Origin of the sequence: Streptomyces sp. NPDC017890 (assembly GCF_044328675.1) — a bacterium.
In the GTDB taxonomy this organism is placed as follows: domain Bacteria; phylum Actinomycetota; class Actinomycetes; order Streptomycetales; family Streptomycetaceae; genus Streptomyces.
The window spans coordinates 113,357-170,228 of the sequence record NZ_JBIRHU010000001.1 but is presented as its reverse complement, the minus strand read 5'-3'; the positions used below and the strand labels follow the sequence as shown (position 1 = coordinate 170,228).

The 56,872-nt window shown below is 72.6% G+C and carries 50 protein-coding genes and 1 pseudogene (2 of these 51 cut by a window edge); 30 read left to right on the top strand and 21 right to left on the bottom strand.

All coding sequences use genetic code 11. From position 1 onward, the window contains the following. On the top strand, nt 1-583 hold the final stretch of the coding sequence (gene leuA, locus ACH4F2_RS00760; protein ID WP_398130519.1) for a 2-isopropylmalate synthase. It extends 1,139 nt beyond the left edge of the window; only the last 583 of its 1,722 coding nucleotides appear in the window; the start codon falls outside the window, past its left edge; its stop codon occupies nt 581-583. A gap of 184 nt (nt 584-767) precedes the next feature. Next, nucleotides 768-1,463, top strand: a complete 696-nt coding sequence (locus ACH4F2_RS00755; protein WP_398130518.1) for a TerB family tellurite resistance protein — start codon at nt 768-770, stop codon at nt 1,461-1,463. 9 nt (nt 1,464-1,472) lie between these two features. Here ACH4F2_RS00755 and ACH4F2_RS00750 read toward each other — a convergent pair whose 3' ends face one another. Next, on the bottom strand, nt 1,473-2,021 hold the full coding sequence (locus ACH4F2_RS00750) for a GNAT family N-acetyltransferase (protein WP_398130517.1): 549 nt from the start codon (nt 2,019-2,021) through the stop codon (nt 1,473-1,475). A 255-nt stretch (nt 2,022-2,276) separates the two neighbouring features. Between ACH4F2_RS00750 and ACH4F2_RS00745 the strand changes: the two genes are divergently transcribed. From ACH4F2_RS00745 to ACH4F2_RS00700, 10 genes and pseudogenes are all read left to right on the top strand, one after another. Beyond that, nucleotides 2,277-3,050 carry an SCO2525 family SAM-dependent methyltransferase gene (locus ACH4F2_RS00745; protein WP_398130516.1) on the top strand — a complete coding sequence of 258 codons (774 nt, stop codon included), beginning with the start codon at nt 2,277-2,279 and terminating at the stop codon, nt 3,048-3,050. A gap of 54 nt (nt 3,051-3,104) precedes the next feature. Further along, nucleotides 3,105-4,949 carry an SCO2524 family protein gene (locus ACH4F2_RS00740; protein ID WP_398130515.1) on the top strand — a complete coding sequence of 615 codons (1,845 nt, stop codon included), beginning with the start codon at nt 3,105-3,107 and terminating at the stop codon, nt 4,947-4,949. Nucleotides 4,950-4,951: 2 nt separating this feature from the next. Continuing rightward, a complete protein-coding gene (locus ACH4F2_RS00735; RefSeq protein WP_398130884.1) occupies nt 4,952-5,869 on the top strand; it encodes an SCO2523 family variant P-loop protein in 918 nt (305 codons plus the stop codon). Then, a complete protein-coding gene (locus ACH4F2_RS00730) occupies nt 5,866-6,831 on the top strand; it encodes an SCO2522 family protein (RefSeq protein WP_398130514.1) in 966 nt (321 codons plus the stop codon). Before ACH4F2_RS00735 ends, ACH4F2_RS00730 begins: the two co-directional genes overlap by 4 nt. 1 nt (nt 6,832) lies before the next feature. After that, complete coding sequence (locus ACH4F2_RS00725; RefSeq protein WP_398130513.1) at nt 6,833-7,813, top strand: SCO2521 family protein; 981 nt, start codon at nt 6,833-6,835, stop codon at nt 7,811-7,813. Between the two features lie 73 nt (nt 7,814-7,886). Next, the gene (locus tag ACH4F2_RS00720) at nt 7,887-8,999 is read left to right on the top strand and encodes a hypothetical protein (protein WP_398130512.1); all 1,113 of its coding nucleotides are present in this window, start codon (nt 7,887-7,889) and stop codon (nt 8,997-8,999) included. 149 nt (nt 9,000-9,148) lie between these two features. After that, on the top strand, nt 9,149-11,239 hold the full coding sequence (locus tag ACH4F2_RS00715) for an MMPL family transporter (protein WP_398130511.1): 2,091 nt from the start codon (nt 9,149-9,151) through the stop codon (nt 11,237-11,239). A 67-nt stretch (nt 11,240-11,306) separates the two neighbouring features. Next, nucleotides 11,307-12,575, top strand: a complete 1,269-nt coding sequence (locus tag ACH4F2_RS00710) for a sensor histidine kinase (protein WP_398130510.1) — start codon at nt 11,307-11,309, stop codon at nt 12,573-12,575. Further along, nucleotides 12,572-13,288 (top strand): response regulator, encoded by a 717-nt coding sequence (locus ACH4F2_RS00705; protein ID WP_398130509.1) that lies wholly within the window; start codon nt 12,572-12,574, stop codon nt 13,286-13,288. The genes ACH4F2_RS00710 and ACH4F2_RS00705 overlap by 4 nt, the downstream gene beginning before the upstream one ends. A gap of 38 nt (nt 13,289-13,326) precedes the next feature. Further along, a pseudogene (locus tag ACH4F2_RS00700) lies at nt 13,327-13,716 on the top strand (VOC family protein); the annotation flags it as partial. Nucleotides 13,717-13,767: 51 nt separating this feature from the next. Here ACH4F2_RS00700 and ACH4F2_RS00695 read toward each other — a convergent pair. The 4 genes from ACH4F2_RS00695 to ACH4F2_RS00680 form a co-directional block, all read right to left on the bottom strand. Next, a complete protein-coding gene (locus ACH4F2_RS00695) occupies nt 13,768-15,267 on the bottom strand; it encodes an alpha/beta hydrolase (RefSeq protein ID WP_398130508.1) in 1,500 nt (499 codons plus the stop codon). 104 nt (nt 15,268-15,371) lie between these two features. After that, complete coding sequence (locus ACH4F2_RS00690) at nt 15,372-15,851, bottom strand: cupin domain-containing protein (protein WP_398130507.1); 480 nt, start codon at nt 15,849-15,851, stop codon at nt 15,372-15,374. 16 nt (nt 15,852-15,867) lie between these two features. Continuing rightward, on the bottom strand, nt 15,868-16,137 hold the full coding sequence (locus tag ACH4F2_RS00685; RefSeq protein WP_398130506.1) for a DUF397 domain-containing protein: 270 nt from the start codon (nt 16,135-16,137) through the stop codon (nt 15,868-15,870). Beyond that, the gene (locus ACH4F2_RS00680) at nt 16,119-16,952 is read right to left on the bottom strand and encodes a Scr1 family TA system antitoxin-like transcriptional regulator (protein WP_398130505.1); all 834 of its coding nucleotides are present in this window, start codon (nt 16,950-16,952) and stop codon (nt 16,119-16,121) included. The genes ACH4F2_RS00685 and ACH4F2_RS00680 overlap by 19 nt, the downstream gene beginning before the upstream one ends. A 321-nt stretch (nt 16,953-17,273) precedes the next feature. Between ACH4F2_RS00680 and ACH4F2_RS00675 the strand changes: the two genes are divergently transcribed. From ACH4F2_RS00675 to ACH4F2_RS00665, 3 genes are read left to right on the top strand one after another with little or no spacing between them, the layout of a single operon-like run. Next, entirely contained in the window at nt 17,274-17,489 is a 216-nt protein-coding gene (locus tag ACH4F2_RS00675; RefSeq protein ID WP_398130883.1) for a hypothetical protein, read from the top strand. 22 nt (nt 17,490-17,511) lie between these two features. After that, on the top strand, nt 17,512-18,261 hold the full coding sequence (gene recO / locus ACH4F2_RS00670) for a DNA repair protein RecO (RefSeq protein WP_398130504.1): 750 nt from the start codon (nt 17,512-17,514) through the stop codon (nt 18,259-18,261). A gap of 16 nt (nt 18,262-18,277) precedes the next feature. After that, complete coding sequence (locus tag ACH4F2_RS00665) at nt 18,278-19,126, top strand: isoprenyl transferase (protein WP_398130503.1); 849 nt, start codon at nt 18,278-18,280, stop codon at nt 19,124-19,126. 55 nt (nt 19,127-19,181) lie between these two features. Here the strand turns inward: ACH4F2_RS00665 and ACH4F2_RS00660 are convergent, their stop codons facing one another. The 4 genes from ACH4F2_RS00660 to ACH4F2_RS00645 form a co-directional block, all read right to left on the bottom strand. After that, on the bottom strand, nt 19,182-19,601 hold the full coding sequence (locus ACH4F2_RS00660; protein ID WP_055416814.1) for a Fur family transcriptional regulator: 420 nt from the start codon (nt 19,599-19,601) through the stop codon (nt 19,182-19,184). Between the two features lie 67 nt (nt 19,602-19,668). Further along, entirely contained in the window at nt 19,669-20,571 is a 903-nt protein-coding gene (locus ACH4F2_RS00655) for a metal ABC transporter permease (protein WP_398130502.1), read from the bottom strand. Nucleotides 20,572-20,581: 10 nt separating this feature from the next. Further along, nucleotides 20,582-21,373, bottom strand: coding sequence for a metal ABC transporter ATP-binding protein (locus ACH4F2_RS00650; protein WP_398130501.1), 792 nt, complete (start codon nt 21,371-21,373; stop codon nt 20,582-20,584). Beyond that, complete coding sequence (locus tag ACH4F2_RS00645) at nt 21,370-22,392, bottom strand: metal ABC transporter substrate-binding protein (protein ID WP_398130500.1); 1,023 nt, start codon at nt 22,390-22,392, stop codon at nt 21,370-21,372. Before ACH4F2_RS00645 ends, ACH4F2_RS00650 begins: the two co-directional genes overlap by 4 nt. A gap of 238 nt (nt 22,393-22,630) precedes the next feature. Here ACH4F2_RS00645 and ACH4F2_RS00640 point away from each other — a divergent pair, with 238 nt between their 5' ends. The 5 genes from ACH4F2_RS00640 (at nt 22,631) to dusB (ending at nt 31,392) form a co-directional block, all read left to right on the top strand. Next, nucleotides 22,631-24,013: a glycine--tRNA ligase gene (locus ACH4F2_RS00640; RefSeq protein WP_398130499.1), complete on the top strand. Its 1,383-nt coding sequence runs from the start codon at nt 22,631-22,633 to the stop codon at nt 24,011-24,013. Between the two features lie 171 nt (nt 24,014-24,184). Beyond that, nucleotides 24,185-24,799, top strand: a complete 615-nt coding sequence (locus ACH4F2_RS00635; protein WP_398130498.1) for a LysE family translocator — start codon at nt 24,185-24,187, stop codon at nt 24,797-24,799. 154 nt (nt 24,800-24,953) lie between these two features. Next, nucleotides 24,954-25,790 carry a hypothetical protein gene (locus ACH4F2_RS00630; RefSeq protein ID WP_398130497.1) on the top strand — a complete coding sequence of 279 codons (837 nt, stop codon included), beginning with the start codon at nt 24,954-24,956 and terminating at the stop codon, nt 25,788-25,790. 9 nt (nt 25,791-25,799) lie between these two features. After that, nucleotides 25,800-30,158, top strand: coding sequence for an HAD-IC family P-type ATPase (locus ACH4F2_RS00625; RefSeq protein WP_398130496.1), 4,359 nt, complete (start codon nt 25,800-25,802; stop codon nt 30,156-30,158). A gap of 67 nt (nt 30,159-30,225) precedes the next feature. Beyond that, the gene (gene dusB, locus ACH4F2_RS00620; RefSeq protein WP_398130495.1) at nt 30,226-31,392 is read left to right on the top strand and encodes a tRNA dihydrouridine synthase DusB; all 1,167 of its coding nucleotides are present in this window, start codon (nt 30,226-30,228) and stop codon (nt 31,390-31,392) included. Here the strand turns inward: dusB and ACH4F2_RS00615 are convergent, their stop codons facing one another. Beyond that, nucleotides 31,393-33,159 (bottom strand): CDP-alcohol phosphatidyltransferase, encoded by a 1,767-nt coding sequence (locus tag ACH4F2_RS00615; protein WP_398130494.1) that lies wholly within the window; start codon nt 33,157-33,159, stop codon nt 31,393-31,395. A gap of 481 nt (nt 33,160-33,640) precedes the next feature. Between ACH4F2_RS00615 and ppdK the strand changes: the two genes are divergently transcribed. Next, entirely contained in the window at nt 33,641-36,370 is a 2,730-nt protein-coding gene (gene ppdK / locus ACH4F2_RS00610; RefSeq protein WP_398130493.1) for a pyruvate, phosphate dikinase, read from the top strand. Nucleotides 36,371-36,636: 266 nt separating this feature from the next. Then, complete coding sequence (locus tag ACH4F2_RS00605; RefSeq protein ID WP_398130492.1) at nt 36,637-37,842, top strand: acyltransferase family protein; 1,206 nt, start codon at nt 36,637-36,639, stop codon at nt 37,840-37,842. Nucleotides 37,843-37,912: 70 nt separating this feature from the next. Here ACH4F2_RS00605 and ACH4F2_RS00600 read toward each other — a convergent pair whose 3' ends face one another. After that, nucleotides 37,913-38,368 carry an LAETG motif-containing sortase-dependent surface protein gene (locus ACH4F2_RS00600; protein WP_398130491.1) on the bottom strand — a complete coding sequence of 152 codons (456 nt, stop codon included), beginning with the start codon at nt 38,366-38,368 and terminating at the stop codon, nt 37,913-37,915. Nucleotides 38,369-38,550: 182 nt separating this feature from the next. Here ACH4F2_RS00600 and ACH4F2_RS00595 point away from each other — a divergent pair, with 182 nt between their 5' ends. Then, a complete protein-coding gene (locus ACH4F2_RS00595; RefSeq protein ID WP_398130490.1) occupies nt 38,551-39,483 on the top strand; it encodes an oxidoreductase in 933 nt (310 codons plus the stop codon). 34 nt (nt 39,484-39,517) lie between these two features. On the opposite strand, the gene ACH4F2_RS00590 is transcribed toward ACH4F2_RS00595, so the two are convergent. From ACH4F2_RS00590 to ACH4F2_RS00570, 5 genes are all read right to left on the bottom strand, one after another. Further along, complete coding sequence (locus ACH4F2_RS00590; protein ID WP_398130489.1) at nt 39,518-40,285, bottom strand: SDR family NAD(P)-dependent oxidoreductase; 768 nt, start codon at nt 40,283-40,285, stop codon at nt 39,518-39,520. Between the two features lie 80 nt (nt 40,286-40,365). Continuing rightward, nucleotides 40,366-40,950, bottom strand: a complete 585-nt coding sequence (locus ACH4F2_RS00585; RefSeq protein ID WP_398130488.1) for a TetR/AcrR family transcriptional regulator — start codon at nt 40,948-40,950, stop codon at nt 40,366-40,368. 48 nt (nt 40,951-40,998) lie between these two features. After that, nucleotides 40,999-41,364, bottom strand: coding sequence for a nitrite reductase small subunit NirD (nirD, locus tag ACH4F2_RS00580; RefSeq protein WP_398130487.1), 366 nt, complete (start codon nt 41,362-41,364; stop codon nt 40,999-41,001). Next, nucleotides 41,361-43,964: a nitrite reductase large subunit NirB gene (gene nirB / locus ACH4F2_RS00575; protein WP_398130486.1), complete on the bottom strand. Its 2,604-nt coding sequence runs from the start codon at nt 43,962-43,964 to the stop codon at nt 41,361-41,363. Before nirB ends, nirD begins: the two co-directional genes overlap by 4 nt. After that, complete coding sequence (locus ACH4F2_RS00570) at nt 43,964-45,184, bottom strand: NAD(P)/FAD-dependent oxidoreductase (protein WP_398130485.1); 1,221 nt, start codon at nt 45,182-45,184, stop codon at nt 43,964-43,966. The genes nirB and ACH4F2_RS00570 overlap by 1 nt, the downstream gene beginning before the upstream one ends. 179 nt (nt 45,185-45,363) lie before the next feature. Between ACH4F2_RS00570 and ACH4F2_RS00565 the strand changes: the two genes are divergently transcribed. Continuing rightward, nucleotides 45,364-46,146, top strand: a complete 783-nt coding sequence (locus ACH4F2_RS00565; protein ID WP_398130484.1) for a sulfite exporter TauE/SafE family protein — start codon at nt 45,364-45,366, stop codon at nt 46,144-46,146. Here the strand turns inward: ACH4F2_RS00565 and ACH4F2_RS00560 are convergent. Then, nucleotides 46,143-47,069, bottom strand: a complete 927-nt coding sequence (locus ACH4F2_RS00560) for an NAD(P)-dependent oxidoreductase (protein WP_398130483.1) — start codon at nt 47,067-47,069, stop codon at nt 46,143-46,145. The genes ACH4F2_RS00565 and ACH4F2_RS00560 overlap by 4 nt on opposite strands. A gap of 106 nt (nt 47,070-47,175) precedes the next feature. Here ACH4F2_RS00560 and ACH4F2_RS00555 point away from each other — a divergent pair, with 106 nt between their 5' ends. Beyond that, nucleotides 47,176-47,655, top strand: coding sequence for a winged helix-turn-helix transcriptional regulator (locus tag ACH4F2_RS00555; protein ID WP_398130482.1), 480 nt, complete (start codon nt 47,176-47,178; stop codon nt 47,653-47,655). Here the strand turns inward: ACH4F2_RS00555 and ACH4F2_RS00550 are convergent. After that, the gene (locus ACH4F2_RS00550; RefSeq protein WP_398130481.1) at nt 47,593-48,207 is read right to left on the bottom strand and encodes a class F sortase; all 615 of its coding nucleotides are present in this window, start codon (nt 48,205-48,207) and stop codon (nt 47,593-47,595) included. The two genes, ACH4F2_RS00555 and ACH4F2_RS00550, sit on opposite strands and share 63 nt — an antisense overlap. 139 nt (nt 48,208-48,346) lie before the next feature. Beyond that, a complete protein-coding gene (locus ACH4F2_RS00545; protein WP_398130480.1) occupies nt 48,347-48,880 on the bottom strand; it encodes a hypothetical protein in 534 nt (177 codons plus the stop codon). A gap of 290 nt (nt 48,881-49,170) precedes the next feature. On the opposite strand from ACH4F2_RS00545, the gene ACH4F2_RS00540 reads away from it, so the two are divergent. Beyond that, nucleotides 49,171-49,758 carry an NADPH-dependent FMN reductase gene (locus ACH4F2_RS00540; protein WP_398130479.1) on the top strand — a complete coding sequence of 196 codons (588 nt, stop codon included), beginning with the start codon at nt 49,171-49,173 and terminating at the stop codon, nt 49,756-49,758. A 172-nt stretch (nt 49,759-49,930) separates the two neighbouring features. Here the strand turns inward: ACH4F2_RS00540 and ACH4F2_RS00535 are convergent, their stop codons facing one another. Both ACH4F2_RS00535 and ACH4F2_RS00530 read right to left on the bottom strand, forming a co-directional pair. Continuing rightward, nucleotides 49,931-52,099 carry a molybdopterin oxidoreductase family protein gene (locus ACH4F2_RS00535; RefSeq protein WP_398130478.1) on the bottom strand — a complete coding sequence of 723 codons (2,169 nt, stop codon included), beginning with the start codon at nt 52,097-52,099 and terminating at the stop codon, nt 49,931-49,933. 253 nt (nt 52,100-52,352) lie between these two features. Continuing rightward, a complete protein-coding gene (locus ACH4F2_RS00530) occupies nt 52,353-53,057 on the bottom strand; it encodes a vancomycin high temperature exclusion protein (protein WP_398130477.1) in 705 nt (234 codons plus the stop codon). A gap of 172 nt (nt 53,058-53,229) precedes the next feature. Between ACH4F2_RS00530 and ACH4F2_RS00525 the strand changes: the two genes are divergently transcribed. The 4 genes from ACH4F2_RS00525 to dnaG all read left to right on the top strand — a co-directional run. Further along, complete coding sequence (locus tag ACH4F2_RS00525) at nt 53,230-54,060, top strand: sirohydrochlorin chelatase (protein ID WP_398130882.1); 831 nt, start codon at nt 53,230-53,232, stop codon at nt 54,058-54,060. Nucleotides 54,061-54,120: 60 nt separating this feature from the next. Next, entirely contained in the window at nt 54,121-55,395 is a 1,275-nt protein-coding gene (locus ACH4F2_RS00520) for a deoxyguanosinetriphosphate triphosphohydrolase (protein ID WP_398130476.1), read from the top strand. A 144-nt stretch (nt 55,396-55,539) separates the two neighbouring features. After that, entirely contained in the window at nt 55,540-56,805 is a 1,266-nt protein-coding gene (locus tag ACH4F2_RS00515; protein WP_398130475.1) for an NAD(P)/FAD-dependent oxidoreductase, read from the top strand. Nucleotides 56,806-56,834: 29 nt separating this feature from the next. Continuing rightward, nucleotides 56,835-56,872, top strand: the 5' end (the start) of a protein-coding gene (dnaG, locus tag ACH4F2_RS00510; protein WP_398130474.1) for a DNA primase. Its footprint extends 1,891 nt past the window's final position; only the first 38 of its 1,929 coding nucleotides appear in the window; its start codon is at nt 56,835-56,837; its stop codon lies beyond the right edge, outside the window.

Genomic DNA, 56,872 nt, shown 5'->3' with positions numbered 1-56,872 from the left:
GATCGACCCCAAGGACGTCGGCCGCTCCTACGAGGCCGTCATCCGCGTCAACTCGCAGTCCGGCAAGGGCGGCATCGCCTACGTCCTGAAGAACGACCACAAGCTGGACCTGCCGCGCCGGATGCAGATCGAGTTCTCCAAGCTGATCCAGGCCAAGACGGACGCCGAGGGCGGCGAGATCACGCCGACGGCCATCTGGGACGTCTTCCGGGACGAGTACCTGCCCAACCCGGCCAACCCCTGGGGCCGCATCCAGGTCGCCAACGGCCAGACCACGACCGACCGCGACGGCGTCGACACCCTCACCGTCGACGCCACGGTCGACGGCCGAGAGACCACCCTGGTCGGCACCGGCAACGGCCCGATCTCGGCGTTCTTCCACGCCCTGCAGGGCGTCGGCATCGACGTACGCCTGCTGGACTACCAGGAGCACACGATGAGCGAGGGCGCCTCCGCGCAGGCCGCCTCCTACATCGAGTGCGCGATCGGCGACAAGGTGCTGTGGGGCATCGGAATCGACGCGAACACCACGCGCGCCTCGCTGAAGGCGGTCGTCTCCGCCGTCAACCGGGCAACTCGCTGACCAGCCGAATTAGCGGTTCGAGGCCCCGCTCGCCGGAAAACGGCGGGCGGGGCCCCGTCGTATACCGGCCATCTCCACGTGCAGGTCACGGAAAGGTCTCGTCCTGGGTGCTGACTCCACGTCGATGGTGTGGCTAACATCACGCCAGCGCGACGATGCTGTCGCGCGGTTACGGAGGTGCGACGTGCTGCCTGGACGGGGACGGAACGGCCGAGCTGTGCGGCTGCCGCGCATGCTGGGCACGCGCACCGCGTGGACGCCCGTCGGCGACGGCGAGTTCTTCTGCCCCGGCTGCGGAGGCGACCGCAACTACCAGCGGCTCACCGGCCGCCGCCGCTTCACCCTGCTCGGCGTGCCCGTGCTGCCGCGCGGCGAGTCCGCGCCGACCGTCGAGTGCGCGGCCTGCCGCCGCCACTACGGCACCGACGTCCTCGACCACCCGACCACCACCCGCTTCTCCGCGATGCTCCGCGACGCCGTCCACACCGTCGCCCTCGCGGTCCTCACCGCGGGCGGCACCTGCTCCCGTACGTCGCTTCGGACGGCGGCCGTCGCGGTGCGCGCGGCCGGCTTCGAGGACTGCACCGAGGACCAGCTGAGCGCGCTCGTCGAAGCGCTGGAGGCGGACACCGGCCGGGTCCGCGGGGAGCCCTGCGTACCCGGCCTGGCCATAGAAGTGCACGAGGCCCTGGACCCGCTCGCCCCGCACCTCGCAACCGTCGGCCGCGAGTCCATCCTGCTCCAGGGCGCCCGTATCGCGCTCGCCGACGGCCCCTACACCCCCGCCGAACGCGACGCCCTGGCCACGGTCGGCGCGGCCCTCACCATCTGCTCCGACGACGTGACCCGCCTCCTGCAGGCGGCGGGCACGCCCTCCTAGCCCGCCCGCCTACCGGGGAACGTCCAGGCGCATGATCTGGCGGTGCATGCCCGGGCCGAAGTAGTCCGGGCGCAGACCGCCGTCGGGTTCCTCGGGGCGGAAGCCCAGGGAGCGGTAGAGCAGGATGGCGGCGAGGTTGGCGGGTTCCACGGTGAGGCGGACCACCCCTATGCCGTCCCGGCGCAGCCGCGACAGGACCTCCGTCATCAGCTCCCGGCCCAGCCCGTGCCGGCGCCGGTCCTGGGTGACGCACAGGCCGAGTATCCAGCTGTCCCCGCCGAGCGCCCTGGTGGCGGCGAGCACGTAGCCGCGCAGCCGGCCCGTGCCGTCGTCGAGGACCAGGAAGTGCTCCTCGTACATGTCGAAGAGCTGGCGCAGGAGGAAACCGGGATAGGCGACCTCCTGGAAGACCTCCTCGTCGAGCCGCCGCAGTTCGGGCAGGTCGGATTCCCGGGCCGTCCGCAGGACCAGCGGCAGGGTGTCCGGGTACGGGTACGGATCCGGCCCGGCGAGCTGCTCGTGGCGGTCCAAGGAGCGTTCCAGCGGTTCGGCGGTCATGCCACCCCCAGTCAGGACGTGCGGACGTCAACTCGACGACACCGGATCCCTTCACGAAGGAATGACGCTTCGTGTGGCGGCCGGTGGCTCCTTCTGGCTAGAGTGAGCTTCCAACTTCCCTCGTGCAAGGGCGAGTTCGGGTGTGCGACGGTGCGCCGGACGTGCGCCCGGCGGAAGAGGACTGGCGTGTTCCCGGCTGTCTCGACGTGTCCTGGTGGCTTATCGTGCACGACACTGGGGTTTGTCCGGAATCGAATGGAACGCGGCAGGGTGACTATGGATCGCAACGCCGACGCACCTTGGTCGAAGTTCGATCCAGAGGTGTACGTCGACAACAACTACCGGACGCCGCTCGAAGTCGATCTGCTGATCGTCCGGTTGATGCGTGACTACTTCGGCCGCTGCTTCGCCGAGGGCGTTCCGGAATCGGTGCGGGGCGTGGACGTCGGTGCCGGCGCGAATCTCTACCCCGCGCTCTCCATGCTGCCGTGGTGCGAGAAGGTGCTGCTGCTGGAATACGCGCACCCGAACGTCGAATACCTGGAGAAGCAGGTCTCCCCGGGCGGGTTCGACACCGCGTGGGACGCGTTCTGGCAGGTGCTGAGCGAATCGCCCGCCTACCGTGCCGTCGAACCGAGGAGCCTGCTCAGCGAGATCGTCCGGGTGGAGCGCGGCAACCTGTTCGACCTGGAGGAGGGACACCGGCGCTGGGACATCGGGACGATGTTCTTCGTCGCCGACTCGATGTCCGAGTGCCCCGAGGAGTTCCGCCGGGGCGTGCGGTGCTTCATGAACGCGCTCAGCGAGGGCGCGCCGTTCGCCGCCGCGTTCATGAAGGAGTCGGTCGGCTACCGTGTCGGCGAACACGACTACCCGGCCTACCGGGTGAACGAGGACCGGGTCAGGGAGAGCCTGGAACCGTTCACCGCTGAGCTGGAGATCCACGATCTGCACCACATGGTGCGGCCGGGACACGAGGGAATGCTTCTCGCCCTGGGTCGGCGCAATTCGGAGATTGCCACCCCGTAGGAACGGGGACCATGCTGAACACAGGGCAACAAGGTCTGTACGAGGGGTGCGGGGATGCAGATCAAGCCACGCCAGCACCTGCTGGACATCTGGCAGGCCATGGCACGTCATTCGTTCGACGACGGGAAACTCCTGTGGGGGGACAGCGACGGGCTGAGCAGCGTCGCGGACGCCGAACGCCTGCTCTGCCTCCTGTATCCGGCCACCGAGGTCCCCGCCTTCCGGCTGGACCAGCCGGACACCACCGAACGTGACGTGCTGCGCGCCCTCGACCGGGTGGGCAGCCGGCTGGAGATCCCGCCCAACCTGATCACCGCGCTGACCCAGTTCATGCGCACCCACACCGGGGCGGACGACAGCCCCACCTTCGCCGGCGGGCACTACTTCCGGCCCGGCGAGCCCGGCGGTGAGATCACGCACGAGCAGAGCCAGTTGGGCGTGGTCGACTCCTACTCCATGTCCGTCACGCTCTGCCTCGCCACCCTCGGCTTCCTCAAGGTCTACGAGGGCACCACGACCCGCCCCGAGGTGCGCAAGGCGATCACCGAGCTCAGAGAGGCCACGAACGCCCGGCTGACCGCCGCCATGATCAGCCTGCTGCGCTCCTTCACCGTCAACGTCTTCGACGCCGAGTCCGAACAGGGCAAGCGGCTCATCCAGGTCGTCGGGCAGGGCAGACAGTCCGACCGGGCCGTCCTCCAGCAGTTCTCCCGCAAGTTACGACCCCTGCGCGCCACCATCATCGAGAGCCTCACCCGCGGCATCGAGGTCGACGAGGGCATCCGCGACGAGAGCCAGCTCTTCGAGTGCGGCTGGGCCTGGGGCGTCGTACAGGACGCCCCGGAGATCTCCGACCTGAGCATCCCGGTCCCCGGCCAGCCCGCGGGCATAGCCGACCGGCTGCCCTACGTGTACTTCACCGTCGTCGCCCTCGACGGTATCCAGGACCTGTTCTCCGACCGCACCCTCACCCTCGGCCTGCTCGACGCCGACCAGCAGAAACTCGCCGAGGCACTGCGCCTGCGCTGGGAACTCAGCCAGCAGTACTGGTCCGCGATCGCCCGCTTCGGCGCCGAGCGCTGGCCCCTGGAGGACCTGCCCTGGCAGACCACCGGCCTGCAACTGGAGTCCGAGTACTTCTCCCTGACCGTCGCGGCCATCCTCGTCCACGACCTGGTCCGCCGGAAGGCGACCGACGACGACCTCACCCGCACCGTCGCCATCATGGAGCGCCTCGCCGACCGCGGCCGGGTCACCAGCCGGATGACCAGGCAGGACACCATCATCCGGCTGCACAATCCCGGCGTCACCATGCCGCTCGCCGGGTCCGAGCGCTCCGGTGGGGTCCTCCTGTGGCGGATGACCGACTTCTCGGCCCAGCTCCTCAAGCGGATCATCCAGCTCGCCGAACTCTCCCGGAACATCGGCGCCCAGGACCGGCTGCTGCGCCTCGCCGAGCAGTCCTTCGAGCACCTGTGGAACCGGCGGATCGACGACGAGGAGGGCGCCGGCCTCTGGGACAACGTCCGGGCCGTCTACCCCGAGGCGCACGACGTCGAGCTGCGGATGTCCTGGAGCATCACCGAGCGCGTCACCGAATGCCTCGTCGCCGCCCGCAACCTGTACGAGCAGCAGCCCATCCGCAGCCCCGAACTGGCCGAGCTGGCCCGCGAGCTGCTCAGCGAGGCCACCCACCTGTTCGGCAAGGAGCAACTGGAGGCCTCCGCCGCCGCCGACGGGAGCAGAGCCCGGGCCATGCGGAGCATCGAGAGCCGCCTCGACCACGCCCGCGGCCTGGTCGACGACCGGCCCGCCACCGCCTTCGCCCTGGCCCTGCCCGTACTCCAGGAACTCGACACCCTGGCCCAGGCCAGGGGCGCCGCCGCGCAGGAGGTGTGAGTGTGCTCGTCTTCGCCGCCTCCGACAAAGGAGGCACGGGGCGCTCGGTGACCAGTGCCAACCTGGCGTACCAGCGCGCCCTCACCGGTGACCACGTGGCCTACGTGGACTTCGACTTCGGGTCGCCCACCGCCGCCGCCGTCTTCGACGTACCCGGCGCGATGCGCGGCACCGAGGAACGCGGCCTGCACTCCTACCTGGACGGTGAGGTCGCCGAGCCGGTCAGGATCGACGTGTGGCGGCAGACCGAGCACCCGCTGCTGCGCGCCCGCCCGAACCAGTCCGGCCGCCTCGTCCTGTTCCCCGGCGACGCCGGCGGCGGCGAGTTCGCCATCGGCGAGGAGGCCCTTCAGCGGTGCATCGACCTGCTGCTGCGGCTCAACGGCGAGTTCGACGTCACCATGGTCGACCTCAGTGCCGGACGCAGCTACGCCGTCGACATGGTCCTCGCGGCCACCGCCCACCCCCGGATGCGCAACGTCCCCTTCCGCTGGCTCGTCTTCCACCGCTGGACCCGGCAGCACGTCATCGCCGCCTCCGGACTCGTCCACGCCGACCACGGCATCATCGGCGGCGGCGTCGAACGCGGGCACGACGAGGAGAGCCTGCGGGCCGCGATCCGCTTCGTGCGGGCCGCCGTACCCGACCCCGAGTCACCGCTGTGGGCCCAGGGCTCGCCCGCCCAGGCCGCCTGGATGCAGGCCTGCGACGAGGCGCTGCGCCGGCTCGCCGCCGAGCAGCGCATCGGCGACAGCGTCGTCCTCGGCGTCGTACCGCTGGAGCCCATACTCCAGTGGCGCGAGCAGCTCATCACCGAGGAGGACGTGCTCTCCACCCAGATCGCCAACAAGGAGACCCTGGAGGCGCTGGAAGAGATCGCGCGGCGCCTGACGGACGACTCGCACTGGGGGCGGCCATGACGGACGCGGTGTTCCGGGAGACCGCCGCCGAGCCACGCACCCAGTCGGTGCCGCTGGCCCACCTCTCCCTGGAGCTGGGCCACCTCTACATGGAGGACTTCGAGGCCGGTCCGGAACGCCTGCGCCGGCACTTCACCGAAGTGCGCCCCTGGGCGGACGCCGCGCGCGTCGCCGCGTCCGGCCGGGTCGGTGGCAGACGCGCCCGGATCAGCACCTGCTTCCTGATCGACGACTACTTCACCCGCTTCTCCACCCCCGCCGAGGTCGTCCCCATGATCCTCGCGGAGGCCGAGCGGGCCGGGCTGGCCATCGACTACCTGGCCCGCGAGTCCGGCTGCGCCACCGCCGGCAAGGTGCCCGTCGCCGAGGCGGTGGCCGGCCGCATCGTCGAGTCACCGCCGCCCGGCAGCTACGGGCTGCGTCCGCCCGCCGCGCAGACCGGCTGGCTGGCCAACGGCGAGCGCAGCCCCGTAGCCCGCGCCCCGCAGGCGATGAAGCGGGCCGTCGCCTGGCAGCCGCCCAAGGAGACCGCGGCCCGCCGCCACTCCGTCTTCCTCGACGTCGAACTGTGGAGCGACGACGCCGACGGGCACCGCACCTGGTCCTGTCCCTTCCTCGCCGCCGTATGGCAGCTCGCCCGCCTCGGACTGCTGCGCAACGAGGGCGAAGCCGTCCTCGTCCCCCAGCAGCACACCGCCGCCGCCTTCCCCGACGACTGGGACGAACTGCCTCCCCTCCTGCGGCTCAACGACCGCGCCGACCCCTTCGCCGCCTACCGGACCTGCTCGGTCCTGCCCACCCGGTTCCTCCCCGTGGAGCACGCCGTCCGGGTGATCCTCGACCAGATCGAGGTCGACCCGGGAGCGCTGGAGCAGGTCGCCGAACGCTCCGGGCGGGAGCGCACACCCGTCCCCGACTCGGTCGCCGACCGGATCTCCTACGTGTACTACTCGGGGCTCTGACATGGCGCCGCGGGAGAGCACACCGCGCGCCGTCCTCGCCTGCGGCGAGGTCCGCACCTGCCTGCTGCCCGCCCGGCAGGCCCTCGACATCCGGGCCGCCACCCAGCTCCTGGCCCTGCGCGCCGACGAGCGGGTCCTGACCTCCGAACGCCCGAGCCTCTACGCGCGTTCCCCCGACACCCTCACCGGCGTCGACTGCCCGCTGCCCAGCGCCAACGGCGCCCGCGTCCGCGCGGTCGGCACCGTCGCCGCCCGGGCCGCGCTCACCGAGGGGCGCGTCCTGCAGACCTCCGCCCACTTCCGTGTCCCCGCAACCGGCCCCGACCAGCGCCGCCCGTGGGGCGAGTACCTGGTACGCCCCGGGGTGGTCGAGCCGCTGGGGAAGCTGCCGCACGACGCGGTCGCGCGGGGTGTGCTCGACGGCGGACGGCACGGCGACCTCGACGCCGGGCTGATCGCCGACGGGCTGCTCACCCGGCTGCTGCGCCACCCCCTGCTCGACCAGTGCCCGCCCTTCCGGTCCCGCCCCACCCGGCTGCGCTGGGCCGCCCTGCCCGCGGACCCGGGCGACGGCCCGTCCATCGAGCGGTTCACCCTCGCCGAGGACGAACTGCGCACCGTCCGCCTCCGGGTGCCCGAGGGTACCGACGCCACCGGCCTGGCCGCGCTCTGCGAGGACCTCGCCCTGCACGACTGGCTGCTCACCACCGTGGTCCGCATGCTCGACGGCGTCCGCCTGGGCACCGGAGCCGCCCGGGACACCGGCGCCGTCGTCCGCACCCTGCGGCCGGCCGTCGACCACCTGCTGCACCTGTGGATGCCGCGGGCCCGGGTCGACCCGGAACTGGCCCCGCTGTGGGGCCCGCTGGAGGAGCGGCCCGGCTTCACCCGGCAGTGGCAGGCCCTGGTGCAGCGCATCCGGGACCAGCTCACCCTGCACGCCATTCCAGCACCCCACCGGGAGGTGGAACCGGTCCCCTGAGCGGGCGCCGGCGCCTCCCACGCACATCCCCGCACCCCGATCCGACGCGTATCCCAACGGGGGGAGAAGCGAGATGAGCACGGCACAGTCACCCCGACCCGACGACACGACCCACCCGCCCGGCCCGGCGGCCCTGAGGGGTGACTCCCCATGGGCGCGCATGCTGCTGATCGCCCTGGTCGTCGGCGCCCTCTTCTGGAGCGTCGCGGCCCTTCTGGGCCCCGACGACGGAACACCGCGCCAGTTCGCGGCCGCGGTGCTCTGCGCGGGCGCGGCGATGCTCGTCCAGTACGTCATCGGACTGGCCCCCCGCCCGGGTCACGCACCGCTGGACGAACACACCCGCCGGGTGGAGAGCGCCCTGGCCGAGAACACCGCCGCCGTACGGGAGGGCCTGAACCGGTACGACGACGAGCTGAAGAGCGGTCTGACCCGGCACACCGAGGACGTGAAACAGCTGGTCGAGACCCACGTCACCCAGGTCGACCACAGGGCCGCCGAGCCCCGCCACCTGGACCCGGTCCGCATCGACAGCGTGCCCGAGCTGGCGAAGAGCTTCGCCGACGTCCTGCTGCCGGAACCCTCGATCCTGCACACCTTCGTCCACCTGGAGATGGCGCGGGTCGTCGGCCACATGGCGGACCTCACCAACCTGACCACCGAGTGCCCGGGCGAGAACCACGACTGGATGCTCACCCTCACCCGCGCCGCCGAGCACTCCATCTGCGCCACCAGCACCTCCGTCGACCGGGAGTTCTGGAACAGCGAACCCGCCGGCCGCTACCTCGACGCCCAGCAGGCCGCGATCGACGAGCAGGGCGTGTCGGTGCGCCGGCTGTTCCTGCTGGAGAGCGCCCGCGAGCTCGACGACCGGCTGCTGCGGCTGTGCGAGGAACAGGAGCTGAGGCGGATCGACGTACGCGCGGCCGTCCTGCCCGAGCTGCCTCCGCACCTGCAGCGCGGCACCACCAACGACTTCATCCTCTACGACGAGGGGGTGTCCTTCGAGATCGAGCAGGACCTGCGCGACGTCAACGTCCGCACCCGGCTCACCGCGCGCCAGGAGTACGTGCGGGACCGGCTCAAACGCTTCCGGGAACTCTGGGACGCGGGCATGGGCCTGCGCGAGCTGGAGGTGCGCGTCGACGCCGAGGAGGACGGCAACTGGATGGTCGACCGTGCCTGACCGCACCCGTACTCCCCGGGGAGTAACGGCGTCCGCGCGTCACCCCGGGCAGTAACCGCCAACTCGCCCTCGGGCCCGACGTATCGGCACCCCGGCGACGGAATTCTGGAGACCGAACCAGACATCCGGACCGGAGGGAGGCCCGTCACATGGGGGCCGCAAAGACACGTGGGCGGACGGGCGGGGGACGACGGCGCGCCGTGCCCTGGCTGGTGCTCGGACTGTGGATCGCCGTACTGGCGATCGCCTCGCCGTTCGCGTCGAAACTGTCCGACGTGCAGCAGGACCGGGCCGTCGACTACCTGCCGGCGAGCGCCGACTCGACGCAGGTCGCGAAGATCCAGGACCGGCTGCCGGGCGGCGAGGCCACCGAGATGGTCGTCGTCTACCACCGCGACGCCGGACTGACCGCCGCCGACAAGGCCACCGCCGCCGACCAGATCGCCGAGATCGCGGGCGCGCACCGGCTGACCGACCGCCCGGTGGCCATCCCGTCCGAGGACGGCACCACGCTCATGTACCCGGTCGCCTCCACCGAGCCCGGCCAGGACGAGGAGGCCCGCGACGCCCTGGTCAACGCCGTACGGGACGTCGCCGAGGGCGGTGACGGGCTGAGCGTCGAGGTCGGCGGCGCGGGCGCGCTGGCCACCGACGCGAGCGAGGTCTACAACTCCCTCGACGGCCCGCTGCTCTACACCACGGCCGCCGTCGTCGCCCTCCTGCTGATCATCATCTACCGCAGCCCGTTCCTGTGGCTCGTCCCGCTCGCCGTCGCCGGGATCGCCGACTACCTCTCCATGGGTGTCGCCTACGGCCTCAACCAGGGCTTCGGCACCTCGGTCTCCGGCCAGAGCGCCGGCATCATGACGATCCTCGTCTTCGGTGTGGGCACCGACTACGCGCTGCTGCTCGTCTCCCGCTACCGCGAGGAACTGCGGCGCATCGAGCGCCCCTACGACGCCATGGCCGCCGCCCTGCGCGGCTGCGGCCCCGCCGTGCTCGCCTCCTCCGGGACCGTCGCCGCCGGACTGCTGTGCCTGCTCGCGGCCGACCTCAACTCCAGCCGGGGCATGGGCCCGCTCGGCACCGTCGGCGTGCTGTGCGCGCTGGCCGCGATGCTGTCCCTGCTGCCCGCGATCCTGGTCCTGCTCGGCCGCCGCGTCTTCTGGCCGCTCGTACCCCGCTACGGCAGCACGCCCAAGGCCCGCAGGTCGCTGTTCACCGCGATGGGCAGCTCCGCGGAACGCCGGCCCCGCGCCGTCCTCGCCGGCGGCGCCCTCCTGCTCGGCGCGCTGGCCCTCGGCTCGCTCAACCTGCCCGGCGACCTCAAACAGGAGGACACCTTCACCACCAAGCCCGAGGCGATCGCCGCCATGGAGACCCTCGCCGCCGCCTACCCGGAGCGCGGCACCCAGCCCATCACCGTCATCGCGCCCACCGACCGCGCCGACGCCGCGCTCGCCGAGGCCCGGGACACCCCCGGTGTCGAGAGCGCGGCGACCGGTCGCAGCGACGGAGGCTGGACCGAGCTGACGGTACTGGCCTCCGCCCCGCCCCAGTCGGCGGCCGAGACCGCCACCATCGACGCGCTGCGCGACAAGCTCGACGGCGCCTACGTCGGCGGCCCCAGCGCCCAGCAGATCGACCTGGAGGAGACCAGCGCCCGGGACACCGTCATCGTCGTCCCGATCGTGCTGCTGTCGGTCCTGCTGATCCTCGTGGTGCTGCTGCGCTCGCTGGTCGCACCGCTGATCCTGGTGGCCGCCGTCGTCGCCGTGTGGGGCGCGGCCCTCGGTATCGGCGGGCTCGTCTTCGGGCCCCTCTTCGGCTTCGAGGGCACCGACCCGGGCCTGGGCCTGCTGTCCTTCGTCTTCCTGGTCGCCCTCGGCGTCGACTACGGCATCTTCCTGATGCACCGCATGCGCGAGGAGTCCCTGCACGGCGCGGAACCCGCGCAGGCAGCGCTCACCGCGCTGCGCACCACGGGCGGTGTCATCGCCTCCGCCGGGCTCGTCCTCGCGGCCACCTTCGCGGTGCTCACCAACATGCCGATGGTGCAACTCGTCGAGCTGGGCTTCGTCATCGCGGTCGGTGTCCTCCTCGACACCTTCCTCGTCCGCACCTACCTCGTCACCAGCGCGAGCGTCGCCCTGCGGCGCCGGGTGTGGTGGCCGGGCCGGCTGTCCCGGGCGCCCGAGGAGCCGGTGCCGGCGGGGGAGCGGGAGCCCGTCGGTGTCTGAGCCGTCCACCGACCGGAGTGCGCCCCTCCTCTCCCGGAGGGGCGCGTCCGTCGCGGAGGATGGGCGCGTGCAGGCAACCACTCCGGAGTCGTCCTGGCCCTCCCGCCTCGGTGAGCGGATCATGGCCGCGATCAACCGCGACCCGCTCACCGCCCCGCACCGGGACCGCAACGACGCCGTGCTCGCCGTGGTCCTCCTCGCCGGCGCGGTCTGCCTGGCGTCGTTCACCGGCGAGGGCAGCCGTCCGGATGCCGTGGGCTGGACGCTGCTGGTCGCCCTGCACGTCCCGATCGTGTGGCGGCGACGCCACCCGCTGCTGGTGCTCGCGGCGGTGGTGGCCCTCGTCGGGCCGTACCACGCCATGGACCACAACCACACCGCGCCCGGCCCCGCCTCCTACGTCGCCCTCTACACGCTGGCCGTCACCGGCCGGCCCCTGCGCACGATCCTGACCGGCACCGCGGTGCTCACGGTGTCCGTCAGCATCATGCTCACCGTCAACACCCATCAGGCCGTCGAGCTGATCCGCATCTCCGGCTGGGTGGTCGCCATCCTCTTCGCCGGTGTCGACGTCCGCTACTACCGCCAGTACGTCGCCGCCATCGTCGAGCGCGCCGAGCGCGCCGAACGCACCCGCGAGGAGGAGGCACGGCGGCGCGTCGCCGAGGAGCGCCTGCGTGTCGCCCGGGACCTGCACGACCTGCTGGCGCACAGCATCACCCTCATCGGCGTGCAGACGTCGGTCGCCGCCCACGTCCTGACCGCCGACCCCGACCGGCTGGACCGGGCCGCCGTCGCCAAGGCCCTCGACGACATCGCCGAGACCTGCCGGAGCGCGCGCGGTGAACTGCGCACCACGCTGGAGGTCCTCCGGGACCAGGACGCCTGTGACGCCCGCGGCCCGCTGCCCGGACTGTACGGCCTGCCCGACCTGGCTCAGGCCGCCCGGTTCGCCGGAGCGCGGGTGGACCTGTCGGTACGCGCCGACGACGTGCCGCCCGCGGTCGGCGCCGCCGCCTACCGCATCGTGCAGGAGGCGCTCACCAACGCCGTACGGCACGCGGGGCCGGAACCGTCCGTCCGCGTCGAGGTGCACGCCGAGCGGGGCGCCCTGAGCCTGTCCGTGACCGACGACGGCACCGGCCCCGACCCCGACGGCACCCCCGGCTTCGGCCTCGTCGGCATGCGCGAACGCGCCCGCAGCGTGGGTGGCACACTCGACGCGGGGCCGCGGGGCGGGGGTGCCGGAGGATTCCAGGTGACGGCCGTACTGCCGACGCCCACCACGCCTTCGACGACGGACACCACGACGATCACCGCGGAGAGAGCCGGATGACCATACGCGTACTGCTCGCGGACGACCAGAACCTCGTCCGTGCCGCGTTCGCCCTGCTCGTCGCGTCGGCTCCCGACATGGAGGTCGTCGGCGAGGCGGGCACCGGCCGCCGGGCCGTGGAACTGGCCCGGACCGAACGCGCCGACCTCGTCGTCATGGACATCCGCATGCCCGACCTGGACGGCATCGAGGCGACCCGGCTCATCGCCGCCGACGAGGACCTCGCGGGCGTGAAGGTGCTGGTCCTCACCACCTACGACACCGACGACAACATCGTGGAGGCACTGCGGGCGGGCGCCTCCGGGTTCCTGGTCAAGGACACGAAGCCCGCCGAGCTCCTCGACGCCATACGCACCGTGACGGCGGGCGACGCGCTGCTGTCGCCCGGTCCGACGGCACGGCTCATCGAGCGTTTCCTGCGCAGCCCGGCGGTGCCGGTGCCGGGCGGGGGTGGCCCCGACTGCCTGTCGGACCGGGAGCGCCAGGTGCTCACCCTGGTCGCACGCGGCTTCAACAACACGGAGATCGCCGACTCGCTGGGACTGAGCCCACTGACCGCGAAGACCCACGTCAGCCGCATCATGGGCAAGCTGGGGGCACGGGACCGGGCGCAACTGGTCATCGTGGGCTACGAGTCGGGGCTGGTGACGCCGGGCGCCCCGCCCCGGGAGGGCCCCGCCTCCAGGACAGACGTTGGCCTGGACGGCTCCTAGGCCGGTGACGACCGACGTCATCGAAGGGATCGCTGTGGCTGATCGGTCACGCCGAGATCCGAGTCGGCGACACCGTCGTGATGGCGTTCGACCGACGCGCGGACCGGCCTGTCATGCCCTGCCTGCTGAACGTGTTCGTGGCCGATGCGGACCAGGCGTGCGCCCGGGCCGTCGACGCCGGCGGACAGGTCGTCACCTCCCCGGCCGATGACGCGTTCGGACAGCGGGGAGGGCGGGTCAAGGACCCCTTCGGCAACATCTGGTGGGTGACCAGCCGCGTGGAGGACCTCTCCGAGGAGCAGATGCGGGAGCGGCTGCAGGACCCCGTGTACGCGGGGGCCATGCGCGTGGCTCAGCAGACGCTGGACGTCGAGCTCAGCGGCCGGCGTCAGGGACGCGACAGCGCCCCGGTGAGGAGTACCGGCTGACCGCCGCCCGCCCGCCGCGGCGGGCGGGCGGCCGGCTTCTCCAGCGGTGCCCTAGCCGCAGTGGGTGTCCGCGTCCGGCCGCTCTCCCGTCGCCAGGAAGCGGGAGGCGGTGCGGTCGCCGCAGGCGTTGCCGTTGAGGAGGTACGGGTTGTGGCCGGTGGAGTCCACCGTGACCAGGACCGCGCGCCGCCCGAGCGCCTCCCGCATCTTCACCGCGCCGGCGAGGGGCGTGGCGACGTCCCGTTCGTTCGACACGAGCAGGACGTTGGACGGCCCTTCGTCGGTGATCCGTACCGGCGCCTCACGCGGCGGGTACGGCCAGGCGGCGCACAGCATCGCGTTGCGGGGCATCCCGGCGGTGAGCGGGTACTCGGCGCGGCTCTCGGCGACACCCTTCTCGTACACGCCCTGTGCCTTGGGCCAGGCCACGTCGTTGCACAGCGTCCCGGCGCCCACGGCGGTCACGTTCTGGAGCACGGCCTCGGGGGGCGCGGGGGGCGCGGGGGGCACGGTGCCCTCCTGCGCGGCCCGTATCAGCCGGGCGAGCGTCGGATAGCGGCTGGGGGCGTAGAGGCTGTCCAGCATGGTCTGGCGCAGCACGTTGCCGTTCAGCTCCGCCGGATTGGCGCCGGGCCAGGGGACCGGCTCCCGGTCGAGCCGGGCGGCGAGCCGCAGGAACATCGGCCGCACGTCGGTGGCCCTGCGCGCCAGACGGTCGGGATTGCCGGGTTCGGCCGCCCAGGCCGCGAAGTGCGGGAAGGTGTCCTCGACGCCCTGTTCGTGCGCGGCCAGCCAGGCGCGGTTGACGCGGGCGGGGTCGGGATCGTCGACGCTGTCCAGCACCACGCGGTCGGTGCGGTGCGGGAACAACTGCCCGTACACCGCCCCCACGTACGTCCCGTACGACGTCCCCCACGCGGAGATCTTCCGCTCGCCGAGCGCGGCCCGGAGGCGGTCGATGTCGCGGGCCTCGTTGGCGGTGCTGAGGTGTTTGATCAGCTCACCGCCGTTGCGGACACAGGCGTCCGCCATGCGCCGGGCGGTGGTCATGTTCCCGTTCACCGAGCCGTCGGGCGCGGGCCAGGGACGGAGCCTGGAGGTGGCGAGGTCGCCGTGCTCCAGGCCGCAACTGACGGACGTCGACGGGGCGAGCCCGCGTGGCGCGAACCCGACGAGGTCGTACGTGTCCCGTACCTCCTGGGGCAGCTTCTGCCCCTTGCCCGAGGGGTCGTTGAGGCTGGAGCCGCCCGGCCCGCCGGGGATGAGCAGGAGCGTGCCGCGCCGGGCCTTCGGATTCTCGCTCGGGATGCGCGAGACGGCGACGTCGATGCGGGGCCCGTCCGGGTCGGCGTGGTCCATCGGCACCTGGAGGGTGGCGCACCGCTGACGTGGGTCGAGTCCGGTGCCCTCGCAGGCGGCCCAGGCCAGGGGCTTGGACGGGCCGTCGGGGGCGGTCGTGGCGGAGGCGGTCATGGGTGCGGTGATGCCGAGGAGGGCGGTGGACACGCCGATGAGGGCGGCGTTGCGGAGGATGCGCGTGGGCTGCGTCATGGGAGGAGCCTCGCTGATCTCCGAGGCTCCTCCCATCCGGGCAACTGCCTTAAAAACAGGGGGGATTACCCCAGTGTCGCCGCTCGGGGTTCTCCCTGACGCCGTCAGACGAAGAAGCTGTCGTGCTTCACCTGGAACTCCCGCAGCTCCTCGCCGCCACGCTGCGCGAACTCCGCGACGCGCTCGAAGTACTCCTCGCGCGGGGCCCCCGGTGAGAACAGCATCAGCATGGACGCGGGGTCGTCGCTGTCGTTCTTGAAGGCGTGCAGTCCGCCGACCGGTACGTACAGGAAGTCGCCCTGCCGTCCGGTGACCCAGCGCTCGCCGTCGTAGAGCTCCACCTCGCCCGACAGGACGTAGAAGGACTCGGAGATGCTCCGGTGGAAGTGCGTCCTGGCGCCGGGCGCCCTGGGGCCCATGTCGACCTTGTACAGCCCGAACTCACCCCCGGTGGAGGCGTGGCTCGCGAGGTAGTGGGTGGCCGTGCCACCGGGGGAGACGACGTCCGGCGGGGTGCCGGCACCCCGGAACACGGCGTTGATCTCGCCCTTCTCGCCGAGGTAGCGCGGCTCCGGGTACGACATGGGTGCCCTCTCTTCGTCAGCCGACGGTGCGTACGAACGTGGCCCAGGCGGCCGCTCCGACGACGATCACCGGGCCGCCGGCCACCTTGCTGTCCCGCACGGGGACGACACCGGGGACTCCGTCGGCGACCTCGAGGCAGTCGCCGCCTTGGCCGTTGCTGTAGGTGCTCTTGCGCCAGCGGGCGGCGCCGGGGAAGTCGTACGCGACCTCGACGCAGTCGCCGCCCTCGCCGTTGCTGTAGGTGCTCTTCGTCCAGCGGGCGTTGCTCAGGTCGAACTCGCGCATCGTCTGAAGTCCTCCGCCGCCGACTCGATCAGGGCCAGGGACGCCTCCGGCGACAGCGTGGCGACCCTGAGTAGATCGTATGTGCGCTGGGCGTGCATCACCACGGCTGGACTGTCGATGAGTGTGCCTGAATACTCTGTCTCTGTATAAGCGACCGGCGGCGCGTCTTCGAAGTCCATGAGTTTCAGCATCCCGCCCATGGCCGCATGCGCCCCCGCCGCAAACGGCAGCACCGTCACGACCGCCGTGCGCTCACGCGCCAGCCGGGCGATGTGCTCCAGTTGGGCCGCCGTCACCTGCGGGCCGCCCACCGGGATGCGCAGGACGTTCTCGTGCAAGGCCACCCAATACTCGGGCCGTGTAGCGTCGTCGAGGATCAGCGACCGTTCCAGGCGGGCGGTGACGATGTCATCGACGTAGGTGTCGGGCTTGAACGGGTTCGCGGCGATCGTGACCGCGCTCGCGTACTCCTTCGTCTGGAGCAGGCCCGGCACGACGGTGGGCGCGAACTCGCAGATCCGCGTGGCCAGGCGCTCCAGCTCCACCACATGGGCGAAGTAATCCGCATACCGCGGATCGTCAATCAGCTTCCGGCACAGCCGCTCGAAAATACCGTCGGTTTGTAGTGACTCGTCAATCCGCTGCGCCACATCCAGCTGCGGTTTCCGAATAGCCTGTTCGAACTGGCCGATGTATCCGCCGGACACGAATACTCGCGCCCCCAGCTCGACTTGGGTGATTCCGGCGTCCTCCCGCCGGCGTTTTAGTTCAATCCCGAAGAACTCCCACGCCGCCTGCCGCGAACCGTTGGCCATAACCAACCCCCCTGTACTGACCAGCACTTGTAGTGCGCGAACTGCTCCCGATCGTAGTCACGGAGAGGCATTCTTGGGACACGAAGAGTGAAACCGCAATGGGAAGGGGAACACGGTGGAGGCACGGCACTCGGCGCCCTGCGTCGAAGAAGCGGAGGTAACGGTGAAAGAATTGCGCGCAGCGCTCACGGAGGCAGGAATTACTCTGCCGTCACTCGGGGTCGACCCGGTGAGTCTTGCGCGGGAGGCCCCCTGTCCGCTCATCGAATTGGGGCGGTGTTCCCTCGAGACCGCGCGGCGCCTCGCGGCGGTGCTGCGATGATGATGCCGCCGATCGGGTGCTATGCCGTCGACACCCGCAGCGGTCGGGTCGGCGTCGTCATGGGGCACGAGGGGCCGTACGTGCAGATGCGGCCGTACGGCGGGGGGCGGGAGTGGGACGCCGAGCCGCGTGACGTACGCCATGCCACCCTGTCCGAGCGGCTCAGCGCGGCGACGGCGTACACCAACGCCCGGAGCCGTGGCGAGGTGCCTTGAAGCATGCGGGACAATGGACGCCATGAGTCTGTTCCGCGACGACGGCATCGTGCTGCGCACCCAGAAGCTGGGCGAGGCGGACCGGATCATCACACTGCTCACGCGCGGTCACGGTCGCGTACGCGCCGTGGCGCGCGGGGTGCGGCGGACGAAGTCGAAGTTCGGGGCGCGGCTGGAGCCGTTCTCGCACGTGGACGTGCAGTTCTTCTCCAAGGGGAGCGAGCTGGTCGGCCGCGGACTGCCGCTGTGCACGCAGAGCGAGACCATCGCGCCGTACGGCGGCGGGATCGTCACCGACTACCCGCGGTACACCGCCGGGACGGCCATGCTGGAGACGGCCGAGCGGTTCACCGACCACGAGGGCGAGCCGGCGGTGCAGCAGTACCTGCTGCTGGTCGGCGCGCTGCGGACCCTCGCCCGGGGTGAGCACGCGCCGAACCTCGTGCTGGACGCGTTCCTGCTGCGTTCCCTCGCGGTGAACGGGTACGCGCCCACCTTCGGGGACTGCGCGAAGTGCGGTATGCCCGGTCCGAACCGGTTCTTCTCGGTCGGCTCGGGCGGCTCCGTCTGCGCCGACTGCCGGGTGCCCGGCAGCGTCGTACCCTCGCCGCAGGCCCTGGACCTTCTCGGAGCGCTGCTCACGGGAGACTGGGGGACCGCGGACGCGTGCGAACCGCGGTACGTCCGGGAAGGGAGCGGGCTGGTGTCCGCCTACCTGCACTGGCATCTGGAGCGCGGCCTGCGCTCCCTGCGATACGTCGAAAAATCCTGAAGGAGACGAGAGACACATGGCCGTACGCGGGTTCCTGGGGCGTCAGCGCCGGGAGTACACGACGCCGGAGCAGCACCCGTCCGGCGCGCGGCCCCCGAACCTCGGCGAGCTGGTGCCCGAGCATGTGGCGATCGTCATGGACGGCAACGGGCGCTGGGCCAAGGAGCGCGGGCTGCCGCGCACCGAGGGGCACAAGGTCGGCGCCGAGCGGGTACTGGACGTGCTCCAGGGCGCGATCGAGATCGGCGTGGAGAACATCTCCCTGTACGCCTTCTCCACCGAGAACTGGAAGCGGTCGCCGGACGAGGTGCGCTTCCTGATGAACTTCAACCGGGACTTCATCCGCAAGAGCCGCGACCAGCTCGACGAGCTGGGGATCCGCGTGCGCTGGGTGGGGCGGATGCCCAAGCTGTGGAAGTCGGTCGCCAAGGAACTCCAGGTCGCCCAGGAGCAGACCAAGGACAACGACAGGCTCACCCTGTACTTCTGCATGAACTACGGCGGGCGCGCCGAGATCGCCGACGCGGCGCAGGCCCTGGCCGAGGACGTGCGGGCCGGGCGGCTCGACCCGTCGAAGGTGAACGAGAAGACGCTCGCCAAGTACCTGTACTACCCGGACATGCCGGACGTGGACCTGTTCCTGCGGCCGAGCGGCGAGCAGCGGACGTCCAACTACCTGCTCTGGCAGAGCGCGTACGCCGAGATGGTGTTCCAGGACGTGCTGTGGCCCGACTTCGACCGGCGCGACCTGTGGCGCGCGTGCCTGGAGTTCGCCTCCCGGGACCGCCGCTTCGGCGGGGCCATCCCGAACGAGGAGCTCCTCGCCATGGAGGGGACGGAAGCGTCCAGCCCGTCCGGAGTCTGAGGACGAGGCCGTTCAGGCCGACAAGGGGTCCGGGGCGCAGCCCCGGCCCCACGGCTCAGCCGCCGGAGGCGTTCGCGCAGTCCGCGCAGGTGCCGAAGATCTCCACCGTGTGCGCGACGTTGACGTAGCCGTGCTCGGCGGCGATGGCTTCCGCCCACTTCTCGACCGCGGGGCCCTCGACCTCGACCGCCTTGCCGCAGGTGCGGCAGACCAGGTGGTGGTGGTGGTCGTCGGTGGAGCAGCGGCGGTAGACGGATTCGCCGTCGGCGGTGCGCAGGACGTCGACCTCGCCGGCGTCGGCGAGGGACTGCAGGGTGCGGTAGACCGTGGTGAGCCCGACCGAGTCGCCCTTGTGCTTGAGCATGTCGTGGAGCTCCTGAGCGCTGCGGAACTCCTCGACCTCCTGGAGGGCCGCCGACACGGCGGCCCGCTGCCGGGTGGCACGGCCCTTCACGGGCGGTCCAGCGGTCGTCACCGGGTGCCTCCTCACGTCTGTCGTCTGCGGCTTGCCGGGCCATTGTGCCAGCCCGGCCGGCCGGCGGTCAGACGCCGACCTCGTCGGTGGCCCCCCGGGTGGCCGGAATCTTGCACTCCGCCGGATCGGCGGCGGCCTGCGCCGCGGTGGCCGCTCGCGCGCGTCGCCGGGCCAGCGGCGTCGCCAGCGCGGTCAGCAGGACGAACGCGCCGATGGTGAGCAGCACGATCGTCGCGCCGGGCGGCACGTCCTGGTAGTACGAGGTGACCGTGCCGCCGATGGTCACGCTGACGCCGATGGCGACGGCGACCGCGAAGGTGGCGGCGAAGCTGCGGGTGAGCTGCTGTGCCGCGGCCACCGGGACCACCATCAGCGCCGACACCAGCAGCAGCCCGACGACGCGCATCGCGACCGTCACCGTCACCGCCGCCGTGACGGCCGTCAGCAGGTTCAGCGCGCGCACCGGCAGGCCGGTGACCCGGGCGAACTCCTCGTCCTGGCTGACCGCGAACAGCTGGCGGCGCAGGCCCAGGGTGACCAGGACCACGAAGGCGGCCAGCACGCAGATCGCGGTCACGTCGGACTCGGAGACCGTGGACAGGGAACCGAAGAGGTACGAGTTCAGGTTGGCGTTGGAGCCCGTCGGCGCGAGGTTGATGAACATCACGCCGCCGGCCATGCCGCCGTAGAAGAGCATGGCGAGGGCGATGTCGCCGCGGGTCCGGCCGTACCAGCGGATCAGCTCCATGAGGACCGCGCCGAGCACGGCGACCAGGGTGGCCATCCACACCGGGGACCAGGTGAGCAGGAAGCCGAGGCCGACGCCGGTCATCGCCACGTGGCCGATGCCGTCGCCCATGAGGGCCTGGCGGCGCTGGACCAGGTAGATGCCGACGGCGGGGGCGGTGATGCCGACCAGGACGGCGGCCAGCAGCGCCCGCTGCATGAAGGCGTAGTTCAGGATTTCCATGGGGGCCTTCTCAGCTCAGCAGTCCTGTGCGGATCGGTTCGGCGCCCGCCGGTGCGTGCGGGTGTACGTGGTCGTGGCCGGGCAGCGCGTGCTGGCCGACCGCCTTGGGGGGCGGGCCGTCGTGCAGGACGCAGCCGTCGCGCAGGACGACGGCCCGGTCGATCAGCGGCTCCAGGGGGCCCAGCTCGTGCAGGACGAGCAGGACGGTGGAGCCGGCCGCGACCTGCTCGCGCAGGGTTGCGGCGAGCACCTCCTGGCTGGCCAGGTCGACGCCGGCCATCGGCTCGTCCATGATCAGCAGCTCGGGTTCGGCGGCGAGCGCGCGGGCGATCAGCACCCGCTGGTGCTGGCCGCCGGAGAGGGCGTTCACGGAGTCCCTGGCCCTGTCCGCCATGCCGACCAGGTCGAGGGCGCGGCGTACGGCCTCGTGGTCGGCCTTGCGCAGGATGCCGAAGCGGGCCCGGGAGAGGCGGCCGGAGGAGACGACCTCGGTCACCGTCGCGGGGACGCCGCCCGCGGCCGTGGTGCGCTGCGGGACGTAACCCACGCGCGCCCAGTCGCCAAAGCGGCGGCGCGGGGTGCCGAACAGCTCGATCTCCCCGCCCGTGACCGGCACCTGGCCGATGACGGTGCGCACGGCGGTGGACTTGCCCGAGCCGTTGGCGCCGAGCAGGGCCACGACCTCGCCGCGGCCCACGGTGAGGTCGATGCCGCGCAGGACAGGGCGTGAGCCGAGTTCGGCGCGGACGCCGCGCAGGGATATGACGGGCTCGCTCATGCCGCCCTCCGGTGAGTCGATCATTTGGCTCCCAGGGCCGTCTGCAGGGCCTTGAGGTTGGCTTCCATGACCTGGAAGTAGTCGTCGCCGCGGGACTTGTCGGTGATGCCCTCGAGCGGGTCGAGGACGTCCGTCTTCAGGTTCGCGTCCTTGGCGACCGTCTTCGCGGTCCTGTCGCTGACGAGCGTCTCGTAGAAGACCGTGGAGACGCCGTCGGCCTTGGCCATCTTCTCAAGCTCCTTGACCCGGGCGGCGCTGGGCTCGGACTCGGGGCTGAGGCCGCTGATGGCCTCCTCGGTCAGTCCGTAGCGCTCGGCGAGGTAGCCGAAGGCGGCGTGCGTGGTGATGAACACCTTGGTGTCCGTGTCCTTCAGCCCGGTCTCGAACTTCGTGTTCAGCTCGCCGAGCTTCTTGACCAGGGCCTCGGTGTTCTTCTTGTAGTCGGCGGCGTGGTCGGGGTCGGCCTTTTCGAAGGCCTTGCCGACACCCTCGGCGACCTCGGCGTACTTGACCGGGTCGAGCCAGACGTGGGGGTCCTTGCCGCCGGCCTCGCCGCCGTGGTCGTGGCCGTGCTCTTCCTCGGTGTGCTCTTCCGCGTGCTCTTCCGCGTGCTCTTCCTCGTGGGCGGCCTCGCCCTCGTGGTCGTGGCCGCCGGCCTCGGCGCCGTGCTCCTCCAGGGAGGTCAGCGTGGCCGCGTCGATCTTCGTCTTGGCGCCGGACTGGCCGATGGCCTCGTCGACGGCGGGCTGGAGGCCCTTGAGGAAGAGCGCGGCGTCGGTCTCCTCCAGCTGCGCGCGCTGCTTGGTGCTGAGCTCCAGGTCGTGCGGCTCCTGGCCGGGCTGGGTCAGACTGTTGACGTTGACGTGCTCGCCGCCTATCTGCTCGGCGAGGAAGGCCATGGGGTAGAACGACGCGACGACGTCGAACTTGTCCGTGTTGCCCGCCGCCGCGCTGTCGCTGGAGCAGGCGGAAAGGGTCCCGAGGCCGAGTGCGGCGGCCGCGGTGACTGCTATGCCGGATATGCGGCGTCGTCGTACGTTCATGGCATTCATTTTCAACAAATATGGAAACGGTTGTCAACAAACGGCCGGTTCGGCGGGCGGGAGTCGGGCGGGGAGGCCAGGTGGGCCCCCGATTTGGTTGAGGGGCAGTCCGCGCCGGTAACCTGAAGCATTCTCTGGAAGCATCTCGTTTCGCCCGCCCGTCTCCCGACCAGCACCCCCCATCGAGGCGCTTCGCGCCGCACCAGTCAGTCACCGTCGTCGTAATGAAGAGAGCACCGTGGCCGCCGACAAGATCGACACCATCGTCAGCCTGAGCAAGCGCCGTGGCTTCGTATTCCCGTGCAGTGAGATCTACGGCGGTCAGCGCGCCGCCTGGGACTACGGGCCGCTGGGTGTCGAGCTCAAGGAGAACCTCAAGCGCCAGTGGTGGCGCTACATGGTCACCTCGCGCGAGGACGTCGTCGGTCTCGACTCGTCCGTGATCCTGGCCCCCGACGTCTGGGTGGCCTCCGGCCACGTCGCCACCTTCACGGACCCGCTGACCGAGTGCACCTCCTGCCACAAGCGGTTCCGCGCGGACCACCTGGAGGAGGCCTACGAGGAGAAGAAGGGCCGCGCCCCGGAGAACGGCCTGGCGGACCTCAACTGCCCCAACTGCGGCAACAAGGGCACCTTCACCGAGCCCAAGCAGTTCTCGGGTCTGCTCTCCACCCACCTCGGCCCCACCCAGGACAGCGGCTCCGTCGCCTACCTGCGGCCCGAGACCGCGCAGGGCATCTTCACCAACTTCGCCCAGGTGCAGACCACTTCGCGCCGCAAGCCGCCTTTCGGTATCGCCCAGATGGGCAAGTCCTTCCGCAACGAGATCACGCCCGGCAACTTCATCTTCCGCACCCGCGAGTTCGAGCAGATGGAGATGGAGTTCTTCGTCAAGCCGGGCGAGGACGAGAAGTGGCAGGAATACTGGATGGAGCAGCGCTGGAACTGGTACACCGGCCTCGGTCTCCGTGAGGAGAACATGCGCTGGTTCGAGCACCCGGCCGAGAAGCTCTCCCACTACTCCAAGCGCACCGCCGACATCGAGTACCGCTTCCAGTTCGGCGGCAGCGAGTGGGGCGAGCTGGAGGGTGTCGCCAACCGGACGGACTACGACCTCTCCTCGCACGCCAAGGCCTCCGGCCAGGACCTCTCCTACTTCGACCAGGAGGCCGGCGAGCGCTGGACGCCGTACGTCATCGAGCCGGCGGCCGGTGTGGGGCGCGCGATGCTCGCCTTCCTGCTCGACGCGTACATCGAGGACGAGGCCCCGAACGCCAAGGGCAAGCTGGAGAAGCGCACGGTGCTGCGCCTGGACCCGCGCCTGGCGCCGGTGAAGGTCGCGGTGCTGCCGCTGTCCCGCAACCCGGAGCTGTCGCCGAAGGCCAAGGGTCTCGCCCAGGCGCTGCGGCAGAACTGGAACATCGACTTCGACGACGCCGGTGCGATCGGGCGCCGTTACCGGCGCCAGGACGAGATCGGTACGCCGTTCTGCGTGACGGTGGACTTCGACACGCTGGACGACAACGCGGTGACCGTGCGGGAGCGGGACACGATGAAGCAGGAACGCGTGTCGCTGGACCAGATCGAGGGGTACCTGGCCTCCCGGCTGGTCGGCTGCTGACGTTCGCCGCCGTCGGCGTACCAGGGGGCTCCGTCCCCTGGACCCCCGGCCTTCGCCCACCCTCCATCCGACTCGGTCGGGCGGAGGGTGGGCGTTTTCGGTATTGGTCCCCCATGGCGGTGGCTCATTGGCCCTGTAAGGCGGGGCCGTGCCGACGTCAGGGTGGTGGCCATGAGCATCGCCTTTCTGCTGACCACCCTCGTGGTCGTCGCCACCCCCGGCACCGGGGTCGTCTACACTCTCGCCGCCGCCCTCTCGCGCGGACGTCGCGCGAGCGTCGTCGCCGCCCTCGGGTGCGCGCTCGGTATCGTGCCGCACCTGCTGGCCACCGTCACCGGTGTCGCGGCGGTGCTGCACGCCAGTGCCACCGCCTTCCAGGTCCTCAAGTACGCCGGTGTGGCCTACCTCCTGTACATGGCCTGGGCCACCCTCCGGGACAAGCAGGCGCTCGCCGTGGGCGACGAGCGGGCCGAGCCCGTTCCGGCCGGGCGGGTGATCCTGCGAGGCGTGCTGATCAACATCCTCAACCCGAAGCTGACCCTGTTCTTCTTCGCCTTCCTGCCGCAGTTCGTGGACCCGGGCCAGGCCGGCGCCCTGCCGCGCATGCTGGTGCTGGGCGTCGTGTTCATGCTGGTGACGTTCGTCGTGTTCGCCGGGTACGGGATCCTGGCCGCGTCCGTGCGCGACCACGTCATCTCCCGGCCGCGGGTGATGGCGGGGCTGCGGCGGAGCTTCGCCGGGTCGTTCGTGGCGCTGGGGGCGAAGCTGGCGTTCACGGCCCGGTAGCGCTCGGCGGCCTCGTGCAGCGGCCTTTCGGGAGCGCGCGCCGACATCGTCGGGATGAGTGCCCGAAGTGCGGGAACCCGGAGAAATGCGGAAGGTGATGTTCCCAGGGTTTCCACAGCTTGCACGAGCTTGCACAGGGCGAGGACGAACAGCCATGGCTGAGCAGAAGTCGGCGCAGACGCTCCCGAGGCCGTTGCACGCGGCCGCATCGGCGCTGCGGAAGGTGCCGGGCGCCGGGACGGTCGGGAGGGCCGCCGAGGGCGCGCTGGACAGGATCGGGGCCGTGTCGCCGCGCGGGCGGCGCGTGGTCGTGTACACGGGGGCCGGGGTGCTGGGCATCGCCGGACTGGTGGAGTGGCCGGTGGCGGCCACCGGGGCGGCGGTGGCCTGGCTGACGCGGCCACGGCCCAAGGAGTCCCCGGCCGGGGACGTCGCGCGGGTGGTCGGCGGCAGGGCGGCAACCTCCGGCGGGGACCAGGAGGAAGGCCCGCGGAAGGCCGGTACGGCAGCCACGGGTACGGCGGAGAAGACCCCCGCACGGCGGAGTACCGCCAAGAAGACCGCGGGCACGCAGGGCGCCGCCAGGAAGAGCCCGGCCGCGAAGAGCACGGCGGGGTCGAGTGCCGCCGGAAAGAGCACGGCGAAGACGAGCGCGGCGAAGACGAGCGCGGCGAAGACCGGCGCCGCCAAGAAGACCACGGCCAAGGCGAGCACGGCCAGGAAGAGTGCCGCCAAGAAGACCGCCGGCACGCAGGGCGCCGCCAAGAAGAGCCCGGCCACGAAGAGCACCGCGAAGACGGGCCCGGCGAAGACGAGCACGGCCAGGAAGAGCGCCGCCAAGAAGACCACGGCCGGTGCCTCCAGGAGTACGTCCTCCCGGAGCGCGTCCTCCCGGGGCACATCCAAAGCCAAGGCGTCCGCCGGCCGGCCCACCGCTCCCGCGGGCGGCCGGAGCCGGAAGACGGCCGCGTCCACCCGGAAGGCGGGCTGAGAGACAGCGATGGTCGGTGGACTTCTGACGCGCTCCCAGGGCGCCGTCACCGGATTCGTCCTGGCCGGGCCCCGGCTGCTCGCGCGCGGCACCGCGCCCGCGGTGGGTGCCGCGGCCGGCGCCGTGGCGGGCACCGCGCGGGCCGGGGTGCGCGGCGCGGACTTCGCGGCACGGGCGGCACGGGTCGCCCGCGCGGCGCTGCCGGGCGGCACCCCGGACTGGCGGGCCGGACACCGGGCGCACGTCGCGCTCCGGCCGGCCGCGACGGAGAAGGTGCGCCGGGCCGGCGGCACGGAACGCGTGGCGCGGCGGGTGGCGGCGGCACTGGCCGAGCACCCGGACGTGGTGCTCGCCTACTGGGACACCGGCCTCGCCCGGCTCGTCGTGACCGCCACCGAGGAGGCACTGACCGACCGGGTGGTGGACCGGGCCACCGAACTCGCCGAGGAGCACGGACTGACCCGGGCGGAGCAACGGGGCCCGGGAGATCCGGTGGAGGAGCTCGCCCACCCCGGCGACCCGGCCTCCGTACGCGTCGCGGCCACGGCCCTCGGGGCCGACGTGCTGGGCATCGCCGCCGCCCTGACCGGCGCGCGCCTGCGGCTGCCGCCCTCGCCGCGCCTGGTGACGGCCGTGGCGACGCTGCTGCGCGAGAACCCGACTTTCCGCGCCTGGCTGCGTGCGCGGCTCGGCGCCCACCGCATGGACGTGGCCCTGGCCGTCGCCAACGCGGCCGTGCACGGCGCCGGCCAGAGCTACACCTCACTGGTGCTCGACGGGGCCCTGCGCGCGTGCCAGCTGACGGAGGCGGTGACCCGGACGGCGACCTTCGAGGTCGTCCACGACCGGCTGTGCGCCCCGGGCCGGGACAGCCTGCCCGCCGACCCCGCCCTGCGCCCCGCGCTGCGGAGCTCCCCGGCGCAGGACTACGCCGCCCACGCCTCGACCGGCAGTGTGGCGGGCGCGGCGGCGACCCTGCTGGTCAAGCACGACGTGGCCGAGGCCGCCGAAGCGGTGCTCGCCGGCTCGCCCAAGGCCGCGCGCTACGGGCCCGCCGCCTTCCACGCCGTACTGAGCGCCGCGCTGTCCCGGACCGGTGTGCTCGTACGCGACCCCGAACGGCTGCGGCAGCTGGAGATGGCGGCCACCGTCGTCCTGCACCCCAGCGCGTTGCGGGCACCGGACGCGGGCGCCGACCCGTGGACCGAGGACGTGCTGGACGCGGCGCGGCGCGCGGGACTGCGCGTGGTGATGGTGGAGGACCCGGCGCTGGCCGACTTCACCGGCCTCGCGGACCAGGTGGTCAGCGGGAAGCGGCCGCTGCGCGAGGTCGTGGACGAACTGCGTGCCGAGGGCGGTGTGATCACCGTCGTACGGCCCCGGCCGGGCGACGACGAGACGGTGACGGCCGGGCTGCTCGGCGCAGACGTGGCCGTCGCGCTGGCCGACGCGGACGCCCCGGTGGCCTGGGGGGCGGACGTCATCGCTCCGCAGGGGCTCGCCGACGTGTGGCGGCTGCTGCGGGCGGTGCCGGCGGCCCGCGCGATCGGACGCCGGTCGCAGACGCTGGCCCGGTCCGGGGCCGCGCTGTCCGGGCTGCTGGTGGCGGTCGGTGAGGCGCGCGGCAAGGGCGGCAACGGGGGCGGGGGCGCCGCGTCGGCGCTGTCCGGGCTGCGGCACGCGCCCGTCGACGTGAGCGCGGCGGCGGCCCTGCTGTCCGGGACGCGCGCCGCGCTCGGCGTGGCGATGGCCCGCGCCCCGCACCCCCGGGCGCGGGTGGCGTGGCACACGCTCGACCCCACGGGCGTACGGGAGCGCCTGGCGCGGGAGAAGGAGCCGGAGCCGTCCCTCGTCGAACAGGTGACGGCCAGGATGCGCGGGGCGGCCGACCGGGCGGGCCGCGTGCCCGTGCTCGCGCCGGTGAAGTGGACGTGGCAGCTGGGGCAGGCCGTGCGGGGGGAGCTGGACGACCCGCTGACACCGGTGCTGGCGGTCGGCTCGGCGGCCGAGGCGATCCTCGGCTCCGTCATGGACGCGCTGCTCGTCGTCGGCGCCCTCGACCTGAACGCGCTGGTCGGCGGCTTCCAGCGGCTGCGGGCCGAACGGGCGCTGTCCGGGCTGCTCGCCCAGCAGAAGCAGAAGGCGCGGGTCTCCGAGAAGGAGACGCACGACCCCTCGGCCGAGCCCCGCGTCGTGGACGCGGCCAAGCTCCACCCGGGCCACATCGTCGACCTCAAGGCGGACGACGTCGTCCCCGCCGACGCCCGGCTGCTGTGGGAGGACGGCCTGGAGGTCGACGAGTCCGCGCTCACCGGCGAGTCGCTGCCGGTGGACAAGTGCGTGGACCCGGTGACGAACGCGCCCGTCGCCGAGCGGCACTGCATGGTCTTCGAGGGCACGACCGTGGTGGCCGGCCGCGCCCAGGCCGTCGTCGTGGACACGGGGGAGCACACCGAGGCCGCCCGGGCGGTCTCGCTGGCCGCCCGTACGCCGTCGGCGGCCGGAGTGCAGGCCAGGCTCCAGGAACTCACCCGCAAGGCGCTCCCGCTCACCCTCGCCGGCGGAGCCGCGGTGACCGGCCTCTCGCTGCTGCGCGGAACCCCGATCCGGCAGGCAGTCGCCGGCGGTGTCTCGGTCGCGGTGGCCGCCGTGCCCGAAGGGCTGCCGCTGGTGGCGACGGTGGCGCAACTGGCGGCGGCCCGCCGGCTCAGCCGCCACGGCGTCCTCGTCCGCACCCCGCGCACGCTGGAGGCGCTGGGCCGCATGGACACCATCTGCTTCGACAAGACGGGCACGCTCACCGAGAACAAGCTGCGGCTGACACGGGTCGCCGGCGGCGACGGCACGGTCCGCAAGGCGGGCGACCCGGACGCCGCCGACGCCGTACGGGTCGCCGCGCGCGCCTGCCCCCGCCTGAACGGCGACGGCGCCCGCCCCACCCACGCCACCGACGAGGCCGTCCTCGACGCCGCCGGGGACGACCCGGGGTGGACGCAGGAGGAGGGCCTGCCCTTCGAGACCTCGCGCGGCTACGCCGCCGCCGTCGGACGGGACGGCGACGGCGCGCCGGTGCTGGTGGTCAAGGGCGCCCCGGAGACCGTGCTGCCCGCCTGCGCCGACCTGCCGCCGCACGCCTCCGAGGTGGCGCAGAGCCTGGCCCGCGACGGGCTGCGCATCATCGCGGTGGCCTCCCGGCCCCTGCGCAAGGGCGAGAAGGCGGCCGACGTACTCGAACAGCCGCCTCAGAAGCTGGAGTTCACGGGGATGCTCGGGCTGGCCGACGTGGCCCGCGAGACGTCCCCGGCGCTGGTGCGCGGACTGCGCGAGGCGGGCGTACGGCCCGTGGTGCTGACCGGCGACCATCCGCAGACCGCCCACGCCATCGCCGTCGACCTGGGCTGGCCCGAGGACGCGGTCGTGGTCACCGGCGACGAACTCGCCGCCGCCGACCGCACGGCCCGCTCCCGGATGCTGCGCGACGCGGACGTCGTCGCTCGGGTGGCGCCCGAGCAGAAACTCCAGGTCATCGAGTCCCTGCGGGACGCCGGACGGGTCGTCGGCATGGTCGGCGACGGAGCCAACGACGCCGCCGCCATCCGCGCCGCCGACATCGGCGTCGGCATCAGCGCCCGCGGCTCGGCCGCCGCCCGCAACGCCGCCGACCTGGTCGTCACCGGCGACGACCTGCTCGTCCTGGTGGAGGCGGTCCGGGAGGGCCGGGCCCTGTGGCGCAGCGTCGCCGACGCCATCGCCATCCTGATCGGCGGCAACGCGGGCGAGGTCGGCTTCGGCATCCTCGGCACCGTCCTCGGCGGCTCCGCCCCGCTGTCCACCCGCCAGATGCTGCTGGTCAACCTGTTCACGGACCTGTTCCCCGCGATGGCGGTGGCGGTGACGGAGACGGGGGACCCCGAGCAGGAGGAGAACGACGCGGGCACCCCGCTCGGCACGGCGGTGCTGGGCGAGCCCCTGATCCGCCAGATCCGGCACCGGGCGCTCACCACGGCCCTCGGCGCGACCGCCGCCTGGCTGTTCGGCCGCTTCACGCCGGGCACGCGGCGCCGCTCGACGACGATGGCCCTGTGCGCCGTGGTCGGCACCCAGCTCGCCCAGACCCTGGCCGACCGCCGCGGCAGCCGCCTGGTCCAGGTCACGTCGCTGGGCTCCGCCGCCGCCCTGGTCGCCCTGGTCCAGACACCGGGCGCCAGCCAGCTCTTCGGCTGCACCCCGCTGGGCCCCCTCGCCTGGGCGGGCGTGGCCGCGGCGATCATCCTGGCACTGGCGGGCCAGCGAGCGCTCCCGCAGATGGAGGAGACGGTCGTGAAGTACTGGCCGAAGCTGGCGGAGCGGCTGCCGGCGGTGCGGTGATGCGGTGACGCGGGGACCGCCGCCACGGCCAGCGCGAGCACCGTCCCGTGTGCGTGACAATGGACAGATGTCCACGCCCACCACGCCCGCCCCCAGCACCACCACCCGGCCGTTGCAGGTCGGCCCGCACACCGTCGCGCCGCCCGTCGTGCTGGCGCCGATGGCCGGGATCACCAACGCGCCCTTCCGCACCCTGTGCAGGGAGTTCAGCGGGGGCAAGGGCCTGTTCGTGAGCGAGATGATCACCACCCGGGCGCTGGTCGAGCGCAACGAGAAGACCATGCAGCTGATCCACTTCGACGCGACCGAGACGCCGCGCTCGATCCAGCTGTACGGCGTCGACCCGGTGACCGTCGGCAAGGCCGTCCGCATGATCGCGGAGGAGGGCCTCGCCGACCACATCGACCTGAACTTCGGCTGCCCGGTGCCCAAGGTGACCCGCAAGGGCGGCGGCTCGGCGCTCCCGTACAAGCGGAACCTGCTGCGGGCCATCGTCCGCGAGGCCGTCACCGGCGCCGGTGACCTCCCCGTCACCATGAAGATGCGCAAGGGCATCGACGACGACCACCTGACCTACCTCGACGCCGGGCGGATCGCCGTCGAGGAGGGCGTGAGTGCCATCGCGCTGCACGGCCGCACCACCGCCCAGCACTACGGCGGCACCGCCGACTGGGAGGCCATCGCCCGCCTGAAGGAGCACGTGCCGGAGATCCCCGTGCTCGGCAACGGCGACATCTGGTCCGCCGAGGACGCGCTGCGGATGGTGCGGGAGACCGGCTGCGACGGTGTCGTGGTCGGCCGCGGGTGCCTGGGACGGCCGTGGCTCTTCGCCGACCTGGTCGCCGCCTTCGAGGGGCGTACTCAGGACTTCGTACGGCCCACCCTGCGCGAGGTCGCCGACGTGATGGTCCGGCACGCCACCCTGCTCGGCGAGTGGATCGGCGACGAGGCGCGCGGCGTCATCGACTTCCGCAAGCACGTCGCCTGGTACCTCAAGGGCTTCGCGGTCGGCTCCGACATGCGCAAGCGGCTCGCGATCACCTCCTCCCTGGAGGCACTGCGTGCCGGGCTGGACGAACTCGACCTCGACCAGCCCTGGCCCACCGGCGCCGACGGCCCCCGCGGCCGCACCTCCGGCAACAACCGGGTGGTCCTGCCGGACGGCTGGCTGAAGGACCCGTACGACTGCGCGGGCGTCGGCGAGGACGCCGAGCTGGACACCTCCGGCGGCTGATCAGCCCCCGGTGGGGTGCGGGGTGGAGCCGTACGCCGTCAGGAAGCGGTCGCGGAAGGAGCTCATCCGCCACACCGGGGCGTCCGGGGCGGGTTCGAGACCCTCCGTCCAGTTCCAGCCGTCGATCGCGTCGAGCACCTCCGGGTCCTTGGCCACGATCGAGACGGGGACGTCCCGGCCCGCCCCGTCGCCGCTGACGCGGGCGAGCGGCTGGTGGTCGCCGAGGAAGACGAGGACGGTGTCGTCGGTGCCGTAGCGCTCCAGCCACTGGAGGAGGCTGGTGAGCGAGTACTCGACCGACCTGCCGTACTCCTCCTTCGACCGGGCGGGGTCGGCGATGACGTCGGACGCCTCCACCCCCGACGCCTCGATGCCGTCGAACACCGAGCCGTCGCCGATGTCGTCCCAGTCGACCATCTCCGGGAGCGGCGCCCAGGGCTGGTGGCTGGAGGTCAGGATGATCTCGGCCATCAGCCGCTTGTCGCGCTTCCTGCCGTGCTCCAGGCGCTGGAAGGCCTCCAGCGCGTACTGGTCGGGCATGGTCGACCAGCTGAACTTCGGGCCCTCGTACCCGACGTCGAACGCGTCGTAGACCTTGTCGAGCCCGTACCACTCCGCCTCCGGCCAGGCCTTCTGCACACCCGGCATGACGCCGACCGTGTCCCAGTCGCCGGTCCTGCGGAACGCCTCGGTGAGGGTGAGGTGGTCGCCGGCGGTGACGGTGCGGTAGCGCTGCTGGTTGTCGACCCACAGGCCCGACATGAACGTGGAGTGGCCGAGCCAGCTGCCGCCCCCGAACGTCGCCGACGTCAGCCAGCCGCTCCGCGCCCGGTAACCCGCCCCGGCCAGGGCCCGCGCACCCGTGTCGAGGGTCCGGCGGACACCCGGTGCCACGACCGGGTCCGCCAGGGCGCTGCGGCCGTAGCTCTCGATGAACGTGAAGACCACGTCCTTGCCGCGCAGCTCCGGCACCAGCTGCGCGCCGGGCGTGGCGCCGAAGCGGTCCGCCCGCGCCTCCTTCGCGAACGCCGCCTCGTCCCGCAGCGTGTCCGCCACCCGGTGCGCCTGCGCCCGGACGGCCGCCGTGGCGCTCGTGGTGGCGACCGGCACGCCGAAGGTCTGCACGCCCAGCGCCGCGCAGGTCATCCACACGGTGGCCGCCATCAGCGCCCCGCGGGCCGCCCGCTCCCGGTCGGCGGCGAGCAGCTCGCCGAGCCGGACCGCTGCCAGCGACATGAGCACCAGCAGGAGCAGGACCGCCGCGACCGCGCCCACCGCCGCCCAGGCCGCCGCCGCCCCGCCCATCGAGTCCGCCACGTACGACCGGGCGTCGTCCAGCAGGCCCCAGTCCAGGACGACGTCGAAGCCCCGCCCCAGGTACTCGGTGAACCCCATGTCGAGCAGGTTCAGCACGGTCAGGGCGCCGAGTCCGAGCCCGGACAGCGCCGACAGCACCAGGCGGGGCACGCGCGGCACGCAGAGCAGCAGCACCGCCGCGACGACCGCCTCCACCGGGATCCGCGCGAACCGGTTCGGCTCCAGGGCGGCGAGGCTGTTGGGCAGCAGCAGCGCCCCGAGCACGAGAGAGGCGGCGAGGGCGGTCGTGGTCCGGCGCACGGCGACGGCGGTGCGCGGGTACCGGGTGCGCCAGGCACGCCAGTGGCCCGGGCGGGACCCGGGGGAGGGGAGCGCGGTGGCGGGCCCGGGTGTGCCGTCGGGGTCCCCGGAGGTCCGCGGTGGCCGGCGGAAAGGTGTGATGACAGGCACCCGGAGGTCCTTCCGTACGAAACCCGGTGGAACGGCGGACCCGGCGAGGGGGCCGGGTCCGCCGCACTGTCGTACGTCCGCCACGAGCGGTCCGTTCACGCGTCCGCATGGTGAAACCCGACGGCCTGTGGCAGCGTGATTCTCGCCACCTCTGATAGAGGCTGTGCTCAGATGAGCGGATCTTGGACGGTTCTACTTCTCCAAGGTGTGGCACTGAGTGCCACACCTTGATCGTTCATCGATCGAACTCAAACGTGGGGAATGGTGCTCGAATGAGCGCAGGGCGGTGCATCTGGAAGTTCATTCGTTCAAGAAGTGAAAACACAAGTCGTCGGTCGCTTGCCAAGCCTTGACTTTCGATCCGCTGGCGGACGAGTGGTTACAGGCGCATGACGCGCAAGTGGACGTACCCATGGGCCTTTGATCTGGGTACATTCCTCGCCGTCAGGGCAGCCACCGCGTCCTCGAGGAGTCGAGACCCGTGTCGGAAAACAAAGAACCCCAGGTAGCGAACACGGCGAAGTTCGTTTACGACTTCACCGAGGGCAACAAGGACCTCAAGGACCTCCTCGGCGGCAAGGGTGCCAACCTCGCCGAGATGACCAACCTGGGCCTTCCGGTCCCTCCCGGCTTCACCATCACCACCGAGGCCTGCAAGACCTACCTCGACAGCGGCGAGGAACCGGCGGCACTGCGTGACGAGGTGAGTGCGCACCTCGACGCCCTCGAAGAGAAGATGGGCAAGAAGCTCGGCCAGGCCGACGACCCCCTCCTCGTGTCGGTCCGCTCCGGAGCCAAGTTCTCCATGCCCGGCATGATGGACACGGTCCTCAACATCGGCCTCTCCGACAAGTCCGTGCAGGGCCTCGCCCAGCAGGCCGGCGACGACCGCTTCGCCTGGGACTCCTACCGCCGCCTCATCCAGATGTTCGGCAAGACCGTCCTCGGCGTCGACGGCGACCTCTTCGAGGAGGCGCTGGAGGCGGCGAAGGCGGCCAAGAAGGTCACGGTCGACACCGAGCTGGAGGCCGCCGACCTCAAGAAGCTCGTCACCAAGTTCAAGAAGATCGTCAAGACCGAGGCCGGCCGGGACTTCCCGCAGGACCCGCGCGAGCAGATGGACCTCGCCATCAAGGCCGTCTTCGACTCCTGGAACGGCGAGCGCGCCAAGCTCTACCGCCGCCAGGAGCGCATCCCGCACGACCTCGGCACCGCCGTCAACGTCTGCTCCATGGTCTTCGGCAACCTGGGCCCCGACTCGGGCACCGGCGTCGCCTTCACCCGCGACCCCGCCTCCGGCCACCAGGGCGTCTACGGCGACTACCTGCAGAACGCCCAGGGCGAGGACGTCGTCGCGGGCATCCGCAACACCGTCGCCCTCGCGGAGCTGGAGTCGATCGACAAGAAGTCGTACGACCAGCTGATGCGGATCATGGAGACGCTGGAGAACCACTACCTGGACCTCTGCGACATCGAGTTCACCATCGAGCGCGGCCAGCTGTGGATGCTCCAGACCCGCGTCGGCAAGCGCACGGCGGGCGCCGCCTTCCGCATCGCCACCCAGCTCGTCGACCAGGGCCTGATCGACGAGGCCGAGGCCCTCCAGCGCGTCAACGGCGCCCAGCTCGCGCAGCTGATGTTCCCGCGCTTCGACGACGACGCCAAGGTCGAGAAGGTCGGCCGGGGCATCGCCGCCTCGCCGGGCGCGGCGGTCGGCAAGGCCGTCTTCGACTCGTACACCGCCGTCAAGTGGTCCCGCTCCGGCGAGAAGGTCATCCTGGTCCGCCGCGAGACCAACCCCGACGACCTGGACGGCATGATCGCCGCCGAGGGCATCCTGACCTCGCGCGGCGGCAAGACCTCCCACGCGGCCGTCGTCGCGCGCGGCATGGGCAAGACCTGTGTCTGCGGCGCCGAGGAGCTGGAGGTCGACACCAAGCGCCGCCGGATGACCGTCCCCGGCGGGCACGTCGTCGAGGAGGGCGACGTCATCTCCATCGACGGCTCCTCCGGCAAGGTCTACCTGGGCGAGGTCCCCGTCGTGCCCTCCCCGGTCGTCGAGTACTTCGAGGGCCGCATGCACGCGGGCGCCGAGGACGCCGACGAGCTGGTCGAGGCCGTGCACCGCATCATGGCCTTCGCCGACCGCAAGCGCCGGCTGCGGGTGCGCGCCAACGCCGACAACGCCGAGGACGCGCTGCGCGCCCGCCGCTTCGGCGCCCAGGGCATCGGCCTGTGCCGCACCGAGCACATGTTCCTCGGCGACCGGCGCGAGCTGGTGGAGCGGCTGATCCTCGCCGACACGGAGGCCGAGCGCGAGGAGTCCCTGAAGGCGCTGCTCCCGCTCCAGAGGAAGGACTTCGTCGAACTGTTCGAGGCGATGGACGGCCTGCCGGTCACCGTCCGCCTGCTGGACCCGCCGCTGCACGAGTTCCTGCCGGACATCACCGAGCTGTCGGTCCGCGTCGCGCTCGCCGAGTCCCGTCAGGAGCCGCACGAGAACGAGCTGCGCCTGCTCCAGGCCGTGCACCGGCTGCACGAGCAGAACCCGATGCTGGGCCTGCGCGGCGTCCGTCTCGGCCTGGTCATCCCCGGCCTGTTCACCATGCAGGTGCGGGCGATCGCCGAGGCCGCGGCCGAGCGCAAGGCGGCCAAGGGCGACCCGCGTGCCGAGATCATGATCCCGCTGGTCGGCACCGTCCAGGAGCTGGAGATCGTCCGCGACGAGGCCGACCAGGTCATCGCCGAGGTCGAGGCGGCCACGGGCGCGAAGCTCAAGCTGTCCATCGGCACGATGATCGAGCTGCCGCGCGCCGCGCTGACCGCCGGGCAGATCGCCGAGGCCGCCGAGTTCTTCTCCTTCGGCACCAACGACCTGACCCAGACCGTGTGGGGCTTCAGCCGCGACGACGTCGAGGCCAGCTTCTTCACGGCCTACCTGGAGAAGGGCATCTTCGGCGTCTCCCCGTTCGAGACCATCGACAAGGACGGCGTCGGCTCGCTGGTCGCCGCCGCCGCGAAGGCCGGCCGCGCCACCCGCCCCGACCTGAAGCTCGGTGTCTGCGGCGAGCACGGCGGCGACCCCGAGTCGGTCCACTTCTTCCACGAGGTGGGTCTGGACTACGTCTCCTGCTCCCCCTTCCGGATCCCGGTGGCCCGGCTGGAGGCTGGCCGGGCGGCGTCGCGGTCGAAGGGCAGCGACCACCGCTGAGCCCCTGAGCGGGGCCTCATGCCCCGGAGCCGCCGTCTGTCACCCGACCACCCTCACCGATCGGCGGCGGCTCCGGACCACGAGAAGAGGCGGCACCCGTGCGGGGGTGCCGCCTCTCGCACGGGCGGCGGCAGCCGTACGGGGTGCCGCCTCTCCCGCGGAAAGGCACGGCCGGGGCCACCGGAACCCTGGGAGTACGACCGGGGGCGCCTGTGCGTACAGTTTGGGAATTCTGCCAGCACGAGATTCACCGGAACGGGTGGGGAATGACCCAGACGAACTACAGCGAGCCGGTTCCCGCGGCTGATTCGGGCGGCGGCGAGGAGCGGATCGTACCGGGACCGTTGTCGTCGCCGAGCGCTGTGGAGGCGAAAGCGGCCGAGGCCGGACCGGTGGTCCGCAAGGACCGGCTCGCGGCGCTGGACGGGCTGCGGTTCCTCGCGGCGCTGGCGGTGGTCTTCTTCCACTTCGTCGGCCAGAAGCCCAAGACGATGGAGTGGATCTGGGGCCGCCCGTACCAGGAGATCTTCCCCGAGGCGCACGGCTACTTCGCGTTCGGACGGCTCGGCGTCGACCTGTTCTTCCTGATCAGCGGCTTCGTCATCTGCATGAGCGCGTGGGGACGCACCCCGCGGGACTTCTTCATATCGCGCGTCACCCGCCTGTACCCGATGTACTGGGTGGCGATCGTGGTGTCCGCGTGCGTGATCTACCTCGTCGACACCCCGTTCGGGCACCCCAGCCCGCGGATGCTCTTCGCCAACTTCACGATGCTGCAGACCCCGCTCGGGGTGGACAATCTCGATTCCGTCTACTGGACGCTCTGGCCGGAGCTCTGCTTCTACCTCACCTTCTCGGTCGTGGTGTGGAAGGGCCTCACCTACCAGCGAGTGGTGATCTTCTGCGGGTTGTGGACGGTCGCCGCGGTGCTGGCACCCAGCGCCGACATGCCGTTGCTGAAGCTGCTGGTGAACCCGCCGTCCGCCCCGTACTTCATCGCGGGCATGGCCTTCTACCTGATGTACCGCTACCGGCCGACCCCGCTGCTGTGGGGCATCGTCGCCATGTCGTGGCTGCTGGGGCTGCACTTCCTGCTGACGCCGGGCGGCGGCCGCATCAGCTGGGGGGACTGGGCGCCGTGGCGTGGCTGGCTGATCCTGCTGGTCACGGTGTTCTTCCTGCTGATCGCCGTGATCGCGCTCGGCTGGACCAGCCGGATCAGCTGGCGCGGGCTGACCGTGGCCGGGACGCTGACCTTCCCGCTGTACCTGCTGCACGACATCATCGGCGTGACCGTCCTGCACCGCTTCGGCGACCGTGCCGACCCCTGGGCCGTGGTCGGAATGACCGTCGTCGGCCTGGTCGCGCTGTCGTACGTCGCGCAGCGGTTCGTCGAGCGTCCCGTGGCCCGGGCCGCGCGGCGCTGGCTCAGCAGCGCCGCGTTCAGCCTGAAGCCGCCGCCGCGCCGCTGAGCACACGTCGGGGGCCGGAGCCCGCGCCGCCGATCACACGGCGGGCGGGCGCCGGTGGGAGCGTGCGGCGTCAGCGGGCGCCGTTGCTCCGGCGCCGGTTCACCGCCAGGAGCAGTCCGCCGCCGGCGAGGACGACGGCCGCGCCGCCCGCCGCGATGTACGGCGTGCTGTCGTCGCCGCCGGTCTCGGCCAGGCCGGTGCCCTGCTGCCCGGCGGCCTCCTTCGCGCCCGCCTCGCCGCTCCCGGACTTCTCCGCGCCCTTGGAGCCCGCGCCGTCGTCGGTCTCCTTGTCGCCGGCGGGCACGAAGTCCGCGGGCGGCTGGTCGCAGCCGACGCCGTCCTTGTCGCGGTCCAGACGCTCGGCGTAGTGCTCGTCGCCCTTCTTGATGTCGGAGTACCCGGCGTCGTACGCCTCGGTGCAGTTCTTGAACGGGTGGGTGCCTTCGTGGGCCTGGGCGGCGGTCGGCAGGGCGGCCAGGGCCAGCGCGGCGACGGCCACGGCGGCGGGCTTGCGGAGCAGGTTCATCGAGAGTCCCGGGGCTGGTGTGGATGAGCGGATATGAGGTGACGAAGCTAGTGAGGTGCCGAAGGTGTGGTGGTCGTATGAAGGACTCGTGATACGAACGTGACGTGACCGGACGGTAACTCTCCGCTCCGGAGCGCCGGAGCGTACGGTGAGAGACGTCCGGACCAGGGAAGGAGCCGCTGATGACCGGCTGGAACGTGGGCGACATGCCCGGCCTGGACGGGCGCGTCGCCGTCGTCACCGGCGCCAACGGCGGCCTCGGCTACGTGGTGGCCCGGGAACTGGCACGCAAGGGAGCGTGCGTGGTGCTCGCCTGCCGCAGCGGGGCGAGGGGGAACGCCGCCGTCGAGCGGCTCCTCGGCGAGGTGCCGGACGCCGCCGTGGAACTGGCGCGGCTGGACCTCGGGGACCTGGCCTCCGTCCGCGAGTTCGCGTACGCACTGCCCTACGAGCGTGTCGACCTCCTCGTCAACAACGCCGGGGTGATGGCGCTGCCCCACGGGACGACGACGGACGGCTTCGAGACGCAGTTCGGCGTCAACCACCTGGGTCACTTCGCCCTCACCGGGCTGCTGCTGCCCACCATGCTCGCCACGCCGGGCGCCCGCGTCGTGACCGTCTCCAGCTTCCTGCACACGCTGGCCAACATCGATCCGCGCGACCTCAACAACGTACGGCGGTACGGGCGCTGGACCGCCTACGCCCGCTCCAAGTCCGCCAACCTGCTCTTCACCCACGAGCTGGCCCGCCGGCTCGCGGCACGGGACGGCGGGGCGGACCTGTGCGCGGTCGCCGCCCACCCGGGGTACGCGGAGACCGGCCTGCTGACCGCCGGCCCCCGTGCCGAGGGGCGCCGGGTCGCCGAGCGGCTGATGACGCTCGCGGGCCGCATCGTCGCCCAGAGCGCCGAGGCGGGCGCGCTGCCCGTCCTGTACGCCGCGACCGCGCCCGGCGTACCCGCCGACTCCTTCACCGGACCGTCCTTCGCGATGTGGCGCGGGGCGCCCGCCCCCTCCTGGCGGGCGCCCTGGACCACCGACGACGCGATGGGGGAGCGGCTGTGGGCCGCCTCCGAGCGGCTCACGGGTGTCACCTACGAGGCGCTGAAAGGCTGAGGCCGGGCAGGAAACCGACAGCCGCCCCGGGGGGTCAGGCCGTCTGCCCGCCGTCCACCACCAGGTCGGTGCCCACCACCGACGCCGCGTCGTCCGACGCCAGGTAGAGCACGGCCGCCGCGACCTCCGCCACCTGGGACACCCGGCCGAGCGGCGTCTCGCTCCTCATCCGCTCGGCCCGCTCCGCCTCCGTCTCGCCGGGCCGCAGGGACATGGAGGTCGCCGTGGCGCCCGGGCTGACGGCGTTGATGCGGACACCGTCCGCGATGTGGTCCAGGGCGGCGCCCCGGGTGAGCACCGAGACGGCCGCCTTGGTGGCCGCGTAGGCCGTGGCGCCCGGGCTGCGCTTGTGCAGGCCGAAGGTGGAGGCGATGTTCACGATGGCGCCGCCGGCCGGCTGGGTGCGCATCCGGCGGACCTCCGCCCGCATGGCGAGGAACACGCCGCTGACGTTGATGTCGAGCTGCGCGTACCAGTCCTCCTCGGCGAGGTCGGCCACGGGAACTCCGCCGTGGAAGACGCCCGCGTTGTTGACGGCCACGTCGAGGGAGCCGAAGCGGTCCACGGCGGCGTCCACGACGGCCCGTACGTCGGCGGCGCGGGTGACGTCGGCGGTGACGGCCAGCGCCTTGCCGCCCGCCTCCTCGATGAGGGCCACCGTCTCGTCGAGCGGCTCCCTCCCACGCCCGGCGACGACGACGTGCGCGCCCTCGGCGGCGAGAGCCAGGGCGACGGCCCGTCCGATGCCGGAACCCGCGCCGGTGACGAGGGCGGTCCTGTCGGTGAAACGCTGGATGGTCATGAATCTCCCCTATTTCTTGACCGAACGGTTCATTATGCGGCCGTGAAAAAGACCCCTCCGGAGAGGGGAGCCGCGGTGCCTCAGTCGAGCAGGGCCAGTGCCTGTTCCGCCGCGTCCCGCACCCGCGCCGGGTCCGGCGACGCCTTGCCGACCACCCGCAGCCCCTGGAGCAGGACCAGCAGCATGCGGGCGAGGGCCAGCGGGTCGCGGTCGGCGGGCAGTTCGCCCTGGGTGCGGGCCCGGACCAGCGTCGAGTGCAGCACGGTTTCGAGCTGGTCCCAGTTGCGCTCGACCCGCCGCGCGGCGACCGGGTCGTGCGGGGCCAGCTCGGCCGCGGTGTTCGTGACGAAGCAGCCGCGTTCCCGCAGGTCCTCGGCGGCCGCCTCGACGGCGTAGCGCCGCACCAGGGACCGTACGCCCGGCAGGGCCGGGCCCGGCCGGGCGAGTTCCTCCAGCAGCTGCGGGAGCAGGCCCTGCTCGTAGCGCTCCAGCGCCTTCAGGAACAGCTCGTGCTTGTTGCCGAAGGTCGCGTAGATGCTGGCGCGCCCGATGCCGAGGTGCTCGACGAGGTCGGACATCGACGTCGCCTCGTAGCCGCGCCGCCAGAACAGCTCCAGGGCTGCCCGCAGCGCGGCGTCCGGATCGAACTCCTTGGTCCTGGCCACGTGCCGCAGCCTAGGGCTTGATGGAACGAACGGTCAAGAACGGTGGTCTCAGGCCGCCTTCACCTCGTACGTCTCCACCCGCACCGCCTCGTCGTCCAGGCACTGCCCGGTCGCCAGGTCGAAGCGCTGCTTGAGCAGCGGGGAGGCGACGAACGGGCGGCCCTGGTGGGTGCCGGTCAGGCCGCGGGAGAGGACCGCCGCGCCGGTGAACGGGTCCCGGTTGCCGATGGCGTACAGCTCGCCGCCGCGGTCGCGGAACAGGGCCACCTGGCCGCCGTCCGGCAGCAGGGCCGCCACTCCGCGGCCCGGGAGCAGAGCGCCGAGGTCGCAGGCCGTGAACCAGTCGTCCGTCAGCCGCAGTCGGACCTTCAGGTCGGTCGTCTCGGGTGCCAGGGACTCGGGTGCCAGGGTCATCGCCGGGTGCTTCCTTCCAGGAGGTCGTCTTCCGAGGGGCGCCGCAGGCCGATGTCCAGCAGCGGCAGGTCGGGCTTGATCTGGCCGCGCTCGGGTACGAAGCCCACGACCGGGTCGGGGGTGTCGGGCGCGTTCACGAAGGACACGAACCGGGCCAGCTTCTCCGGGTCGTTGATGGTCTCGGCCCACTCGTCGCGGTAGTGCGAGACGTGGGCCCGCATCAGGGACTCCAGCTCGTCGCAGATGCCGAGCGAGTCGTGCACGACGACGTCGCGTACGTGGTCCAGGCCGCCGGGGATGCGCTCCAGCCAGGTGGAGGTGCGCTCCAGCTTGTCGGCGGTGCGGATGTAGAACATCAGGAACCGGTCGATGAGACGGACCAGTTCGGCGTCGGACAGGTCCTGGGCGAGCAGGTCCGCGTGGCGCGGGGTGGCGCCGCCGTTGCCGCCGACGTACAGGTTCCAGCCGTTGGAGGTGGCGATCACGCCGAAGTCCTTCGACTGGGCCTCGGCGCACTCGCGGGCGCACCCGGAGACCGCCGACTTCAGCTTGTGCGGGGAGCGCAGGCCCCGGTAGCGCAGCTCCAGGTCGATCGCCATGCGCACCGAGTCCTGGACGCCGTAGCGGCACCAGGTCTGCCCCACACAGGACTTCACCGTGCGCAGCGACTTCCCGTACGCGTGCCCGGACTCGAAGCCGGCGTCCACCAGCCGCGCCCAGATCACCGGCAGCTGCTCGACGCGGGCGCCGAACATGTCGATGCGCTGACCGCCGGTGATCTTCGTGTAGAGCCCGAAGTCGCGGGCGATCTCGCCGATGACGATCAGCTTCTCCGGGGCGATCTCGCCGCCGGGGATGCGCGGGACGACGGAGTACGAGCCGTTCCTCTGGAGGTTGGCCAGGAAGTGGTCGTTGGTGTCCTGGAGGGCGGCCTGCTCGCCGTCCAGGACGTAGCCGCTCGCGCCGATCGCCGGAGCGAGGGAGGCGATGACCGAACCGACCGCCGGCTTGCAGACCTCGCAGCCGTCACCGCCCCGGGCGCCCTCGCGGCCGTGCCGGTCCAGCAGCTCCCGGTAGGAGGTGATCCGCAGGGCGCTGACGATCTCGTACAGCTCCTCGCGGGTCTGGGAGAAGCAGCCGCACAGGCCCTTGTCGACCTCGACGCCGCTCGCCTCCAGCTCGGCGGTGACCAGCTGCCCGAGCACCTTGACGCAGGAACCGCAGCCGGTGCCGGCCCTGGTGCACTTCTTCACCTCGGGCACGGTCGTGCAGGAGTGCTCCGTCACCGCGCCGCGGATGGTGCCCTTGGTGACGTTGTGGCAGGAGCAGATCACCGCGTCGTCGGGGAGGGCTGACGGGCCGAGCTGGGCCGGGGCCCCGGCGCCGGCGGGCAGCACCAGCGACTCGGGGGAGACCGGCGGGACGGAGCCGGTGAAGGCGCGCAGCGTGCCGTACGCCTCGGCGTCGCCGACCAGGATGCCGCCGAGCAGCGTGCCGTCGCGGCCGACGACCAGCTTCTTGTACAGGCCCGCCCGGGAGTCGGAGTAGACGACGTCCAGGCAGTCCTCGGTGGTGCCGTGCGCGTCGCCGAAGGACGCCACGTCCACGCCGAGCAGCTTCAGTTTGGTGGACAGGTCGGCGCCGGTGAACGACGCCTCCCGGTCCGCGATGGTCGCGGCGGCCGTCTCGGCCTGCTCGTAACCAGGCGCCACCAGCCCGTACACCCGCCCGTCGGCGGCCAGCGCGCACTCGCCGATCGCGAACACCCGCTCGTCGGTGACCGTGCGGCACCGCTCGTCGACGCTGATGCCGCCGCGCTCGCCGACCGCCAGGCCGCAGTCGCGGGCCAGCTGGTCGCGGGGGCGGACACCGGCGCTGAACACCACCAGGTCGGTGGCGAGTTCGGAGCCGTCGGACAGCTTCATGCCGGTGACGGCGCCGTCCTCGCCGACCACGATCTCCTGCGTGCCGACGCCCGTGTGGACGGACAGGCCCATGCCCTCGATGGTGCGCAGCAGCGCCGCGCCACCGCCGTCGTCGACCTGGACCGGCATCAGGCGGGGCGCGAACTCCACGATGTGCGAGGTGAGTCCGAGGCCCTTCAGCGCGCCGGCCGCCTCCAGGCCGAGGAGTCCGCCGCCGACCACCGCGCCGGTCGTCGCGGTCTTGGCGTACTCCTCGATGGCGAGCAGGTCCTCGATCGTCCGGTAGACGAAGCAGCCCTCGGCGTCCTTGCCGGGGACCGGCGGGACGAACGGGTAGGAGCCGGTGGCCAGCACCAGCACGTCGTACTCGAAGACCAGCCCGGAGCGGGCGGTCACCTTGCGCGCCGCGCGGTCGACGGTCTCGGCCGGGTCGCCGACGCGCAGTTCGATGCCGTGCTCCTCGATGAAGGCGAGGTCGGTCATCGACAGGTCCTCGGGGGTCTTTCCCGAGAAGTACGAGGTGAGCTGGACGCGGTCGTAGGCGGGGCGCGGCTCCTCACACAGCACGACCACGCGGTGCGTGCCGGTCAGACCGCGCTCGGCGAGCGCTTCGAGGAAGCGCTGGCCGACCATGCCGTGGCCGACGAGCACGATGGTCGGTTCGTCCGTGGACATCAGGAGCCTCCGTCATGGGTGAGCAGGTGGAGCAGGGGGCCGCCGTCGGACGGGAGCGGCTCTGCTCCCTCCCAGGCGCGCGCGAGCGCGCCGACGGTGCCGAGTTCGCCGACCAGGACCCCGCCGACCAGCCGGTCGTCGCGGACGACGACCTTGCGGTAGGTGCCCCGGGTGGCGTCGGCGAGCTGCACGACGTCGTCGCCGGGGCGGGGGTCGGTCTCACCGAACGCGGCGAGGTCGAAGGGGCTGTCCGGCCCGGTGAGGGTGAGCCGGGTCAGAGAACGGGTGCCGGTGTAGCGGGCGGCGGTGCCGTCCCCGGCGAGCAGTCCGGCGAGCGCCTCCGCCTGTTCGAGGGCGGGCGCGGCCAGCCCGTACACGCGTCCCGCGTGCTGGGCGCAGTCGCCGACGGCGCGGATGCGGGGGTCGGAGGTGCGCAGCTCGTCGTCGACGACCACGCCCTTCGAGACCTCCACCCCCGCCGCCCGCGCGAGTCCGACGCGGGGCCGGACCCCGCAGGCGAGGACGACCAGGTCGGCGCCGAGGGCGTACCCGTCGGCCATCTCCACCGACCGCACCGCCCCGCCGACGCTCCGTATGTCCCGCACCCGGCACTCGGTGTGCACCTCGACGCCGAGGTCCTCCAGGTGCCGCCGGACGAGCGCGGAGGCGGCCGGGTCGAGCTGGCGTTCCATGAGCCGCTCGGACTGCTGGGCGAGGACGACCTGCGCGCCGCGCACGGCCAGCGCGCGGGCGGCACAGACCCCGAGCAGCCCGCCCCCGATGACGACCGCCCGCACCCCCGGCCGCAGCGCCTTCGACAGCCCCAGGCAGTCGTCCATCGTCCGGAACGCGTGCACGCCCTCGGGCAGCTCCCGGTCCGGCGTGAACAGGCCGCGCAGCGGCGGCAGTACGGCGTTGGAGCCGGTGGCCAGGACGAGCGTGTCGTACGCGATCACGGAGCCGTCGGCGCACCGGACGGTCCGCCCGGCCCGGTCGATGCCGGTGACCCGGCCGCGCAGCAGCCCGGCGGGCGCGGGCAGCGCGATCACCTCGGGGCTGTAGCGTCCGGCCAGCACCTCGGCGAGCAGCACCCGGTTGTACGGGCGGTGCTCCTCGTCGCCGACGACCAGCGCGGGCGTGCCGAGCTCACCGAGCCGCCGGGCGAGCGTGACGCCCGCGAGTCCGGCGCCGATCACCACCACACGCGTATTCGAGGTCATGGCATCGAGCGTGCGGTGCCGGTGTTACCCGGTGGCATCGCGTCTGTTTCCCGCGGGGAACGCTGCCCTCAGCGGGGGCGGGGGGCGGGTGTGAGGGAGCCCGGCGGGGCACCTGGGCAACCTCAGAAGTCGCTCATCTCGATGGACGGGGCATCCATGGCGTCCATAGGGTCGCGATCATGCCCGACATATCGCTGACCACGGTCGTCCTGCTCTGCCTCGCCGCCCTCGCGGCCGGCTGGATCGACGCCGTGGTCGGCGGTGGCGGGCTCCTGCTGCTGCCGGCGCTGCTGCTCGGGCTGCCCGCCGGGACACCGGCCGCGCACGCGCTGGGCACCAACAAGGCGGTCGCCATCGTCGGCACCACGGGCGCGGCGGTGACATACGCCCGCAAGGCCCCGGTGGACGTCCGTACCGCCGTACGCATCGGCCTGGCGGCGCTGGCCGGATCGTCGGGCGGGGCCTTCTTCGCGGCCGGGATGAGCACCGAGGTGCTCAAGCCGGTGATCATGGTGGTGCTGCTCGCGGTCGCGGCCTTCGTGATCCTGCGCCCCGCCTTCGGCACCGCCCCCGCCACCGGCCCGGCCACCCGCCGCCGGATCCTCGCCGCGATCGGCCTCGCGGGCCTCGGCATCGGTTTCTACGACGGGCTCGTCGGCCCCGGCACCGGCACGTTCCTCGTCCTGGCGCTCACCGCCGTCCTGCACCTGGACCTGGTGGCCGCCTCCGCCACCGCGAAGATCGTCAACTGCTGCACCAACGCGGGCGCACTCGCCACCTTCGCCTGGCAGGGCGCCGTCCTGTGGCAGCTGGCCGCCCTGATGGCCGTGTTCAACCTCGCCGGCGGCATGTTCGGTGCGCACACGGCCCTCAAGAAGGGCAGCGGCTTCGTCCGCGTCGTCCTGCTGACGGTCGTCTTCGCCCTGGTGGCGAACCTGGCCTACGAGCAGTGGGTGGCCTAGGCGGACGCGGGGCCCCGCCGCAGGTCCAGCAGCTCCACCATCCCGGTCGTGTCCTCCTCCCCGTGCCCCTCGGCGAGCCACCGCTCCATGAGCGCCATGTACGGCGTCAGCAGCTCCGCGCTCACCCCCTGCTCCTCGGCCGTGCGCAGCAGCGTCGTGTTGCCCGCCACCTGCATGGCGAGGTTGGAGACGACGCCCTTGCCGTAGTCGCCGCTCTCGATCTGGTCGGCGGCCAGGTGGGCGGAGCCGGTCATCGCGCCGAGCCACGACACCAGCAGCGGCGCGAAGTCCTTCGGAGCGATGTCCTCGGGGCCGATCAGCGCGAAGGCGTGCGCGATGCCCGCGAACATGCCGCTCATCGCGCTCAGCAGCGCCACGTCGTGCAGCGCCGCGAACCCCGCGTCCTCGCCCACGTAACGGGTGCCGGCCGGAACGGCGAGGGTGTCCCGGTGCTGCTCGAACAGCTCGCCGGAGCCGCTGTAGAAGACGTAGGCGCCGGAGCCGGCGTCCCCGACCATCGGCGGTACGGCCATGATGCCGCCGTCCAGGAAACGGGCCCCGCGCTCCGTCGCCCACGCGGCGCGGGCGCGGCCCTCGGCGGGCGTGCCGGTGGTGAGGTTCACCAGGTCCCGCCCGGACAGGCCGGCCCCGTCGAGGGCCTCGCCGACCGAGGTGTCGTCGAGCAGGCAGACGATCACCAGGCGGTTCGCGGCCACCGCCTCGGCCGCGCTCGCGGCGACCGTCGCGCCGTCGGCGGCGAGGGCCTCGGCGCGGGCGGGGGTGCGGTTCCAGACGGTCACGGGGTGCCCGGCGGCGAGCCATGCGCGGACCAGGGCGGAGCCCATGGCGCCGGCGCCGAGCACGGTGAGCGGGGTACGCGGAATACGGGGAGCGGATGCCTTGTCAGTGATGGTGTCAGTCATGTGATCAGGTTCCGCCGAGGGGAGCGGCCGCTCAAGTACCCACTTCGAAGTGGGCGGTTACCTCGCGGAAAGCATCCAGGCAGCGGACAGGGACGGGGAGACGGGTATGGGGACGGCACGGCGGCCGGGGGCGTACATCTGCGGGATCGACGCGGCGATGGACGTGATCGGCGGGAAGTGGAAGGGGCTCATCCTCTGGGCGCTGCACGAGCGGCCGTACCGCTTCGGCGCGCTGCGCAGGCAGCTGCCCGGCGTGACGGAGAAGGTGCTCAGCGCGCAGCTGCGGGAGCTGGAGGCCGACGGCATCGTGCACCGCGAGGAGTACGCCGAGGTGCCGCCGCGCGTCGAGTACTCGCTGACCCCCCGGGGCGTCGCCCTCAACGAGGCGCTCGCGCCGCTCGGCGCGTGGGGGAGGGCGAACGTGCTGAACGCCTCACCGGTGTCAGCGGTCTCACAGGTCTCACAAGTCTCACCGGTCTCCCCGGTCTCACCGGTCTCACCGGTCTCAGCGGTCTCGCCGGCGTCACCGGCTGCCGGTCAGGTGCGCGAAGACGACCACGTTCCCCTGGTAGCCGGTACCGCGTGAGTAGCCGCCGCCGCAGGTGATGACGCGCAGCTCGGGCCGGTCGGCCGCGCCGTACACCTTCTCGTCGGGGAAGTCCTTCGCGGCGTACACCTCCACCGCGTCCACGGTGAACACCGCGACGCCGCCGTCGCGCCGGTCGACCTCGATGGTGCCGCCCTTCTCCAGGGCGCCGAGCCGGTAGAAGACCGCGGGGCCCTCGGCGTTGTCGACGTGCCCGGCGACGATCGCGGTGCCCGTCTCGCCGGGGGTGGTGCCGGCCTCGTACCAGCCGGCGAGGTTCTCCTTCTCGGCGGGCGGCACGCCGAGGCTGCCGGACGGTGTCAGGCCGAGGCCCGTCATCGGGGCGTTCACGCCGATCGCCGGGATGCGGATGCGGTCGGGCGGGGAGGGCGGCAGCGCGGGTGCGGCGGCGTCGCCGGCCTGCCCGGTGCGGGCCTGCGCGGCGGAGGGCTGCGGCGGGGCACCGGTGTGGGCGTCGAGCAGCAGCCAGGCCCCGGTGCAGAGGGCGGCCGCGGTGACGGCCGCTGTCGCGGTGTCGCCGGCCCGGCGCATGGCGGCCCCTCTCCCTCCGGGCCCTGTGAAGGCCCACCTGTTGTGGACCCCCTGCCCCCTCCGGGCCGCTGAGGGGGCGGTCGGACCCGGAGGGGGTGGGGAAATGCGGTACCGGCGGACGGGCAGCGGAGGGTGCCCGTCAGATCCCGTCGCCTCTCGCCCGGCGATGCAGGAGCCAGGTACCGCCCGCGGCGGCGACGGCCAGAGCCGTCACACCGGCCGCGGTCTGCACGGGATCGGGGCCAAGAGCGCCGCCGACCCCCGTCTTCACGCTTCCTCTGGGGTACACCTGCGCACGGGCCGAGGTCAGCGTGACCACCAGGTCGCCCGTCACCCGCAGGCCGCTCCCGCCACAGGTCGCGACGATCTCGTACGTCCCCGGCTGCGCGCTCGGCGGCACCTCGAAGCGGCCGGCCGCCTCGCCGCCGTCCGCGCCCGGTGCCAGCGGGAACGCACCGGCGCCCACCGCGCTGGCGTCACCCGCCGCCGAACCCGCCTTGCCGCACGCCGCCGTGGTCACCATCGCCGGTTCGCCCGGCACCACCGAGGACGGGTGCACCTCCAGGCCACCGGTCGCCGAGACCTCCCCGGCGTACACCGTCGCCGGGGCGGCGAGGCCGACGGCCGCGACGGCGAGCGCGGTACCGGTCAGCAGACGGGCGGTACGTCGCATCGGTGCTCCTTTGAGCTCTTCGGTGACCCCTGCCCTCCCGAGGAAAGTCGCACCGGACGCGGCCCGCTCCCCGAGAACACGCCGGGAATGGGATGAACGGGTGTCGGCCGCGCGCCCGGCGGGCCCGTGCCGGACACCGTTTCGGCAGGTCACGGGCGGGTGGCGGGCGTACGGCGGAGAAGAACCCGAAGGGCGCGGGACGCGCGTGTGAACGGGTGACGGTGCCGCCGAACGGGCCCGCCGGCGCCCGGCTTGACCTCAACCAAGGTCGAGGTACCAGGCTGTCCCGCATGAACACAACGACCGCTCCGCTCCGTGTGACCCTGCTCGTCGGCAGCAACCGCCACGGCCGTTTCGGCCCCGTCGTCGCCGACTGGCTCCTGGACCACCTCCGGGCCCACGACGACCTGGTCACCGAGGTCGTGGACGTCGCCGCGACCGACCTGCCCACGACCCTGGCCCCGACCCCGGAGGCGGCCGCCGCGCTGGCGGAGATCACCCCGAAACTGGCGGCCGCCGACGCGTTCGTCGTGCTCACGCCCGAGTACAACCATTCGTTCCCGGCGGGTCTGAAGAACGTCATCGACTGGCACTTCACCGAGTGGCGGGCCAAGCCCGTCGGCCTCGTCTCCTACGGTGGTCTGGCCGGCGGCCTGCGCGCCGCCGAGCACCTGCGCCAGGTCTTCGCCGAACTGCACGCCGTCACCGTCCGCGACACCGTCTCCTTCCACAACGCGGGCGCAGCGTTCGACGACGAGGGCAGGCTCAGCGACCCGTCGGGACCGGACGCGGCGGCGAAGACGATGCTCGACCAACTGGTGTGGTGGGGGCGGGCCCTGCGCGAGGCGAAGGAGAAGCGGCCCTACGACGACGTGTAGGGCGCGGCAGGGCCGGGTGCCATGGGGGCGGGATGCCCCATGGCAACGGGTCGACACAGGAACGGGGGTGACACGGGATCGGGGCGACACGGGAACGGGTCGGCACGGGAACGGGTCGGCACGGGAACGGGGCGACACAAGGGAGCACCTCCGCGCCCGTTCCGGGCAGGCGTCAGTCCCCCACGTCACCGCGCCGGTCCCCGGCGGTCCCCGGTGAGCCACCCCGCGCGAGAGGGGCCGTCACCGTCTCCAACCGCACCGCGCACACCTTGAACTCCGGCATCCGCGAGGTCGGGTCCAGCGCCGGGTTGGTCAGGGTGTTGGCGCGGCCCTCGCCCGGCCAGTGGAAGGGCATGAACACGGTGTCGGGCCGGATGCCGGTGGTGATGCGCGCCGGAGCCACCGCCCGGCCGCGTCGCGAGACGACGGCCAGCGGATCGCCTTCGGACGCCCCCAGCCGCGCCGCCAGCCGGGGATGCAGCTCCACGAAGGGGCCGGGGGCGGCGGCGTTCAGCTCGGCCACGCGCCGGGTCTGCGCACCGGACTGGTACTGGGCCACGACCCGCCCGGTGGTCAGCAGCACCGGGTACTCGTCGTCCGGCTCCTCGGCGCTCGGACGGTGCGAGACGGGCACGAACCGGGCCCGGCCGTCGTCGGTGGCGAAGCGGTCGAGGAAGAGGCGGGCGGTGCCCGGATGCGGACCGGTGACCCCGGCGGCGGTCTCCTCCGGTGCCGGGCACGGCCAGAACACCCCGCCCTCCTCGGCCAGCCGCCGGTAGTCGATCCCCGAGTAGTCCGCCGGGCCGCCCGCGCTCGCCCGGCGCAGTTCCTCGAAGACCTCCTCGGGCTCGGTCGGGAAGCCCTTCTCCACGCCGAGCCGGCCGGCCAGCCCGTGCAGCACCTCCAGGTCGCTGCGGACGCCGTCCGGCGGGGTGATCGCCCGCCGCCGCAGCAGCACCCGCCCCTCCAGGCTGGTCGTGGTCCCCGTCTCCTCCGCCCACTGCGTCACCGGCAGCACCACGTCCGCCAGCGCCGCCGTCTCCGACAGCACCACGTCGCACACGGCCAGGAAGTCCAGCGACCGCAGCCGCTCCTCGACGTGCGCCGCGCGGGGCGCCGAGACCACCGGATTGGAGCCCATCACCAGCAGCGACCTGATGTCCGTGCCCAGCGCGTCCAGCAACTCGTACGCGCTGCGCCCGGGCCCCGGCAGTGAGTCCGGGTCCACACCCCACACCCCGGCGACATGCCGCCGCGCCGCCGGGTCCGTCAGCTTGCGGTAGCCGGGCAACTGGTCGGCCTTCTGGCCGTGTTCGCGCCCGCCCTGCCCGTTGCCCTGCCCGGTCAGGCAGCCGTAACCCGACAGGGGACGCCCGGCCCGCCCGGTCGCCAGGCACAGGTTGATCCACGCGCCCACCGTGTCCGTGCCCTTGGCCTGCTGCTCGGGCCCGCGCGCGGTCAGCACCATCGCGGCGTCCGGCGCGCAGAACAGCCGTACGGCCTCGCGCAGCTCGGGAACGGACACCCCCGTGATCCGCTCCACGTACTCCGGCCAGTGCGCCATCGCCGCCGCCCGCGCGTCCTCCCAGCCCGCCGTGCGCTCCTCGACGTAACTCTCGTCGACCCGCCCCTCGGCGACGACCAGGTGCAGCATGCCCAGCGCGAGCGCGAGATCGGTGCCCGGCCGGGGGGCCAGGTGCAGGTCGGCCTGCTCGGCGGTCTTCGTGCGGCGCGGGTCGACGACGATCAGCGTGCCGCCGTTCTCGCGCAGTTCGGTGAAGTACCGCAGGGACGGCGGCATCGTCTCCGCCGGGTTCGACCCGACGAGGATCACGCACCCGGTCCGCGGGATGTCCTCCAGCGGGAACGGCAGCCCCCGGTCCAGGCCGAACGCCTTCGTGCCGGCCGCCGCGGCCGACGACATGCAGAACCGCCCGTTGTAGTCGATCTGCGAGGTGCCCAGCACCACCCGGGCGAACTTCCCCAGCGTGTACGCCTTCTCGTTGGTCAGCCCGCCCCCGCCGAACACCCCGAGCGCGTCCGCGCCGTGCTCCGCCCGCGTACGGTCCAGGTTCCCGGCGATCCGGCCCAGCGCCTCGTCCCACGAGGCCGGCACCAGCGCCCCGTCCGAGCCGCGCACCAGCGGCGAGGTCAGCCGGGCATCCGACGCGAGCACCGCCGGCGCGGTACGCCCCTTGCCGCACAGCGCGCCCCGGTTCACCGGGAAGTCCGCGCGCTCGGTCACCTCGACGGTCCCGTCGGCGGCGGGCGTCAGGTTCATCCCGCACTGCAGGGCGCAGTACGGGCAGTGCGTGGGCGTGGGCGTGGCGGTGTTCTGCATGCCGCCCAGCGTGCGCCGCCCGTGTTACGCGACCGGGCGACGCCGTGTTACGCCGACGGGACGGCGACCTCCCCGCCGCCGTCCGGGGACCGTGAGGCAAAAGCGCGCCGCGCCGCACCGGCCGCCGGAGCCCGCGGTCCCGGAGCCCGCACGGCACCGGGGGCGGAGAGTGTTCATCGCCGTATGTCACACTGATGAGTGAAGCGCGCACGTCAAACCGGCACGGGGGAAAGTCCCGGATCCGTCCGCTCGGTCATTCGGCCGCGGACGCCGTGGACAACGCCCGTGCCACACCCGGCTCCGCGGGCCCCAGGAACCGCGGATCCGGTTCGAACACCGCGTCGAGTGCCGCCTTTCCCGCCGCGAGGATCTCCCGCGCGCCCCCGTAATACCAGGTCACGTCGTGCCGCTCGTCGACCCCGACGCCGTACGACGCCACCCCCGCCTCCTGACACAGCGCCACCGCGCGCCGGATGTGGAAACCCTGGCTGATCAGCACGGCCCGGTCGACCCCGAAGATCTTCTTCGCGCGGACGCAGGAGTCCCACGTGTCGAAGCCCGCGTAATCGCTCACGATCCGCCCGTCGGGCACACCGTGCCGCACGAGGTAGGCACGCATGGCGTCCGGCTCGTCGTACTCCTCACGGCTGTTGTCCCCGGTCACGAGCACCACCTCGATCCGGCCCGCCCGGTACAGCTCCGCCGCCGCGTCCAGCCGGTGCGCCAGGTACGGCGACGGCTCCCCGTTCCACAGTCCGGCGCCGAAGACGACCGCGACGTCGGTGCGGGGCACGTCGGCCGTGGTGCGCAGCCGGTCGCCGGTGACCAGGTGCATCCACGTCGCGGGCAGCAGGGCCAGCACGCACCCGGCCGTCACCGCCTGGATCAGCCGCCGCTGCCCCCGGCGGGTGCGCGGCAGGCGCGGTCTGCGAAGTCTCGGAAGTCTCGGGCGGCGCATCGGACGGTTCCCTCCCCGGTCGGTCCCGTTCTCAGGGACGTGGCGGAGCACCGTCCGGTTCGCCGCCCGCTCACACCAGGCCCCCGGCGGCCCGCGGACCGACGGAAAACCCCTGTGACACCGACGCAACGGAAAGGCAACGTCCCGCCCCCACCATCGGTGCATGACGCCGATGACAGCGATGGGCAGGACGAGCACGGTGAACCACCCAGGCGGCACCCCCGCCCTGGTCGTCGTCGCCCACGGCAGCCGCGACCCCCGCGCGCTGAGCACCGTACGGGCGCTCCTCGACCGGGTCCGCGCCCTGCGCCCCGCCCTGCCGGTGCACCTCGGCCACATCGAGCTGAACGAACCCCTGCTGCCCGACACGCTGGCCGCCCTCGGCGACGGCGAGGCGGTCCTGGTCCCGCTCCTGCTCAGCCGCGGCTACCACGTCAAACGGGACATCCCCGAGATGGCCGCGGCGGCACCGGCACGTACCCGCGTGGCCGCCCCCCTCGGCCCGCACCCCCTCCTGGTGGACGCCCTGCACGACAACCTCCTGGAGGCCGGCTGGCCCCTCCACGCCCCGCGGGACGCCGCGGTCGTCCTCGCCGCCGCGGGCTCCCGCGACCCGGAGTCCAGGACCGACACGGACCGCACGGCGACGCTCCTGTCCGCCCGCCTCGGTGTCCCGGTGGTCCCCGCGTACGCCTCGGCGGCGGCTCCGACGGTGCCGGAGGCCGTACGCGCGCTGACCGCCCGGGGCCACCGCCACGTCGCCGTCGCCTCGTACTTCACGGCCCCCGGCCGCTTCGCGACGGAGTGCGCGGCGGCGGCCCCGTGGATCGCGTCGGCCCCACTGGGCACTCACCCGGCGATGGCACGCCTGCTGCTGCACCGCTACGACCGGGCACGCGTGACAGGCGGCGGGAACAACCCCGAAGGGGCACGGGACGCATCGGCCCGCGGCTCCGTCGCGCGGGCGCGGCCAGCCACGACGTACGCCGTACTCGCCCGATGACAGAACCCGGCACACGCGGGGACGACCCAACTGTCACACCTTCCGCTTAGTGTTCATGGCATGGAAGGCACAGGGACCGCACCCCCCTACGACCCGGCGTCAGCCGCCCGCTACGCCCCCGAGCCGGACAAACGCCCCGGCCGCACCGCCTTCCAGCGCGACCGCGCCCGCATCCTCCACTCCGGCGCCCTGCGCCGCCTGGCCGGCAAGACGCAGGTCGTCACGCCGGGGGAGGGCAGCCCCGTCTGGGACGCCAGCCCCCGCACCCGCCTCACGCACTCCCTGGAATGCGCTCAGGTCGGCCGCGAACTCGGCGCCGCCCTCGGCTGCGACCCCGACCTCGTCGAGGCCGCCTGCCTCGCCCACGACCTGGGGCATCCGCCCTTCGGTCACAACGGCGAACAGGCGCTCAACGACTTCGCCGAGGACTGCGGAGGCTTCGAGGGCAACGCCCAGTCACTGAGGCTCCTCAGCCGCATCGAGCCCAAGCGGTTCACCGAGGAGGGCTCGGTCGGCCTCAACCTCACCCGAGCCACCCTCGACGCCGCCACCAAGTACCCGTGGCCCCGCGGCGCCCACCCCACCGACCCGGCCTCGCCCAAGTTCGGCGTGTACGACGACGACCGGCCCGTCTTCGAATGGCTCCGCGAGGACGCCCCCGCCGCCCGCGCCTGCTTCGAGGCCCAGGTCATGGACTGGGCCGACGACGTGGCGTACTCCGTGCACGACGTCGAGGACGGCCTGCACGCCGGGCACATCGACCCGAACTGCCTGCTCGCCGACCCCGAGCGCGCGGCCGTCTTCGACGTCGCCGTCGGCCGCTACGTCCCCGCCGGCACCGACCACGCCGAACTCGCCGCCGCCCTCGACCGCCTCCTCGCCCAGGACTGGTGGCCGCACGGCTACGACGGCTCGGCCGTCGCCCAGGCCCGCCTCAAGGACGCCACCAGCCAGCTCATCGGCCGCTTCTGCCTCGCCGCCGAGGCCGCCACCCGGGCCGCGTACGGCGGCGGCCGCCTCACCCGGTACACGGCCGAACTGGTCGTACCCCGCCAGACCCGCATGGAGTGCGCCGTCCTCAAGGCGGTCGCCGTCCGCTACGTCATGCAGCGCACCGAGCAGGAGCGGCTCCGCGCCGACCAGCGCGTCGTCGTCGCCGAACTGGCCGAGGCGCTCACCGCCCGCGCCCCGGACGGCCTCGACCCCCAGTTCCGCGCCCTGTTCGACGCGGCCGCCGACGACCGCGCCCGCAAACGGGTGATCGTCGACCAGATCGCCTCCCTGACCGACGCCTCGGCCCGCTCGCTTCACGCCCGGCTGACGGTGCATCCATGAGACTGGCGGGACAGGTGTGACCCGACAGGCACGCAGGCCGCCGAAACACGGCCCTCCGTGGCCTGATCGGGCCACTCCCTCTTCCCGCACCACGCCACGTGCGGGACGCTCGGATGTGGCGGCACCCTGACGAGGAGGCAACAAGTGGTCGACGCGGATCAGACATTCGTCATCGTCGGAGGCGGCCTGGCCGGCGCGAAGGCGGCCGAGACGCTCCGCACGGAGGGGTTCACCGGCCGGGTGATCCTCATCTGCGACGAACGCGACCACCCCTACGAGCGCCCGCCGCTGTCCAAGGGCTACCTCCTCGGCAAGGAGGAACGCGACAGCGTCTTCGTGCACGAGCCCGCCTGGTACGCCCGGCACGACATCGAACTGCACCTCGGCCAGACCGTCGTCGCGATCGACCGCGCCGCGAAGACCGTCCACTACGGCGACGACGGCACCCGCGCCGGGTACGACAAGCTGCTCATCGCGACCGGCGCCGAGCCCCGCCGCCTCGACGTCCCCGGCACCGGCCTCGCCGGCGTCCACCACCTGCGCCGCCTCGCCCACGCCGAGCGCCTCAAGGGCGTCCTCGCCTCCCTCGGCCGGGACAACGGCCACCTCGTGATCGCCGGCGCCGGCTGGATCGGCCTGGAGGTCGCGGCCGCGGCCCGCGAGTACGGGGCGGAGGTCACCGTCGTCGAGCCCGGCCCGACCCCGCTGCACGGCGTCCTCGGCCCCGAGCTGGGCGCCGTCTTCGCCGAACTGCACGAGGCGCACGGCGTCCGCTTCCGGTTCGGCGTGAGGCTGACCGAGATCATCGGCCAGGACGGCATGGTGCTGGCCGCCCGCACCGACGACGGCGAGGAGCACCCCGCGCACGACGTGCTCGCCGCGATCGGCGCCGCCCCGCGCACCGCGCTCGCCCAGGCCGCGGGCCTGGAGATCGCCGACCGCGCCCACGGCGGCGGCATCGTCGTCGACGCGAACCTGCGCACCCGTGACCCCGACATCCACGCGGCCGGTGACGTGGCCTCCTTCCACCACGCCCTCTTCGACACCCGCCTGCGCGTGGAGCACTGGGCGGGCGCCCTGAACGGCGGCCCCGCCGCGGCCCGCGCGATGCTCGGCCAGGACCTCGCCCACGACCGCGTGCCCTACTTCTTCACCGACCAGTACGACCTCGGCATGGAGTACTCCGGCTGGGCGCCGCCCGGGTCGTACGACCAGGTGGTGATCCGCGGGGACGCCGCGAAACGCGAGTTCATCGCCTTCTGGGTGAAGGAGGGCCGGGTGCTGGCCGGGATGAACGTCAACGTGTGGGACGTCACGGAGCCGATCCAGCAGCTGATCCGCGCGAAGACGCGGGTGGACACGGAGGCCCTCGCCGACCCGCACGTATCCCTCGAAAGCCTCGTCGCGTAGCTGCCGGCCGGCCGCCGTAGACTTCATGCGTGGCTGGACGGATCAACGACGAGGACGTGAAGGCGGT

Coding starts and splice junctions, on each gene's coding strand:
- ACH4F2_RS00750 (WP_398130517.1), bottom strand. CDS start 2,021: ATGACCGCCGAACCGCTGGAACGCTCCTTGGACCGCCACGAGCAGCTC.
- ACH4F2_RS00745 (WP_398130516.1), top strand. CDS start 2,277: ATGGAACGCGGCAGGGTGACTATGGATCGCAACGCCGACGCACCTTGG.
- ACH4F2_RS00740 (WP_398130515.1), top strand. CDS start 3,105: ATGCAGATCAAGCCACGCCAGCACCTGCTGGACATCTGGCAGGCCATG.
- ACH4F2_RS00730 (WP_398130514.1), top strand. CDS start 5,866: ATGACGGACGCGGTGTTCCGGGAGACCGCCGCCGAGCCACGCACCCAG.
- ACH4F2_RS00725 (WP_398130513.1), top strand. CDS start 6,833: ATGGCGCCGCGGGAGAGCACACCGCGCGCCGTCCTCGCCTGCGGCGAG.
- ACH4F2_RS00720 (WP_398130512.1), top strand. CDS start 7,887: ATGAGCACGGCACAGTCACCCCGACCCGACGACACGACCCACCCGCCC.
- ACH4F2_RS00715 (WP_398130511.1), top strand. CDS start 9,149: ATGGGGGCCGCAAAGACACGTGGGCGGACGGGCGGGGGACGACGGCGC.
- ACH4F2_RS00705 (WP_398130509.1), top strand. CDS start 12,572: ATGACCATACGCGTACTGCTCGCGGACGACCAGAACCTCGTCCGTGCC.
- ACH4F2_RS00695 (WP_398130508.1), bottom strand. CDS start 15,267: ATGACGCAGCCCACGCGCATCCTCCGCAACGCCGCCCTCATCGGCGTG.
- ACH4F2_RS00690 (WP_398130507.1), bottom strand. CDS start 15,851: ATGTCGTACCCGGAGCCGCGCTACCTCGGCGAGAAGGGCGAGATCAAC.
- ACH4F2_RS00685 (WP_398130506.1), bottom strand. CDS start 16,137: ATGCGCGAGTTCGACCTGAGCAACGCCCGCTGGACGAAGAGCACCTAC.
- ACH4F2_RS00680 (WP_398130505.1), bottom strand. CDS start 16,952: ATGGCCAACGGTTCGCGGCAGGCGGCGTGGGAGTTCTTCGGGATTGAA.
- ACH4F2_RS00675 (WP_398130883.1), top strand. CDS start 17,274: ATGATGCCGCCGATCGGGTGCTATGCCGTCGACACCCGCAGCGGTCGG.
- recO (WP_398130504.1), top strand. CDS start 17,512: ATGAGTCTGTTCCGCGACGACGGCATCGTGCTGCGCACCCAGAAGCTG.
- ACH4F2_RS00665 (WP_398130503.1), top strand. CDS start 18,278: ATGGCCGTACGCGGGTTCCTGGGGCGTCAGCGCCGGGAGTACACGACG.
- ACH4F2_RS00655 (WP_398130502.1), bottom strand. CDS start 20,571: ATGGAAATCCTGAACTACGCCTTCATGCAGCGGGCGCTGCTGGCCGCC.
- ACH4F2_RS00650 (WP_398130501.1), bottom strand. CDS start 21,373: ATGATCGACTCACCGGAGGGCGGCATGAGCGAGCCCGTCATATCCCTG.
- ACH4F2_RS00645 (WP_398130500.1), bottom strand. CDS start 22,392: ATGAACGTACGACGACGCCGCATATCCGGCATAGCAGTCACCGCGGCC.
- ACH4F2_RS00635 (WP_398130498.1), top strand. CDS start 24,185: ATGAGCATCGCCTTTCTGCTGACCACCCTCGTGGTCGTCGCCACCCCC.
- ACH4F2_RS00630 (WP_398130497.1), top strand. CDS start 24,954: ATGGCTGAGCAGAAGTCGGCGCAGACGCTCCCGAGGCCGTTGCACGCG.
- ACH4F2_RS00625 (WP_398130496.1), top strand. CDS start 25,800: ATGGTCGGTGGACTTCTGACGCGCTCCCAGGGCGCCGTCACCGGATTC.
- dusB (WP_398130495.1), top strand. CDS start 30,226: ATGTCCACGCCCACCACGCCCGCCCCCAGCACCACCACCCGGCCGTTG.
- ACH4F2_RS00605 (WP_398130492.1), top strand. CDS start 36,637: ATGACCCAGACGAACTACAGCGAGCCGGTTCCCGCGGCTGATTCGGGC.
- ACH4F2_RS00600 (WP_398130491.1), bottom strand. CDS start 38,368: ATGAACCTGCTCCGCAAGCCCGCCGCCGTGGCCGTCGCCGCGCTGGCC.
- ACH4F2_RS00595 (WP_398130490.1), top strand. CDS start 38,551: ATGACCGGCTGGAACGTGGGCGACATGCCCGGCCTGGACGGGCGCGTC.
- ACH4F2_RS00590 (WP_398130489.1), bottom strand. CDS start 40,285: ATGACCATCCAGCGTTTCACCGACAGGACCGCCCTCGTCACCGGCGCG.
- nirD (WP_398130487.1), bottom strand. CDS start 41,364: ATGACCCTGGCACCCGAGTCCCTGGCACCCGAGACGACCGACCTGAAG.
- nirB (WP_398130486.1), bottom strand. CDS start 43,964: ATGTCCACGGACGAACCGACCATCGTGCTCGTCGGCCACGGCATGGTC.
- ACH4F2_RS00570 (WP_398130485.1), bottom strand. CDS start 45,184: ATGACCTCGAATACGCGTGTGGTGGTGATCGGCGCCGGACTCGCGGGC.
- ACH4F2_RS00565 (WP_398130484.1), top strand. CDS start 45,364: ATGCCCGACATATCGCTGACCACGGTCGTCCTGCTCTGCCTCGCCGCC.
- ACH4F2_RS00560 (WP_398130483.1), bottom strand. CDS start 47,069: ATGACTGACACCATCACTGACAAGGCATCCGCTCCCCGTATTCCGCGT.
- ACH4F2_RS00555 (WP_398130482.1), top strand. CDS start 47,176: ATGGGGACGGCACGGCGGCCGGGGGCGTACATCTGCGGGATCGACGCG.
- ACH4F2_RS00550 (WP_398130481.1), bottom strand. CDS start 48,207: ATGCGCCGGGCCGGCGACACCGCGACAGCGGCCGTCACCGCGGCCGCC.
- ACH4F2_RS00545 (WP_398130480.1), bottom strand. CDS start 48,880: ATGCGACGTACCGCCCGTCTGCTGACCGGTACCGCGCTCGCCGTCGCG.
- ACH4F2_RS00540 (WP_398130479.1), top strand. CDS start 49,171: ATGAACACAACGACCGCTCCGCTCCGTGTGACCCTGCTCGTCGGCAGC.
- ACH4F2_RS00535 (WP_398130478.1), bottom strand. CDS start 52,099: ATGCAGAACACCGCCACGCCCACGCCCACGCACTGCCCGTACTGCGCC.
- ACH4F2_RS00530 (WP_398130477.1), bottom strand. CDS start 53,057: ATGCGCCGCCCGAGACTTCCGAGACTTCGCAGACCGCGCCTGCCGCGC.
- ACH4F2_RS00525 (WP_398130882.1), top strand. CDS start 53,230: ATGACAGCGATGGGCAGGACGAGCACGGTGAACCACCCAGGCGGCACC.
- ACH4F2_RS00520 (WP_398130476.1), top strand. CDS start 54,121: ATGGAAGGCACAGGGACCGCACCCCCCTACGACCCGGCGTCAGCCGCC.